Genomic DNA, 48,331 nt, shown 5'->3' on the forward strand with positions numbered 1-48,331 from the left:
GGTCTACGACTGCTACCCCGAGGGGCTACGCCGCCCGTGAGGCGCGCTGGCCGAAATCGGCCAGCAGCTTTGCGATCTCGCCGGCGGGCCGCGCCGCGCTGAACAGAAAGCCCTGCACCTCGTTGCAGCCTTCGGCGCGGAGCCAGTCGAGCTGATCCTCGGTCTCGACGCCTTCCGCGGTCGTGGTGATGTTGAGGCTGCGGCCGAGGCCCGAGATCGCGCGCACGATCGCGCCGCAGTCGGGCCGCTGCGCCAGATCCTTCACGAAGGAGCGGTCGATCTTGATCTTGTCGAACGGAAAGCTGCGTAAATAGCTCAGGCTGGAATAGCCGGTGCCGAAATCGTCCATGGAAATGCCGACGCCGAGCTCGCGGAGCTGGTGCAGGATGGCGAGATTGGCATCGGTCTCGGCGAGGAAGATCGACTCGGTGATCTCGAGCTCGAGCCGCCGCGGCGACAGGCCGGACTGCGCCAACGCCGAGATCACGACCTGAACCAAATTGCGGCTGCGGAATTGCGCCGGAGACAGATTGACCGCGACCTTGACGTCGGCAGGCCATTTGACCGCCTCGGCGCAGGCTTCGCGCAGCACCCACTCCCCCAACTGGGTGATGAGGCCGATGTCCTCGGCGACCGGAATGAACTCCGCCGGCGAGATCATCCCCTTGTCCGGATGACGCCAGCGCAGCAGCGACTCGAAGCCGGAGATGCGGTCGGAGGCGATCGACACCAGCGGCTGATAGTGCAGCTCGAACTCGCCATTGGCGAACGCGCGGCGCAGATCGAGCTCCATGTCGCGGCGCTTCTGCGCCTGGAGGTCCATCTCGCGCTCGAAGAAATGGTGCACGCCGCCGCCGTCCGACTTCGCCCGGTACAGCGCCATGTCGGCGTTGCGCATCAACTCCTCCGGCGTCGTGCCATCGCCGGGCGACAGCGCGATGCCGATACTGGCGCCGATCACCATCTCCTGACCGTCGAGATCATAGGGCGCCTTCAGCATGTCGATCAGCAGGCCTGCGCAGGCGCTGGCCTCGTTGGGCGAGACGTCGGCGGCCAGGATCACCGCGAACTCGTCGCCGCCGAGCCGGGCCGCCAGATTGGCGCCACGAACCGCAATGGTCAGGCGTTCGGCGACTTGCTTGAGCAGGCGGTCCCCCACGGGATGACCGAAGGAATCGTTGATGTTCTTGAACAGGTCGAGATCGATGTAGAGCACGCCGACGCGCTTGTCCCCGGCCTGGTCCAGAGCCTGCTTCAGGCGCTCCTGGAAATATTCGCGGTTCGGCAGGTCGGTGAGCCCGTCATGATGGGCCATGTGCGCGATGCGCGCTTCGGCCTTGCGCCGCTCGGTGATGTCGACCACCGCGACCAGATAGCCGTCGCGACCGTCGAAGGCGACGCGGCGGCCGAAGGTGAGCACCTCGATCTCGCTGCCGTCGGCACGCAAGTGCCGCCAGTTGCGCGAGGAATGATAGGCATCGCCGACGCGTTCGAGCGCCTCGGCGTGGCTGTCCCACTCGTCCTCCGGCCAGATCTCGTGCAGCTTCATGCGCAGGAAGGTGGCGCGGCTATAGCCGTAGTGCTGGACCGCGGCGTCGTTGACGCCGAGAAACTCCTTGGTCTGCGCGTCGAACACCCACATCGGCATCGGATTGCTGTCGAACAGCAGGCGGAACGAGGCATCGCGGCGCTTCAACGCGGTGACGTCGGAGATCGTCAGCGAGACCACGTCGGCGAAGGCCGTGGCGCCAAGGCGGAGGTGCCGGCCCTCGCTCTCGATCTCGAGCTGTTCGCCGCGGCCGCCCGCGACGGCCTTGAGCAGGAAGTCCGTGATCTCGGGCAAGGCCAGCAGCGTGGTGCCCTCGCCAATGCGCCGCCACAACAGGCTTCCGTTCGCAACCTTCAGCAGTGCGCCCGCGCTGTCGTTGTGATGCACGATTTGGAGATCGAACGGCTTGCCGGCGGCATCGCGCAGAGTCGCGAGCGACACCACCGCGTCATCGGTCGAGGCGAAGATCGCGTCCAGGAGATTGTACTGCGTGCCGCGCTCGTTGATATAGGCGCCGACCAGCGTGGCGCCCCAGCGCGAGGCCGTCGGCAGCGCCAGCACATCGTAGGTCCGCACCATGCCGTCGCGCACGCAATGTGCGCTGGCCTGGTGCGGTCGTCCGTTTGCAAGCGCGCTCGTCGCCGCTTCCGACAGCGCCGTGGCGCAATCCGGCGACAATTCGGCGACGAGGATATCCCAGCGCTCCTCGCCGAGCCATTTCTGCACATAGCGCCCGCTGCGCGACAGTTCGAGCGTGCCGTCGTTCCTCAGCAGCGCGATGTGATCGGCGAGCCGTCCGAGACTGCCGAGCATCACATCCTCGTAGCGCGGCAGCCGCTCGCCCGGCTTCAACGCGGCATGCCATTTGCGCATGAGCACCGGGATGTCGTCGAACATTTCGGCGGCCGGTTTTCCCGGCATCTTATTCGCGGCAGTCATGGCAATCCCCAACGCACTTTCCCCGGCGCATCCAATGCAGGCGCACTTAACGACATGTAAAAAGGTCGCGGGCGCGCGTTCCGTTCGGTGATTATGACAGTTTTAAGTCGGGTGTTGGTTAGTGCGCGTTAGAGACTATGACAGTGGGGCGAAGGCGGTGACAACATTGGCAGCGGCCCGTTCGGTGGAAGATCTTGTGCAGCTGCATCAGCATCGTCATTGCGAGCGCAGCGAAGCAATCCAGGAATCCCTCCGCGGAAGCAGTCTGGATTGCTTCGTCGCAAGAGCTCCTCGCAATGACGGAGTGTGTGGGGGCGGCGTCGTTCTTTCAATTCGCATCTCATCAGCAGACACACCTTCGCGTCCTCGCGGCTCATTTTGCCCGAGTCTTGCTTCGTTGCCTTGCTCTCACTTGAAAGAGGGCGCAGGGAAGGCCGGGAGCCGGTTGGCTCCCGTGGACCGCCATGCCAAGAGCAGATTGCGTGTGCTTCGTGCATAGCGGAGAACAGGGCAACCGGAGACATCCCGGCCTTCCCTGCGCAGTGGCTTTACGGCTTATGTCGTGCTCTCCCCGGGGAGCGTTGCACTATTGCCCCCGTCGCCTTGCGGATGAATGATGCGTGGGCCCGGTTGGGCCACACTCATCGCCGCAAGCCTTGACGCACAGACCCCGGGCGTCAGGACCACACGATTTTGCCGTACGCCGATCACACCGGTCGTGTGCGCGACACTCTCGCTCACGGCTCTCCGCCCTGCGAAGCTCTTCGCGCCGATGTAACCTGCGTCCACCGCCGCCCGGTCCGCGTTCGTGACGATCGCGATACGCCCCTCTTCCTTGGGCCGGGTTGCCGCGACATATACGCACTTTCCGAATTTCGGTAAAGTGGAATATTTTTCGCGGCGCGGATTGACCGCGATCTTGGGTGTTTTGCCCGGACGGGCAACGCAAGGTGTTGTGGCCCGGATGAGCGAAGCGACGGGCCCGGCCGCTAGTCCTCGCTGGACGCGGCGGAGCGGTTGCGCAAATAAGCCTGCGACAACAGGAAGAACAAGGCGCGCTCGCCCTGATATTTGGCCGACGGCCGGGTGCGCTCGAAGCCATCGGCAAAGATCTTGCCGGACTGGTCGCACACCTGCCATCGCCAGCCAAACCGCTTGCGCCTGGTGAGGATCACTTCGAACATGCCGACGCGCTTGGTCCCCTGCCCCTTGCCGGTCTCGCAGACGCACAAGCCTGCTCCGGCCTCCTCCGTTGGATGGATGCCCGACATATAACCCAGCAGGACGGAAAGAGAATAAATTTGATGATCGGAAATAGGCATCTTGCACCACTTGTGGCCAAGGCCCGATGGTCTGGAATAAGCCCTCGCCAGCGGTGTTCTCCCGCCCCAAGAGACCGCTTGGTAGCGCTGACATGGCCTTCAATGCTGAGCACGAAGGAGGCGGAGCACGGCTGGCTCACCTGAAGTAATGTCGGAGGCAGCGGTATTCGGGGATGCTCGCTCGTGCGCCGGATGAGAACTATTATGCGAAGCGCAAAGTCTGGCGTCTCGCCACAACCGGTACCGACGCCCGTGTCCTAAAGCGCGATGCGATCAGGATGAAACGTCATCGCGCTTTAGGTTGTTGTTTGAGCATGATCTTTTCGGAAAACCGCGGCGCACTTTTCCGGATCATGCTTTAGCGCGCGACGACCTCGACCTCGCCGTCGACGCCGTTGACGACGTTGAAGCCGCGCTCGTAGACCTTGCCCTCGTTCTTGGCGATGGCGCGGTATTCGCCTTCGGAGAGCACCACGCGCGGGAAGGCGCCGATCGATTCCTTGATGACGTCGCCGCCCGGGGTCAGCACCGACCAGGCGGTGTTGGCAAGCGCCTCGCCGCCCCTGTCGCTGACGAGCTTGAGCGTGATTACGGCGGCGCGGTGGGTGATGGTGACGTCGGTGAGCTTGCCGACCTGGACGCGGATGTCGGAGCGCACCACCGAATTGGCATCGCCATAGTTGGAGATGATGTAGTAGGTGCCCTCCGGCAGCAGCACGACGTCGCCGGCGGCGACGTTCGGTACCAGCGAGGCGCGCTCGCCGGATTCGAACTGGCTGCCCTTGTAGATCGCGAACGAGATCTGGTTCTGCGGAATGCGGCTGGTGCCGACCCGGCCCTCGATGCGCAGTCCGCCGGCCGGCAGCACGAAGGATTCGCGGTCGGTCTCGGCCTTCAGGCTGACCGTGCGCACCGCGCTGACGAGGCCGAAGGCGACGTGCACGACGTAATTGCCGGGCGACAGCACGATGTTGGGCGTGGCGTTGCGGTCCTCGCGGATCAGCTTGAAGGTGCCGTTCTCATCGGGACGGTCGGCAAACACGCGCCAGACCAGGCCGCTGGTGATGGGGGCCGAGTCCTTGCCGTATTTCGCGGTCAGCGACAGTACGCCCTGTCCGGGCGCGGCCGCGTTGAGCGGGGCGGCCGGCGGCACGGTCGTGACGGCAGGCGGTGGCATGCTTGGGGTCGTCGGCTGCATCAGGGTCGGCGGCAGGCTCGGGGGAGCGGCGCCTGGCCCGGAGGGCGGCGCCAGATTGATGGCCCCGCCGGGGTCGGGCACCGAGGCCGGCGGCACCGGCGGCGGACGATCGGAGAAAAGCTGCGCCTGTGCAGCGTTTTGGCCTGGGGTCACGAGGCACGCGGCGAGGATCAGCGCCGGCAGCAGCCTGCCGCTGCGCCGCCATCCGATGATGCCGTCACCCCCGCGTGTCATGTCCCTGCTTTTTCACTGAAAACGCGGCAAATTCAAGCCTCGGAACCCCCGGGAAATACGGTTCTGGGACGGTTCTGTGGAACCCGGTTGACGCCTGCGTGATTAGTCCAGAGGCAGCCGCCCCTCGCCATACTCCTGCCCCGTGCGCTTTCCAAAGCGGCATAAACCATGCTTCGCCCTAGTTCTGGCGGAGCGGAGCTGCGATGATGCCTAGTCTGACGATTGAGGCTGCCCCGGCGTAGGAGAGTTTCGGTGCTGGACATATTGAAGGGACGGGGTGCGAACGGCGAGAAGGCTGGCGAGAAGGTCGGTCTGGGCAGCATCCGCCGGCCGGTCATTGGGCTCGCTCTCGGCGGGGGCGCGGCCCGCGGCTTCGCCCATATTGGCATCATCCGAACCCTGCTCGCCAACGGCATCACGCCTGACGTCGTGGTCGGCACCTCGATTGGCGCAGTGGTCGGCGGCCTCTATGCGTCCGGCCGGCTCGATACGCTGGAAGAGTGGGGCCGCAGCCTGCAAGGCATGCGCAACATCCTCGGCTATCTCGACATCCGCCTCAACGGCTCTGGACTGATCGGCGGCGAGAAGCTGGCGACCCGGCTCGAAAACGCGTGCGGAGGGACCCTGATCGAGGATCTCCCGATCAAGTTCGCCGCCGTCGCAACCGAGGTCCGTACCGGCCACGAGATCTGGCTGACGCGTGGCCGCGTAGTCGACGCGATGCGCGCCTCCTATGCGCTGCCAGGCATCTTCTCTCCGGTCCTGATCGGCGACCGATGGCTGGTCGATGGTGCGCTGGTGAATCCGGTGCCGGTCTCGGCGGCACGGGCGCTCGGCGCCGAAATCGTCATAGCGGCAAATCTTTCCAGCGATATCTTCACCTATTCGACGACGGTCTATTCGCACGGCGCGATACCCGAACCGGTCGTGCCCGTGGCGGAGGAGACCACGTCAAAACGGCGCTTTCCGCGATTCTTCTCGCCCGAGAAGACAGTAAAGCGCGAGTTTTACGGCAGCAGCAGCAGCCGGCCCGGCCTGTCGTCGGTGATGGTCGATGCCTTCAACATCATGCAGGATCGTATCACCCGCGCCCGCCTCGCCGGCGACCCGCCTGATCTACTGATCACGCCGCGGGTCGGCCATTTCGGCTGGTTCGACTTCCACCGTTCCGAGGACCTCATCGCCTTGGGCACCCGCGCCGCCGAGCGTGCGTTGGATTCGATTCAGGAAGCCATCCACGCGCTGGCACCGCCGCCCGAAGGCGCCGCGCCCAAGATCAGCGAGTGAAGCCGCTCAGGCCGTCTTGATATAGTCGCGCAGGGCTTCCTGCTCGGACTCGTATTCCTGGACCCGGCGCTTGACGATGTCGCCGATCGAGATGAGGCCGACCACCTTGCCGTTGTCGATCACGGGCAGATGGCGGAACTTGCCTGATGTCATGATCTCCATGAGCTCGGCAACCGTGTCGGTCTCCTTACAGGTCACCACCTTGCGGGTCATGACCTGAGCGACCGGCTCCTCCAGCACGCCGGCGCCACGCTCGCCGAGCACGCGGACGATGTCGCGCTCCGACAGGATGCCTTCGAGCCGGCTCTGGTTCATCACCAGCACCGCGCCGATCTTCTTCTCGCCGAGCAGCTTGATCGCGGCAGCCAGCTTCGCGTCGGGCTCGACGCTCATGATCTGGTGGCCCTTGGTGTTGAGAATGGAACGTACCGTCATTGTCGCCTCCCTGAATCGGATCCGCCCGCCATTGGGCGGTCAGGACTTGTTCTTCGAGTCTTCAACTAACAGTTTCAGCGCCGGTTCACGTTCGTGCGCTTTACGAAGCATCGCCGCTAGCAGCTTGCAGCTTCGGAACATTCTTCTCGGGAATGATGGATGAATTCGGGCCGCGCCGCAAGCGCCGCTTCAAATACGGTCTGAAACGTCCTGTGATGACGCATCCGCAGCATCGCTTCGCACGCGCGGCATGGGATCGAACAGGGTGAACAGCAACAGGCCGGCAAAGAAGCCGCCGATATGCGCCTGCCAGGCCACGGTCGTGGTTTCGGAATCGACGCCGATCGCACCGACGCCGAAGATGATGTTGACGCCGAACCACACCGCCAGGAAGCCGACCACCCGCCCGTCGCGCAGCGCGCGCGACAGCGGCAATGCCGGAACCCTTGCTGCGGTATCGGCGTCCGAACGGTTGAACGACAGGAAGCTGCCGCGGACGAAGGCGAAGCGGATTGCGGCCGCCATCGCGCCTGATACCGAGGCCGAGGCGCCGATCATCGGCGCCACCGCGTGCTCATGGGTGATGAGATGGGCGAGCGCGCCGGCCGCCGCCGTCACCGCGAGAAACAGGAAGAACCTGACGGCGCCAAAGCGCCGCGCCAGCGCGCTGCCGAACGGCAGCAGCCACAGCACGTTGAAGCCGAGATGGGTCAGATTGGCGTGCAGCAGCGAATAGGTGACGAAGGTCCAGACCTTCGCACCCGCCCCGCCGGGAATCTCCAGATTGAGCAGCGAGGAATCGTAGCGCTTCGGGATGAAGCCGAAGACGTCGATGGTCCAGTTCTCGACCTCCGGCGGCAGCAGCACCCGCAGATGGATCACCGCCACGAGGACGATATAGGCGGTCAGCGCCCCGGGCAGCGTCAGGACCGGCTCGCGCGGAGCCTCCTCGACGACCGCCGGCACCTCCTCTTGAGGATTTTGGCCTTGCGGCGGAGAATCTTGAGAGGAGTCCAAGGCAGCTTCGCTTTCAGCGCGACCGGGGCAACGAGCTTGCTGATAGTCGCCTTTGCCAGCCTTGCGCAAGTGCACAAAAGGAAATCGTGCGGGATGTCGAGTTTGACCCGGACAGGGGCGCTGGGCCCCGGCTCTGCAGCGCATCACGACTGGACGATGCTCCGCATCGCCAGGGAAGTGCTGCGCTGCGTCCGGGGCACGAGGGCCGGTGGCTGAAACGGAAAAGGCAGGGCCCTGGGAAAGCCCTGCCTGTCCGTGTCGGCCTTGCCGGTACCGGAGGAATGAAGGTGTATCCCCACCCCTCCCCGGCCCGTGGCCAAACTGTTTGACGCCCTGTGTACAGACCCCGCCGAGAACCTGGAGAAAAGCGGCGAGGCTTGCGACTGCGGCCACCATAGCAGCGGGGCGCGAGCTGCAAAGCGCATAGTTAACTTAACGTTAACGACGCAAAGCCGGCCTCAAGAGCTGCGAAAACGCCCTCTCGGCATGGACGCTGCAAATCCCCTCCTGCACAACAACACAAGGGATCGCGGGTGCACTGAAGCGGGACAGGTTTGTCCCTTCGCGGTTGCACCCCGGGGTAAGCGTTCAGACATGAAACATCCGTCGAGCCGCGCGTTCTTCGCGTATTGGGACAAGAAGCGCGGCGCTGCACGGGCCCCCGACAGGGCCGACATCGATCCGGCCGCGGTCCGCGGCCTGCTCGGCGACATCTTCGTGCTCTCCTGCGAGCCGAACCTCGGCTTCCCGTTCCGCGTCGCCGGCACGCGGGTCTGCGCCCTGGCAGGGTGTGACCTCAAGGATCAGAGCTTTGCGGCGCTGTTCGATGATGCGAGCCGCAGCGAGATCGAGGAGATCGCAACCGTCGTCGCCGACGAAGCGTTAGGTGCGATCGCCGGCGTCACCGCCGCGCGCGAGGACGGCAGCAAGGCCTATCTCGAACTGTTGCTGCTGCCGTTCAATGCGCGCCCGCACACGCCGGTGAGCGTGACCGGCGTGCTCGCGCCGTTCGACGACGAATGCGGCGCGCTGTCAACCTTCACCCTCACCTCCTGGCGCTATCTGCACCAGCCGGAGAAACTCCTGCCGCGCGCGATCCGGAAATTGCAGATCGCACGCGGGCTGATGGTGTATGAGGGGCTGAGATAATCTCCGTTGCCTGACGCGCATCGCGCAGCAGGAACCCGCCGCGCGACACATCAACGCGTGCGGATGGCCGTTTTTGCAGGATCTGCGTCATTCCTGATGTCGTTGACAAGCGTTAGCTTCCGCCTCGCGTGAAGCAACGAGGATCGGGTGACATCATCATGATGTGGCGCATTTTGGCGTGGAGCGGCGTCGCCTGCGTGGCACTGCTGGCCGCGATCGGCGGAACCTGGTTGTTCCTGCTGCCTGGCGCGCCGGCTCGGGGAACCGCGCCCGCGATATCCAAGGACGAGACCGAGGCGACGCTCGCGGCGCTGAAGCCGCCAAAGCGCAAACGTCCCCTGATCGCCATCGTCGGCATCAACGACATGAGCGAGACCACCGATTATCTGATGCCATACGGCATCCTCGCCCGCGCCGATGTTGCCGACGTCCTCACGTTGGCGACGCAGCCTGGACCCGTCACACTTTATCCCGCGCTGAAAGTGCAGCCGCACGCGACCATCGCCGCGTTCGATGCCGCGCATCCTGATGGCGCCGATTACGTCATCGTGCCCGCGATGAGCCGCGAAGACGATGCTGTGGCCTTGCAGTGGATCAGAAGCCAGGCCGGCAAGGGCGCGATCGTCATCGGCGTCTGCGTCGGCGCCAAGGTCGTTGCCAACACCGGGCTGCTCGACGGGAGGCAGGCCACCACGCACTGGTATTCCGTGCGCGATCTGCAGAAGCATTCGGTGATCCGCTATGTCGCGGACCGCAGGCTGGTGGTCGACCGCGGCGTTGCGACAACGACCGGCATCACCGCATCCATGCCGATGGCCCTGACCCTGGTCGAGGCCATCGCCGGCCGCGCCAAGGCGGAGGCGGTCGCCCGCGAGATCGGTCTTGCGCAGTGGGATGCGCGCCACCGCAGCGAGGCGTTCCAGTTCACGCGCCCCTTCGCGCTGACGGCGATCGCCAACACGCTCGCATTCTGGAGGCGCGAGCAACTCGGAATCGCGCTGACGCCTGGCATCGACGAGGTCTCGCTTGCGCTCGTCGCCGATGCGTGGTCGCGCACCTTTCGCTCGCGGGCCCTCACCTTCGCGGCCACGGCAGAGGCGCAGACGAGCCGCAGCGGTCTTCGCATCTTGCCGGACAAGGTCGCGGCCGATTGGCCAGCGAAGCAGACCCCGACGGACGCCGCCAGCCTGCCGCCGGCACGGGCGTTGGACCAGACGTTGCACGCCATCGATGCGCGCTACGGACCGCGCACCGCCGACTTCGTCGCGATGCAGCTCGAATATCCGAGATAAAGGCATGAGCAAGCCGCATTGGCGTCCCGCGCACGCATCCGACCTGCCCGCGATCGGCGCCATCGCGGCGCGGATACATCCTGACCTTCCTGAAAGACCCGAGGTGTTCGCCGAGAAGATGCGGCTCTATCCCGATGGATGCCGCGTGCTTGTAGCCGGCGATGAGATCGCCGGCTACGGGTTTTCGCATCCCTGGAGGCAGCACCGGATTCCGCCGCTCGACGGTTTTCTCGCGCGATTGCCTGACGATGCGGACGGCCTCTATGTCCACGACGTCGCCGTCTTGCCGGATTTTCGCGGCGGCGTTGTGCGCGCTTACATCGCTGATATCGAGCAGCTGGCGCGTGCGTCAGGCATCGCGACGCTGGCACTGGTCTCGGTCTACGCGACGCGGCCGCTGTGGGAGCGCCTCGGCTTCCGGCCCGTCAAGGCGGACGCGGAGCTGCGCGCAAAGCTCGTATCCTATGGCGAAGGCGCGACGTACATGCTGCGGGACCTTGCCGCGGCGTAACGTCCCTCCCTGGCCAGCCGGCTCACGCAGGCATGAAGCGGCGCCCTCGCCGTCAGCGCTGAACGGCAGAAGCTCAACCGCGATGCTTTTTCTTCTTCGTCTTCTTTCCCGGTGCGCCCTTCACGGGCCAGGGCGTAACCGATGACGGCTCTGCGTGGCCCGGTCGATGCTTCTTTTTCTTTCCGAACGAAGGCGCCTCGTCGAATTTCGGCGCGCGCTCGCCGTGAGACTTGCTGCGTGGTTTGAATCCACTTGCCTCGCGCGGACGTTCGTCGCGCCGTTCACGATGCTCGCCGGCCTCGCGGCGCGGCGCGTGGGACCGCCCTTCCGAACGCTCCTGTCGCTGCGGCGCGTCCGCCATCGGCTCGATGCGGATGCTGTCTTCCTTGTCCGGACGCTTGACCTTGGCGGCGAACGACTCTGCGACCCGCTCGGAAATCTCGAACTCGGTCGTGGTGTCCATGATCTTGATGGCGCCGATGTCGCGCTTGTCGATGCCGCCGCGGCGGCAGATCATCGGCAGCAGCCAGCGCGCCTCCGCATTCTTGCGTCGTCCGATCGCGGCGCGGAACCAGACGCTGGTCTCCGCCATGCCGTGCTTCGATGACGCCTTGCCGGATTTCGATCGTGGCCGCGCGGCGCGATCCTCGCTGCCATCGCCCTGAAATCTGTCGCGCCCGCGATCCTCGCGCGGCTTGCCGGTTCGCTCGCCGGGATCGATGATGTCTTCCGGCGACGGCAGCCGCGCGCGGTAAAGCCGCGCCAGCGCCGCGGCGATATCCTCAGCCGACCGCTCGGCCAGCAGCGCCTGGGCCAGCGCCAGATCGTCGGCCGTCGTCTCCTCGGTGAACAACACGTCCTTCATGCGGTCGTGATCGAGCTTGCGGATTTCCTCCGCCTGCGGCGCCGTACCCCAATCCGCATCGACCCCTGCGAGATTGAGCAGCAGCTCCGCGCGCCGCCGGCGCGCGGGCGGCACCAGCAGGACGCTCGTCCCCTTTCGCCCCGCGCGCCCCGTTCGGCCCGAGCGATGCTGCATCACTTCGGCGTCGTTGGGCAGGTCGGCATGGATGACGAGGTCGAGGCTCGGCAGGTCGATGCCGCGTGCGGCGACGTCGGTCGCGACGCAAACGCGGGCGCGTCCGTCCCGCAGCGACTGCAGCGCCATGGTACGCTCGTTCTGCGTCAATTCGCCCGAGAGAGCGACGACGGAAAAGCCACGCTCGAGCAGCGCTGCCTGCAAATGCCTGACGTGATCGCGTGTGCTGCAGAACACCAGCGCGCTCGGCGCCTCGTAGAAGCGCAGCACGTTGACGACCGCGTGCTCGGCATCGGCGGGCGCAATGCGGATGGCGCGATATTCGATATCGGCATGACCGCCCTCGTCGCCGGCGACCTCGATGCGGAAGGCGTCGCGCTGGTACTGCCTCGCCAGCGCGACGATGCCGCGCGGGAACGTCGCCGAGAACAGCAGGGTGCGGCGCGTCTCCGGCGTGGTCTCGAGGATGAATTCCATGTCCTCGCGAAAGCCGAGATTGAGCATCTCGTCGGCCTCGTCGAGGACCACCGCTTTCAATTCCGAGATGTCGAGACGGCCGCGCCGCAAATGGTCGCAGAGCCGGCCGGGCGTGCCGACCACGATGTGGGCGCCGGCCGCCAGCTCGCGCTGCTCGCGGCGCGGATCCATGCCGCCGACGCAGGAGACAACGCGCCCGCCCGTATGCCCGTAGAGCCATGCCAGTTCGCGCTGAACCTGCATCGCGAGCTCTCGGGTCGGGGCCACGATGAGGGCGAGCGGTGCGGCCGCTTGACCGAACCGCTCAGCATCGCCGAGCAGATCCTTGGCCATGGCAAGGCCATAAGCGAGGGTCTTGCCGGAGCCGGTCTGCGCCGAGACCAGAAGGTCGCGGCTGGTCGCTTCGTGGGCGAGCACGGCGAGCTGAACGGGAGTCGGTGAATCATAGTTCCGCTCGGCCAAAGCGCGGGCGAGCGGCGGGGTCAGGGCCGGAAAGGACACGGGATGGGAAACCTTGGTTAATTCAGGCGCGCAAACAGTGTACTGGCGGGCCTGAGCTCGCGTGGGGGGCAAACGGCCCGACCGCACGCTGGATTTGCTCTTGCGCGCTCTTTACGCCAAGCGCTCGGAAATCACCATGCCTATGATGCATGGCTTGGTGAAGAGAGCCGCGCCTGAAGGTTGCAGCGGTTTTTTGGACCAGTTCGACAGGTTAACGGATACGGTCTTGTCGCCTCGGCGATCCCTTCCCAGATTGTGGCTCACGAGAGAGCAAAGGGGGACACATGGCCGACAGCATATCGCTCGCCGACAAGCTCGCGACCTTTCACGACCATTGGTCCCCGCGCACGGTCACGACCTTCAATGATTGCGACGTGATGGTGGTGAAGGTGAAGGGCGAGTTCACCTGGCACAAACACGACGATACCGACGATTTCTTTCTCGTCCTGAAAGGCCATCTGGACATCGAGTTGCGCGATCGCACCGTCACGCTCGGTCCGGGCGAGCTCTACGTCGTGCCCAGAGGGGTCGAGCATCGCCCGGTGGCACGCGAGGAGGTTCACCTGATGCTGATCGAGCCGACCGGCACGCCGAACACGGGCGACAAGGCGACTGCCGCGGCGCGCAAGCTCGCATAGAGGGTCACAAGTTAACCCCTAGTCCCTGGACGTCGCCAGCTTGCTGAAGCTGCCGATCAGTCTTGCTCTTGCCCGCGCGACGATGTCTCTCACCGCAAAGCTCAAGGCGCGGATGGCGCGCCAGGCTTCGGTCGCCTGCAGCCAGGCCTTCACCTCAGCGAACTTGCCGTAGGTCCAGGCGAATGCAGGAATCTTCATCAGCTTGTCGCGCGTGAGATGGAACAGGCGCTCGACCAGCACGAGCTTGAGCAGCTCTCCGACAATGAAAGTCACAGCACCGCTCACGACCTGACCGGTTGCGGCGAGGTAGGCCGCCACGGGCTTGACCGGCTCCAGAATGATCACGGGCACGGAAAACAGGGCGAGCGACGCATAAGGCGGCAGCGATCTGATCCAGGTTCGCAGTCGCTCGAATACGAAGTGGCGCTCGAGCCAGCGCGAAATCGGCCTCGCCACGGTCATGAAGACCGCATCCACCAGGAAGTAGATCGCAGCCAGGATGTAAGTCAGTGATTTCAGGATTCGCTTCACGGCACCTCTCCCGCGAAGTGAAAGCGGGAACTTGGGCCTAAGTTTCACCTCGGCGTGAATAGTTCGGGGAACTCAGATGGAACTTTTGGGCATGGCCGCTCAGATCTCCGCATAGATCTCCAGCAAATTGCCGTCGGGATCACGAAAGAACAGGGTGCGATGGCCGAAGGGCTGGTTCGTCGGCGGCGATACCAGCACAATGCCCAGCCGGACCAGTTCGTCGGCGCATGCATCGACCTCGGCGGCCGACACTTTGAACGCCAGCTGCAGCGAGGCACTGCCCGCCGGGATCGGCGCATCAGCGGCAGTACGGCCCGGCCGTGCAAGCGCCAGCGTGTTGGGGCCGACGCCGTACTCGATCCAATTCGGCGAAAGCTCACGCAGCAGGGATAAGGCGAGAACGTCCTCATAGAAGCGCCGCATCGCCGTCATGTCGCGCACGAAGACGACGGTGTAGTCGATCGCGCGGATGGCGCGGAAGGGGGAGCGGGGGCGTTGGGTTGGTTCGGGTGTCTGTTCGTTTGCCATCGTATCCTTCATTCCAAATGCCGGCTCGTAGCCCGCATGGAGCAAAGCGGAATGCGGGACCAGCGGCCCCGGATTTCGCTTCGCTTCATCCGGGCTACAAGGCTGGAGACTAACGCAGCAGCCCGCCACTATAGCGGAGCTCGTAGAGCGGAACGCCGTCCTGCCGCGCAATCGTCTCGACGCCGTGGAAACGATCTAGCGCGCCTTCGATCTCGTTGCGGTAGACCATGCCGGCCTGCTCGAACAGAGGCCGTCCCCGGTAGGGCTGCTCGACGCGCACGCCCAGCAGAGCCTGCCGCAGGAATTTGTAGATCGCGAGCAAGGTCTCGCGATCCCCGATCTCTGCGCGGACGCCGCCGCTGTAGCTCATCGACCAGATCAATCGCTCATCTCGCGACACGGTCCCGACGAAAAATCCCATCCCGAAATAGATATCGCGATAGGCATAGGGCGGCGCGCGGTGCTCGAGCTGTTTTGAGCCGGCGAGCGACGGCGCCGCCACGGTCGCGTCGTCATCGAGGCCGGCATAGGTGCGCCGCTTGGCCTCGACCAGAAAGGCCGCGAGATCGTGCGGGATCGACGACATCTTCTACTCCACCAGCTCCGGCCACGGCACGATGGTCGACTTCACCGTCTTCATCGCCATCGCGTCCCTCACCGCCTGCGCGACGCCTTCTTCCGTGAACGGATAGATCGTCTGCATCTTCAGCCACGGGTATTTGTCGCGGGTGCGGTAGAGCATGTCGACGCCGAGCGGCAGGTCGTTGCCGGTGAAGCCCCAGGATCCCAGCACGTTGAGGTCCTTGGTGCAGATGCGGTGCCAGGAGGTGTCGATCGAGCCGGCGTCGGTGAACTGGCCCATCTCGACATAGGTGCCGCCGTCGCGCAGCATTTCGATGCCCTCGGGGCCGGCGGTCGGGTGCCCCGAACAATCCATCACGACATCCGCCCCGAAGCCGCCGACGATGTCGCGAACGCGCGCGATGCGCTCCTGCGGCGACTTCAGCTCCTCGATGTTCACGGTCGCCTCCGCGCCGAACTCACGGGCGAGCTTCAGCCGCGGCTCCTCCGGCGCACCGACGCAGATCACGCGCCCTGCCCCCATCTCCTTTGCCGCTGCAACCGCCAGAATGCCGATCGGCCCCGAGCCCTGGATCACCACCGTGTCACCCCAGGAAAAACCACCGGCGCGGCTGGCGCGGTTGAAGGCGCGGATGCAGGAGGTCAGCGGCTCGGACAGTGCGCCTAGCCGCAGCGACATGTCGTCGGGCAGCTTGTAGATCTTGGTGCCCGGCAGCATGTCGAGATCGACATAGACATATTCGGCCCAGCCGCCCCACATGTGCGGCGCCTTCTCGAAGCCGAGATAGCGGCCGTAATAGACCGGCGTCAGGCACTTGTTGGCGGTTTGCGGATAGTGGATGCAGTAATAGCAATGCCCGCACGGCATCAGCGGCGGGATCATCACCTTCGATCCGACCTTCAGCGGCTTGCTCATGAAGTCTTCGGTGAACGCCTCGCCGCATTCGACGATGATGCCGCCGAGCTCGTGGCCAAGCGTGAACGGCCAGGGCAGCGGCTTCGGCCAGTGACCCTTCAGGATATGCAGATCGGTGCCGCAGACACCGCAGGCGCCGACTTTGATCAACGCGGCTTTGCGGCCGACCTTCGGCCACGGCACGGTGCGGATGACGGGCTCCGAGCCGGGACCAGCGTGAGTGCAGACGCGGATCTGTTGCATGGCTGTTTCCTCAGTGCCCGTCTGTTATGATTGGTTGGTGCGGGCGTAAGGCAAAGCGTATGTGAGATGCGCGCGCGTGCCAAGCCGGCAGTCTCGTAGCCCGCATGAGTGCAGCGATATGCGGGAGCGGCAGTCTCGGATTGCGCTTTGCTGCATCCGGACTACAAGGACAACACCGATGCTACGTGACTATCAGCCGAAAGATGCCGACGCGATCGTGCACGTCGCCCTGGCGGCCTTCGCGGAATTCGAGCCGCATTATTCCGACTGGCCGTTGTTCAATGCCAATGCCGCGAAGATGCCGCAACTTGCCGAGACCGGCGAGATCATCATCGCCGAGGATGGCGGCCAGATCGTCGGCGCCGTCGCCTATATGGGTCCGAAAGCGCCGAAGCCGGCCTTCTTCGATCCGGCCTGGCCGGTCATCCGCATGCTGGTGGTCGATCCCCTCGCGCGCGGCAGGGGCATCGGCCGGCAATTGACGGAAGAGTGCCTTCGCCGCGCCGAGCGTGACCAATCCGGCGTTATCGCACTGCATACGACGCCGATCATGACGGTGGCACTGCCAATGTATCTGCGGATGGGGTTTGTCAGGGTTGGCGAGGCGCCGCATATTTTGGGCGTGCCTTATGCGGTGTATGTCAAGACGCTCGCCTAGAGACCGCACACGCATACCTGCCGCATGCTTCCCGCCACCATCGGGCTGCGATCGAAATCACCGAACCGCTCGATCAGGCTCAGGCCGCCCGAAGCTATCAGCAGTGGCATCTCCTGCGGGAAGACGCAGCGCATTTGCAGCGGCACCTGCCAAAAATCATTTTCGGTCTCGCTCGACCAGTACCAATTCACATGCCTGACCTGCGTCAGCGGGTCGTAGCGCGCGGTCTCCTCGACGGTGATCGTGCCGAGGGCACCGTGGACCACGGTGGCGGTCAACTCGCGCTTGTCAGGATCAGCGTTGAGCATGGCAATATTGGGCAAGAACGCGTCGAACACCAGCCGGCCGTTCGGCGACAGGTGCCTGCCGACTGATCCGAAGAAGCCTTTGAACTCGTCGCGGCTATGCAGGTGCAGGACCGAATTCATGGCGACGATGACGGTGTCGAAGGTCTGCCCGCCGAGATCGAAATTGCGCATGTCCAGCTGGACGAAACCAGGCCCAACCGCGTGCGCTCTGGCATGATTTCGCGCGCGCTCCAGCATCGCGGCGGACAGATCGCCGCCAAGCACATCAAGGCCCGCCTGCGCCAGCGGAATGGTCAGGCGACCGCTTCCACAGGCAAGGTCAAGGACGCGGCCGCCGCGTTCGCGCGCGATCTCGACATAGAACCGTTCGAGCATCACGTCCGGCGGAGCCAGCAAGTCGTAGAGATCCGGGCGATCGTAGAGACTGTCCTGTTCCATAAGGGCAATCATAACGGATAAATTTGCGGCCTGCATGAGGGGCCTGCCACGACTGAGCTTGTGGCAGCAGTGCATGGCTGCTGTTCAAGCACACCCAACTGTCTTGAGCGCCGGCCAGCGAACGTGTAAGGCGCCAAGCGTCTCACCCAGGTAGCCCCCTTGAACCCCCTGCCCCAAAATCCCGTGGTCGCGTCCGGCTCGTTCGCGGCGATGAAGTCGGTGCCGTACCGCCTCCAGTTCATGGCCTATGTGCTGGCGATGATGGCCGACAATATCGAGCATGTGATCAGCTATTGGGTGGTGTTCCAGAAATTCCATTCGCCGGCGCTGGCCGGCTTTGCGGTGCTGTCGCACTGGTTGCCGTTTCTGCTGTTCTCGGTCGCGGTCGGCGGGCTCGCCGACCGGGTCGATCCGCGCCGCATCATCCAGTGCGGCATGCTGCTGTTCATCGTGGCCTCGAGCGGATGGGGCTTCTTCTTCCTCACCGATACGATCCAGATGTGGCACGCGATGCTGCTGCTGGTGATCCATGGCTGCGCCGGCGTGTTGTGGCAGACGCCGAACCAGCTGCTGCTCTACGACCTCGTCGGCCCCGCCGATCTTCCGAGCGCGGTGCGGCTGAACGCGATGGCGCGCTATCTCGGCATCCTGGTCGGGCCTGCCGTCGGCGGCATCATCATGCTGACGCTCGGCACCTCGCACGGCATCATCTTCAACACGCTGTTCTACCTGCCGATGCTGCTCTGGCTGTTCTGGGCGCCGATGCGCGACAACAGCGTGGCGGTGCGGCGCTTTGCCGTGCGCGGCCTTGCCGACATCGTGCTGACCATCCGCGCCATCGGCACCCAGCCGGTGCTGACGGCGATGACGTGGCTTGCCGGCCTCACCTCCTTCATGATCGGCAATGCCTATCACGCCCAGATGCCGGGCTATGCCGGCGATCTCGGCCATGGCGATCCCGGCGTCTCCTACAGCGTGCTGCTCGCGGCCGACGCCGCCGGCGCGCTGCTGGCCGGCATTGCGCTGGAATCCTGGGGACGCCTCAAAGGCACGCCGCGCACCGCGATCATGCTGGCGATGCTCTGGAGCGTGGCGCTGCTCGGCTTCGCCGCGGTGCCGATCTATCCGGTTGCGATCGCGCTGTTGTTCTGCGCGGGGTTCTTCGAACTGTCGTTCAACACCATGGCGCAGGCCCTGGTGCAGCTGAATGCGCCGCACGACATCCGCGGCCGCGTCGTCGGCCTCTATAATATGGCCGGACTCGGGATGCGGGCCTTCAGCGGCATCACGGTCGGGCTGTCAGGCGCGGCGATCGGCATTCACTGGTCGCTCGGGCTGTCGGCCGCGGTGCTGCTGGCCGTGCTGGGCTTGCTTCACGGGCGGGCGGCGAGGAAGGCAGCCGGTTGACTCCGGCCTCTCTCCACCGCACGCTCGACACAGGGCCTGGGGGAGATGAAGCGTTGCGCAATCGCTGGGGCGTTCTTGCGATCCTGTTCATCGTGCGCCTCACCATCGCATTCCAATTCCAGAGCGTGGCCGCGGTCGCGCCGCTGCTGCAACAGACTTTTGGCGTTGGGCTGGCCGACATCGGCATCCTGATCGGGCTCTACTTCACGCCGGGCGTCGTGCTGGCGCTGCCGGGCGGCGCGATCGGCCGAACTCTTGGCGACAGGCCGACGACGATCGCCGCGCTGTTGCTGATGACGGCGGGCAGCCTCGTGATGGCCACGACCGACGTCTGGGGCTGGCAACTGGCGGGCCGGCTCGCCTCCGGCGCTGGCGGCGTGCTGCTGACGGTGCAGCTCACCAAGATGGCCGCCGATTGGTTCGCGGGCAAGGAGATCGCAACCGCGATGGCGATCTTCGTCAACTCATGGCCGGCCGGCGTTGCGATCTCGCTCCTGGTGCTGCCGGTGATCGGCTCCGCCTACGGCGCAGGCGCGGTGTTTCTGGCGGCCGGCACGCTGACGGCGATGGGCATCGTGCTGATCGCGCTTTATCAGCGCCCGCCGGGATCGGCCGCCAAGCCGGTGGGCTCTGGCCGGCTCGATCGCCTGGCGCTGCTGGCGGTGATCGTCGCGGGCATGATCTGGGGTCTCTATAATGTCGGCTTCGCGATGATCTTCTCGTTCGGCCCCTCGCTGCTGGCCGAGCGCGGCTGGAGCATTGCGGCGGCGGGATCGGAGATCAGCCTCGTGATGTGGCTGTCGGTGATCTCGGTGCCGGCGGGCGGCTATCTGGCCGATCGGTTCAAACGGCCACTGGTGCTGGCGAGCGCGGCCAGCCTCGTGGTGGCCGGACTGCTGGCCTGGCTGACCCGGTCCGACGCCGTGATCACGATCCTCGTCCTGATCGGGCTGATCGGCGGCCATCCGGCCGGCCCGATCATGAGCCTGGCCGCCCGCGTGCTCGCGCCGGAGACAAGGGCGATCGGCATGGGCGTGTTCTACACTCTGTTCTATGCCGCGATGATGCTGGGCCCGGCGGTGGCGGGCCGGCTCGCCAAATCAGCCGGAAGTGCCGCGGTCGCGCTCGACTTCGGCGCACTGACGGTGCTGGGCTGCCCGCCCTTGATGTGGCTTTTCGAGCGCATTGTGTCTGTCCGTGACCGCCGCTCCCAATCCTAACGCGGCATTAACCCTATGCACCTTAGGGTCGTCCCGGACTCCGCCCGGGCGGGGGGTCGGGTGTTGGAAATGGCGTTGGCGAACAAAAAATTTCTTCCGGCTGCCGAGGAGCGACGACGCTTCCAGCGGGTGAAGGTGCACCTGCTCGGCCGTTACATGCTGCCGGACCGCCGCGAATTCCCGTGCCAGGTGATCAACATGTCGCCGGGCGGGCTCGCCCTGCTCGCTCCCGGCATCGGCAATGTCGGCGACCGCGTGGTCGCCTATCTCGACCATATCGGCCGCGTCGAGGGCAAGATCACCCGCATCATCGACAACGGCTTCGCCATGACGATCGGTGCCACGCCCAGGAAGCGCGACAAGCTCGCGGCACAGCTGACCTGGCTCGCCAACCGCGACATCCTCAACCTGCCCGAGGACCGCCGCCACGACCGTATCGTGCCGCGCAACCCGATCGCCGTGCTGACCCTCGAGGACGGCACCAAGATGACCTGCCGCATCATCGACCTCTCGCTGTCCGGTGCTGCCATTGCCGCGGAGAACCGGCCGCCGCTGAAATCGACGGTTTTGCTCGGCCGGGTCCAGGGCCGCGTGGTCCGAAACCTCGAAGACGGCTTCGCGCTGGAGTTCGTCCACGCGCAGCCGATCGAGACACTCGAAGAGAGCGTTACCGCGCGGTAAAGCGCGACGACCTCAAAACCACTGCATTTCCAGCCCTTGAGGCGGCCTCCGCGATGCGGACGCCGCCTTTTTCGTGCGTGGTGATGCGCCTTGCGCGGGTTAACGCGCGGCCGGTTTGCGCATGGAAACGGCGTTCCGCCAGCATTTTCCGCGTTAATCGATAAAATTTGAATCAATTGCAGTTGTTTCAAATTTTATGAGAATTCGATTCAAGTATAGATCGAATTCGCCGCGGTTTTTACTTGTATTCGTCTCGACTTGACTTGGCTGACTTAGCGGCAACTCAAAAGCTCCATGCGAAATGTGGTCCCAACAAGAAACGGGGGCCGCAATGTTTGATTTCAGGGGACAGGGGAAGGGACTGGCGCTCGCCGCCATGCTCTTCGGGATCAGCGCGGCAGCGCAGGCCGGCGAAAGCCGTCTGCTCTACGCGAGCCTCGGTGACACCACGCGTGCGCCGATCGGCTGGGTCGAGTTCTGTGCGGACAATACCGCCCAGTGCCAGGGCGCGCCGACGCAGGCACGCGACATCGTGATGTCGCAGGCCGCATGGCGCGACCTCGTCAAGGTCAATCGCTGGGTCAACGAGACCGTCAAGCCTTTGACCGACCAGGAGCACTGGGGCGTGATCGAGAAATGGTCGCTGCCGACCGACGGTTACGGCGATTGTGAAGACTACGTGCTGTTGAAGCGCAAGATGCTGATCGATGCCGGATGGCCGCGCGAGGCCCTGCTCATCACCGTCGTGCGCGACAAGAAGGGCGAAGGACACGCGGTGCTGACGGTGAAGACCGACAAGGGCGAGTACGTTCTCGACAATCAGAACGAGAACGTCCTTGCCTGGACGGAGACCGGCTACCGCTTCGTCAAGCGCCAGTCGCAGAGCGATCCCAACGTCTGGGTCTCGCTCGGCGATACCAGGCCGGCGGTCTCCACCGCCAGCGCGAGAGATTAGGCAAGAGACAAGGAGTTACGCGGCCCGGTCACATCCCCACCCCTCCCCGTCCCAGACCGGTTCGCGCGCGGCCAGCCATCCCCCAATGGCTGGCCGCAACTTTTTTTGGGGGACTTCCGCTCACTCCGCGGCTTCGAGATGGGCCGGTTTATCGACCTCGCCGAGCGGCGAGACCGCCGGACCATTGAGCGCGGTGCCGTCGGGTGCGAATTGCGAGCCGTGACAGGGACAATCCCAGCACTGCTCCAGCGCATTCCAGTGCACGACGCAGCCGAGATGGGTGCAGCTGGCCGAGTGCAGATGCAGCCGTCCGTTGCGGTCCCGGCAAGCCGCGATCTTCTTCAGGCCACTGCGGACCAGCCGCCCCTCGCCGGGCCGCAACTGTTCGACGCTCGCAATCTCGCTCGCGGTAAGATACTCGGCAAAATTCTTCAGCGGCGTGATGTTCTCGCTGATGAACTCGCCGATGTTCTTCTGAATCTTTCTCGACGGGGCATAGATATCTTCCCACGGGCTCGCGCCCGTCGTGATCAGATCCGTCACCAAGAGGCCGGCGACGAGCCCGTTCGTGATCCCCTGTCCCGAATCGCCGCTGACGAGGAAGACGTGCTCTTCGCCGGGGGTGTGGCCGATGAAGCCGGCGAAATCGATCGGCTCCAGCACCTGGCCGGACCATCGATGCGTGACCTCGCGCAAAGCCGGCAACCGCTCGCGCGCCCAGCGCTCGAGCGCATCAAGGCGCTGTGCGCCGTCGTTCGCTTCACCCGACTTGTGATCTTCTCCGCCGATGATCACGATATCCTCGTCGGCAGAATGCGGCTGGAGCCGGACATAATGATAGGGATCGAGCGTATCCCAGTAGAGTGCATCGTCCAGCGTGCCGGCTGCGATCTTCGCGGCGAGCGCATAGGTGCGGTAAGGCGCCTGCTTGGTGTGGATCGCCACCTGTACATTGACCGGCGAGTTCGTCGCGACCACCACGTCGGCGGCGTGGATCTCGTAGCCTGAGGCGGTCGTCACGACCATCTCGTCATGGCGCTGATCGATGCTCTCGACACAGGTGTCGGCATAGAGTTTCGCTCCCCGGCGCTCCAATGCGCTCACAAGACCCGCGAGATATTTGGTCGGGTGCAGGCGTGCCTGGCGGGCAAAGCGCAGCGAACGCACCTGGCCCTTGGCATGGAACGGGGTTGGCTCGATGCAGTTTTCGATGGGCATTCCGAGCTTGCGGCAGCAATTCAATTCCGCGTCCAGCTCCGATGCGGCGGTTTCAGGCGCCTGCACCCAATAACCGTCGACGCGCTGAAAATCGCAGTCGATGTGCTCTGCGCCCTGGATGGCCTCGGCGCGATCGATCGCGGCAGCGACGCTCTGGTAGTGGCGCCGCGCGCAGTCAAGGCCGCGCACCCTCACCAGCGCGTCGTAACCGTCGTCGAGCGCGGAGGCCAGATGCGCCGTGGTGCGCGCCGTCATTCCGCTGCCGATGCCGCCGCGGTCCAGCACCACGACTGTGCGCCCATGGCTTGCAAGCTCGTAGGCGACCGATAGCCCGGCAATTCCGGAGCCGACAACGACGACGTCCGTACCGACCGTCCCGGATAGCGCCGGCGCATCGGCAACCGAAACATCCATCCAGAGCGATCGGGTGTGCTCATCCCGTACATTCATGGCATTGCTCCTCGACACACAAACGACGCGACAGGATGAGAGTTCCTATCCCGCGCTGCCGAGAGACGCCTCATTCTGGGGGATGCGCGATCAATCCTGCTGCGTCTGCCGCGACCACGGCACACGCGCGCCGGTGAAATCGCGCCAGGTGCTTCGCAAGACCGGCTGGACACCGGCGGACGCCCGCGCCTGCCAGCCGGCAATCGCAGCCGCGGCAATGGCGCTGCCGGGTTCGGCCTCGAGCCCCTCGAGCAGCGATGCCGTGACCGCCATGTCGTTGAAGGCGCCGAGCTCCTCCTGCAGATCGGCAAGCCGGCGCGAGAAGCGTCGCGTCGACTTGCGGTCCTCATACAGCGGCAGCAGGAATCCGCCGAGATAGCGCAGCCGCTTGGTCGCGAGCCGAACCCTGTGCAGCTGCAGGGTCGTCAGCGACTTGAAGCGGCGGCCGCGCCTGAGCACCTTCGCGTGCTGCTTCGACAGGATCTGCTGCGCGAAATTGACGGCGGGCTCGGCGAGCTGGCCGAGATCTTCGGCGGCAACGTCGTTGCGCCAGCCCCGCGTCTCGATCCAGTGACCGAGGCCGATCAGGAACACGGCGCAGCGGCGATCGTCGAGCGCATGATGCGCCCTGCGATAGGCCTCGGACTGGCGCCTTGCCGCGGCCCGGCCGAGCGCATCGAAGCCTGCGACCGCAGGACAAGCTTTTGCGATCGTCGGCAAGGTCTCGAGTTGGAAGACATCCCAGTCGCGCGCGGCGGACAACTCTTGCGCCAGCCACTTTGCTTCCGACCGCAGTGCATCGAGGTTACTGAGCGCGCCGACCGATCGCATCAGATCGAGCGCCGATCTCAGCCGGCGCAGCGCGACGCGCAGCTGATGCACGCCTTCCGGATTGCGGCTGTCCTCGGCCGCCGGCCGCGACTGCAGCAGATGAAGGAAGCAGGCGCGCAGGATCGTCGCGAAGGCTTCGTCGAGCGACACCGACGGATCGAGACGAAGTTTTCGCGGACGACGCGCCGCCGGCGGCAGGTCGGCGGCAAGGTCGAAGCCGCGCGCCGACTTGCTGCGGATCGACGGCTTCACCGCCCCCTGCTCCGCGAGCAGCAAGGCGACCTCGTAGATCGTGCTCGCGCTGCCGCTCTTGAGTTCGAGCTCGATCTCGCTCACCGGCAGCGAGCGGCCATCGGCCGTCAGCTCGCCCTGGTCGAACGCGACCTCGACCGTGCCCGTCGGCAGGTCGATCATCCGTGCGTGGCGATGGATGTCGGCGGTGAAGACGGCTTCGAGCGGATGCACTTCGAGCGAGCTGCGGATCTTCTCCGGAATGAAGGGCATCGCCAGCGCGAGAACGGGCGCAAGCGACGGCACGTTCGCCTCCCACTCGCCGCGGCGCAGCGGATCGTCCGCAACCTCGGTCTTCACGGTCTGCACGAAGCGCGCACCGCTCTGGCGAACGCGCAGGCTGAGGCCATTGCGCCGGAGTTCTCGTTCGGGCGTGTCGTAATAGACCGACTTGAGGTGTTTTCGCGCGCCCTTGTTGCGCGCGTGCGCCGCAATCACAGGCGCAGCATTGAAATGCGCGATACGCTCGGCATCGACGACGAGCTTGAGCTCGATTTCGCCAGCCGGCCGTGCGGCGGCAGTCGACTGAGTTGGCGCGGGCGTCTCGTCTTGCGATGGCGTCTGATCACTCACAGCGCCCTCGGCTTTCGCGGCTTCCGCGCCCTCCTCAATTTGCCTCAGGAAGCCCGCGGCGACTTGCGTTCTCTTGTTGTCTTTTGGGACAGAGGTCCCGTCCGGCGCGCTCACCGCTTTGCGCGCCGACGCAGCATTTGATTTCAGCATTTCCGACATGACAGTTTGATGACAGAACGCCAGCATATAGCTGGCGAGGCCGGCGAGGAATAGTCGCCTTACGTCGCGCTGCGTGATCGTCGACTGTCATAATTCGCCGCAACGTCGCGACCTAAACTGCTGCAGAGATTCGCGAGTGATCGATTTGATAGCGAATCTCGCTGTCCTCGAAACCAAGACGCACGCACCAGCGAACTTGACGCATGCTAGCCGAGAAATTCTTCCTGGTCCTGGAGACGCTTAGAAGTCACGCGTCCGATGACGGGCCCCAGATTGCAACAATTCCAATTGTGACAAGAAGCGCTGCACGCCCTCTCACGGAGACTGAGCCTGGTTCCTGGAGCAAAACTCCGGTTCCCGACGATCCGGCGTAGCAGCAATACGATCTGAGCGATCGCACCTCACCGCCTAGCGCTCACGCACCCAGCACGTCGGCAAGCCGTAGCTCGTCGGCCGCCGGATCCTTCAGGAACAGCTCGGCCTCGATCTCATCCAGATGCGACAGCATCTGCCCGCGCGCGGCCTCTCTGTCGCGCTTGCGGATTGCGGCGACGATGCCGGCGTGGTGATCGGTGCCGCAGGCCGGCGTGTCGTGACGGCGGTAGAGCAGGATGATCAGCGACGAGCGTGCGATCAGCTCCTTCAGGAAGCCGAGATAGATGCTGTGGCCGCTCATCTCGGCAATGAGCCGGTGAAACTCGCCGGAGAGCCGGACCGAGGCGCGCGCGTCGCCGCGCAGCTCGGCCTCGCGCTCCTCGGCAAGATGCCGCTGGAGACGGTCGAGCCAGGCCGGCGATACCGCTTCACAGGCGCGATCGACGATGGTGGGCTCGATCAGGCGGCGCGCCTCGAACACCTCGCGGGCATCCGCCGGCGTCGGACGCGCGACGAAGGCGCCGCGGTTCTTCTCGATGTTGACAATGCCCTCATGCGCGAGCTGCTGAAGCGCGGTGCGAACCAGCGTACGGCTCGCGCCGTAGATCTCGCCGATCTCGTCCTCGCCGAGCTTCGTACCCGGCAGCAGGCGATGCTCGAGGATCGCCGCGGTCACACCCTCCCGGATGCGGCTGACACGATCGCTCGCATCTGGCGCGTCGGATTTGGGGCGAGGCTTGGCGGCCATGGGTGTCAGGCTCATCGGCGACGTTCGAACGTGAATGTTAGTCGACGAGCTGTATCCAATCACAGGCGAAACTTTATACAATCTTCGCCTGTTTTGTGTGCAGATGGCTGCGCACGGGGTGGGCGGAACGGATACGCCGGATTCGATCTAACGATCTGACCTGGCTGCATAGTTTTGGAATTTGACCACCGAACAGGCAATTGGCACGGACCTTGCGGAGAGAGCGGCAGCACCGCCCCTCCTTGGACACGCCATGGCCACTCCCGCCGCTCTCGAACTGGTCGCCGTCACCAAGCGCTATGACACGACGCTGGCGGTCGACACCGTCAATTTGAAGATCCCGGCCGGCACCTATTGCTGCCTGCTCGGCCCGTCCGGCTGTGGCAAGACGTCGACCCTGCGGATGATCGCGGGCCACGAGGCGGTCAGCGCGGGCGACATCATCCTCGGTGCGCAGAACGTCACCGACCTGCCGCCGGCCGAGCGCGGCACGGCGATGATGTTCCAGTCCTACGCGCTGTTTCCACACCTGAGCGTGATCGACAACGTCGCCTTCGCCCTGAAGATGCGCGGCATTGACAAGCCGACGCGCCACAAGCGCGCCGGCGAATTGCTGGAGCTTGTAGCGATGAGCCCCTATGCGGGCCGGCTGCCGGCGCAGCTCTCCGGCGGCCAGCAGCAGCGCGTCGCGCTCGCCCGCGCGCTGATCACCGAGCCGCAGATCCTTCTGCTCGACGAGCCGCTGTCCGCGCTCGATCCGTTCCTGCGGGTGCGGATGCGCGGTGAACTGAAGCGGCTGCAGCGCGAGCTCGGCATCAGCTTCATCCAGGTCACCCATGGCCAGGAAGAGGCGATGGCGCTCGCCGACCACATCGTGGTGATGAACCACGGCCGGATCGAGCAGCAGGGCACGGCCCGCGACATCTTCCACCATCCCCGCACCGAATTCGTGGCGCGCTTCATCGGCGGCCACAACGTGCTCAACGACGCCGGCAACCTCATCGCCGTGCGCGCCGATCAGCTCGGCATCGCGCCGTTCACCGATGGTGCATTCGGCGCGCCGGCGCTGCTGACCCAGACCGAGTACCAGGGCTCCTATGTCGCCGTCTCGCTCACGCTCGACGACGGCACCGCCCTGTTCTCCCACGTTCCCGAAGCCACCTTCGACGTCCAGCCGTTCCGTCCGGGCGATCGTGTGCTGGCCACCTGGGATCCCGCCAAGGCGCAACGCCTGCAATAGCGCCGATCGATCACTGGAATGCGCAACAGAGGAGTGAGCGAAATGACCGAGACGACCAGGAAGACCGGCGTCAGCCGCCGCACGCTATTGAAGGGCACCGCGGGTTTCGCCGGCCTTGCCGCCGGCTCCGGCGCCATCACCGGCTTTCCCTATGTGAAATCGGCCGATGCGAAGGTGCTGCGCTATCTCGGCACCGCCGTGAACGAGGGCGACGACATCTCCAAGCAGTGTCTGAAGGACACCGGCATCAAGATCGAATACATCACCGCGACCACTGACGACGTCACCAAGCGCGTGATGACCCAGCCGAACTCCTTCGACGTGCTGGACACCGAATATTTCTCGCTGAAGAAGATCGTGCCGTCGGGCAACATCCTTGCGCTCGATGCCAGGAAGATCAAAGAGTTCGGCAACATCACGCCCGTCTTCACCAAGGGCGAGACGCCCGGCGGCAAGAAGATCGGCGGCCAGGGCACCGCGCCCTGGAAGGTGCTCTACCTCGAAGGCAAGGATTCCAAGAAGTTTGCGACGTCGGCGACAGAATTCGTCACGCTGATCCCGACCGTCTACAACGCCGACACGCTCGGCATCCGTCCCGACCTGATCAAGCGTCCCATCGGCTCGTGGTCCGAGCTGCTCAATCCAGAATTCAAGGGCAAGGCCTCGATCCTCAACATCCCCTCGATCGGCATCATGGACGCCGCGATGGTCGTGGAAGCCACCGGCAAGTACAAATATGCCGACAAGGGCAACATGACCAAGGAAGAGATCGATCTCACCATGAAGGTCATGACCGAGGCCAAGAAGGCCGGCCAGTTCCGCGCCTTCTGGAAGGATTTTAACGAGAGCGTCAACCTGATGGCTTCGGGTGAGACGGTGATCCAGTCGATGTGGTCGCCGGCGGTGACCAAGGTGCGCTCGATGGGCATCCCCTGCACCTTCCAGCCGCTGAAGGAAGGCTATCGCTCCTGGGCCTCCGGCTTCTGCGTCTCCAAGGGCGTGTCGGGTGCGAAGCTCGAATGGGCCTATGAGTTCGTCAACTGGTTTCTATCAGGCTATGCCGGCGCCTATCTCAACCGCCAAGGCTACTACTCCGCCGTGCTCTCGACCGCGAAGGCCCATATGGAGCCTTACGAGTGGGCCTACTGGATGGAGGGCAAGCCGGCCGAGAAGGACATCAAGGCGCCCGACGGCTCGCTGCTCGAAAAGGCCGGCGCGGTGCGTGACGGCGGCTCCTATGAGGACCGCATGGGCGGCGTCGCGTGCTGGAACGCTGTGATGGACGAGAACGACTACATGGTCCGCAAGTGGAATGAGTTCATCGCGGCGTGATGGACATGTCGGAAGACATCCTGCAACAGGCGGCCCCGGGCTTGCTCCCGGGGTCGGGCACAGCGCGCGCCGCAAAACCGACGCGCCTGTCGCCGTCCTTCATCTCCTGGCTCCAGGCCGGGCCGATGATGCTGGTGTTTCTCGCCTTCTTCCTCATTCCACTCGTCTTCGTCGTCATCGTCTCGTTCTGGGACTACAACGAATACCAGCTGCTGCCGGCCTTCTCCGGCCGCGGCTACACCGACACGTTCGAGGGCTGCATCGCGCAGCTCCCCGATCTCTGCACCATCGGCAAGACCTATCTGAAGACGCTGAAGCTCTGCTTCCTGGTGTGGGCGATCACGCTGTTCATCGGCTTCTGGGTCGCCTACTTCCTCGCCTTCCACGTCAAGTCCAAGACCTGGCAGATGGGCTTGTCGCTGCTCTGCACGATCCCGTTCTGGACCTCCAACGTCATCCGCATGATCGCCTGGATTCCCCTGCTCGGGCGCAACGGGCTGGTGAACTCCGGCCTGGTCAAGACCGGACTGATCAACCACCCGATCGAATGGCTGCTGTTCTCCGAATTCTCCGTGGTGCTGGCGCTGGTGCACCTCTTCACCTTCTTCATGGTGGTGCCGATCTTCAACTCGATGGTGCGCATCGACAAATCGCTGATCGAAGCCGCCTATGACGCCGGTGCGACGGGCTTCCAGACCCTCGTCAATGTCATCATACCGCTGGCAAAACCCGGCATCGTGATCGGCTCGATCTTCGTCATCACCATCGTGATGGGCGACTTCATCACCATCGGCGTGATGGGCGGCCAGCAGATCGCCGCCGCCGGCAAGATCATCGAGACGCGCGTGAATGCGCTGCAATTCCCTGCGGCGGCAGCCAACGCCGTGATCCTGCTCGTCATCACCTTCCTGATCATCACCATGATGTCGCGCATCGTCGACATCAAGAAGGAGCTCTAGAGCATGAAGGAAGGACGCCCGCGCTCTTTCTACGTGCTCGCGATCTTCTTCGCGGCCTATGTGCTGTTTCTCTACGGCCCGATGATCGCGATCTACGTGCTGTCGTTCCAGGGGCCGCAGGGCGGCCTCACCTTCCCGATGAACGGGGTGTCGACCTTCTGGATCGCAAAACTGTTCCAGGGCACCGGCATCGTCGATCTCGGCGCGGCGTTCCGCCGCTCGCTGCTGCTCGGCATCATCGTGATGATCGTCACCGTCGTGCTCTCGGTCGCCGCCGGCATGGCGTTCCGCAGGAGGTTCAGGGCCCAAAGCGTCTTGTTCTACTCGGCGATCGCAAGCCTGATCGTGCCCTCGATCATCACCTCGCTCGGGATCTCGCTTGAATTCCGCATCATCGACGATCTGATCAAGGCGCATTGGAACGAGAATTTCGAGACCTCGATGGGCCTGCTCACCTCCGGGCTCGGTGCGCACCTGACCTGGACGCTGCCGTTCGGCCTGCTCATCATGTTCGCGATCTTCAACCGCTTCGACCCGCGGCTCGAGGAAGCCGCGCGCGATCTCGGTGCGACGCCGTGGCAGACCTTCCGTCATGTCGTGCTGCCGATCATCCTTCCTTCCGTGATCGGCATCGGCCTGTTCGGCTTCACGCTGTCCTGGGACGAGCTCGCCCGCTCCAGCCAGGCGATCGGGGCGGTCAATACATTGCCGCTGGATCTGCAGGGCCTCACCACTACCGTGACGAACCCCGACATCTATGCGCTCGGCACCGTGATCTCGGCGGTCTCGTTCACGGTGATCACGCTTGCCCTCGGCACCATCCACATGCTCAACAAGCGGCAGGCGGCCAAGGGCTCGGACGCCGGCAAGGGACTCGTCTAAGAGGCTTGTCTGATCCAGATGCGGCTGCACATCGTCAATCCCAACACCACTGCATCCATGACGGCGAAGATCGCCGCTGCGGCGCGCGCGATCGCGCTGGCGGGTACCGTGATCGATGCGCGGCAGCCGACGATGGGCCCGGTCTCGATCGAGGGATTTTACGACGAAGCCTTCGCCGTCCCCGGCATGCTCGGCTGCATCCGCGAGGCCGACCGCGACGGCGCGGAGGCCCACATCATCGCCTGCTTCGACGACACCGGCCTCGATGCCGCGCGCGCGGTCGCGAAGGGGCCAGTGATCGGCATCGGCGAAGCCGGCTTCCACATGGCGAGCCTGGTCGCCGCCCGCTTTGCCGTGGTAACGACGCTCGATGTCTCCATCGTGCCGATCGAGCACAATCTACGAAAATACGGCCTCAGTGATCGCTGCGCTCGCGTCCGCGCTGCCGAGGTGCCGGTGCTGGCGCTCGAGGAGCGCAACACCGGTGCGCTCGCGAAGATCTCCGCGGAGATCACGGCTGCGATCCGTGACGACCGCTCGGAGGCTATCGTGCTCGGCTGCGCCGGCATGGCCGATCTCGCCGCCGAGCTCGCCACCACGCACGGCCTGCCCGTGATCGACGGCGTCACGGCCGCGGTGACGCTGGCGGAATCACTGGTGCGGCTGGGGCTGAAGACCTCCCGGCTCGGGCCCTATGCCGCGCCGCGCTCGAAGAGCTATTCCGGGCTGTTTTCTCAGTTTCAGCCCTGAACCATGCTCCTGTCGGGGCATTCGGGGGCCGCAAGGCCTGCTGATGATTGGTTTTTTGGCCCTTAGCCTCTTTTTGGTCCCATTCCTTGCCGAAACGTAACGTTTTCGGGACGCCCCGGCGGCTTGCAAGCTGCCGGTCTTCGCCACTCACCAAGTTTCAATTTGGGTTTTGTCAGCGATGATCGATCTCGCACAGGACACGCCGTCCACCCCCCTTCTCCGCCTCGGCGCCCAGCCCATCGCGCTGACCGCCGCAGCGCTCCTGCTCCTGATCGCGGGGGTGACCTCGATCGCGATCTGGCGGGCCTATACCGGCGCGGCACCCGAGACCGACCGGGTGGTGGCATCGCGGCAGCTTCAGGCGCGGACCGCCCAGGCGTCCGAGCAGCTCGTCGAGAAGACCAAGGGGCTGGAGGCGACCCAGCAGGAATCGATCGACCAGCTCCAGGTCGTGCAGGACCAGCTCCAGACCATGAAGCGGCTGTTGGCAGCGCAGCAGGCCGACACCAAGCGTCTGTCCGAGCAGGTCGCATCGCTGAACGAGTCCATCGATGGGCTGCGGCAGTCATTTGCCAGCGCACGGGCGACCGAGGTCGAAACGCCCACGGTTACCCGCAGGAAACCGGCGCGACACCGCGTCCATGCCAGCGCGCGCAAGCGCTCGCGCGGCTAAGCGGCGGGCCACACGGCGGAACTTTATTTTCGCCACTTGTGAACTGGATCACATTCGTCCGTATGATTCCACGCGATGCTCGCCGTTACCGGATGGCGTGAGCCGATTTCAATGTCCGGGGCTGGCAAGGTCGTTGACGGTATACTGCGTCAACGGCCTTGTTTTTTAGTGGGCCGCTATTCGCAGACATCCACGCGGCGGGTGCGCCAGCCCGCCGGCGTCATAACGCGCTTTCGCGCGACGTAGCAGCCACCATAACCATCGTTGTAGCCGGTACCATAATAGTAGGGATCACCGTAATAGGGCGAGCCGTAGCCGTAATAGGCGCCGTAATAGCCGGCGCCGGCGAGACCCGCCCCGATTGCGACACCTGGCCAGAAGCCGCCGCCATGCCAATGGCCGCGATGGCCCCAGCCGCCTCCGTGGCCCCAGCCGCCATGTCCGAACCCCCGCGCCTGGGCCACCTGCGGCATTGACAGCCCGACCGCCGCGACGGTCAGCGCCGCCATCATCATCCTGCGTAACATCACTCGATCCTCCGCGTGGACACGCTCCACGCTTCAACGCAGGACCAAGCTAGCGTCACGCGGACATTCCGGACAGCCACACTGCCTCACTTCCGCGCGAGCGTTCAGCAGCCGCGGCAGATGCTCTTGAGCTTCTTGTCGAGCATGCGATTCTCGGCGTTGACGGCGGCATCAGCAGCAGCCCCACCGGTGCCGGTGCCCGTGGTGACGCCGGAGCCCGGCCCGGATGATTGCGCCGTGCCGAGGCTGTTGGTGCCGGGCGGCGGGGCCGGCGAATTGGCGACGCCTCCGGTCGATCCTGCAGGGCTTCCAGGCGATCCGGCAGAACCGCCGCTCGCCTGCGCGAAGGCGACGGCCGGCATCACGGCGAGCGCGACGATCAGCATCATGGTTTTGACTGAGGCGGTGGCGGGCGATGCAGCCATCGGAAATTCTCCTTTACCGGTCAACCGCCGCGGCGAAGACCAGTTCCGGAACAAATGCCGTCACATCAACTTGAGAGCCGAGGAGGCAAATCACGATGACCGATCGCGATCCCTTTGCGGAAGGCGAACGCGCCGCGCGCGACAACATTCCGGCTGAGGCCAATCCTTACCTCGACGGCAGCGACGAGCATGCGCTGTGGGCCGCCGGCCACGAGAAGGCCGCAGGCGCAATCGAAGCGGCCGAATCCGAGAAGCGCTGACGCGCCGCTCCGGATCGCGCGCGCCGGTGGTTATGCGGCTGCCACCATCTTCTCGGTCCGGTCCTCGACCATGGTCACGAACATGTGGGACTCTTCGTTGGTGCCGCCGATCTGCACCCGGCGGGCCGAGATCACGCGGCGGCCGCGCGCGGGATTGTCGATGGTGTCGATGATCGGCTCGAGCTGCTGCTTCTGCGCGAGGAGCTGCTGATCGCGCCGCTCGATCAGGGCGGCCGCCTCCGAGGAGAACAATTCCCGCGCGGTCTTGCCGATGATCTCGCCGCGCGTCATGCCGATCATCTTCTCGGCGGCTTTGTTGACGAAGACGTAGCGCAAATTGCGCGCATCCTTGGCGATGATGCCCTCGGCCACGTTCTCGATGATGGTGGCGAGGAAGCGCTCCATCCGCTCCAGAATGCGCTCACGCTGACGCTGTTCGGTGACGTCTTCCTGCACCGATACCCAGCCGCCGCCGTCCATCGGACGCTCGTAGATCTTGATGATGCGGCCGTCGTTCAGCGCGATCTCGTAGGCCGTCGGCTCGCGCTTGGCGATGCGTTCGAGAACGGCTGCGACATATTTGGAGACGTCGCCGCTGAACAGTCCGCTATCGACCCGGTGCTGGAGGATTTCCTCGAGCGTCGCCGATCCAGCCTGGATCGTCTCAGGCAGATTGTAGATCTTGCGGTAGTTCGAGTTCATCGCGACCACGCTTGCCTTGCCGTCGAGCATGATCAGGCCCTGCGGCATGCTGTTGATGGCGGCCGAAAGCTGCCACTTCTTGGCCTGGTACTTGTCGTTGAAATTGTCGCGCTCGGTCATCGCTGCGTCGCGCGCCTGCGCGGTGCCGAGCTCGAGCTCCTCGAGCTCGACGATGCGCGCCACGGCGTCGCGGAAATTCTGCACGGCGCGCGCAAGACGTCCGATCTCGTCGTGACGGCGCAAATGCGGCACCTCGCTCTTGACGTCGCCTTGCGCGATCCGGTCGGTCGCCTGCGTGATATCGGTCAGCGCGCGGACGACGGAGCCCCGCATCACGACGACGTTCAGGCCCGCGAAGATCAGTGCCGCCAGTCCGAGCGCGAACAGATAGGCGGCCGCATAGCGGTTCTCATTGGCGAGCTCGTCGGCCTCGCGGGCACGCTGCTGGTAGATGCGCTCGAGCGCCTCGATATCGGCGTTGAGCTTGCTGCGCACCGTCCGATTGGCGCTGTTGTCGCCCCATTCGCGTGCCGCCGCCGAGCTGATCTCCATTCCGCGCCGCGCCAGCTCCTGGCGGAATTCGATGAACTGCGATATGCGCTGGCGGAATGCGGCGAACTGCTCGGCATCGTCGTTGCTGACGGTCCGCTCCATGCTCTTCACGGCCTCGGCAAGCTCGCGGTTGCGCCGTATCAGCCCGTCCGCGAACGGCATCATCGCACGACGATCGGTGGACATGTAGACGCCGCGCGATTCCATCACGACGGCGTAAATCAGCGCATTGATGCGCCCGACGTTGATCGCCGCAGCGGCCGAGGACGCATGCATGTGGCGATAAGTCGTCTGCAACCGCACCGACTGGACCGACATCACCAAGAGGAAGGTGGTGACGATCGCAAGGAAGGCGGCAATGCTATAGACTTTCTCCGCAACGGTCAGCGTGTCGGCGCCGCGCGCGAAGCGAACGAGCTTCTTCAATAAATTGGTTCCGGCGACGAGGCCGGATGCCGGTGCCGCAGCGTCCATGGCGCAGCTCCCCCCGCGGTTGAAAACACCCCACGATACCCATGCGGCGCTAGCGGAGGCTTAAAGTTTCAGCCGGTATTTTTACGGCGCGGAACCGGGAGGCGCGGCCGAGGGGACCACTGACGCATCAACCGATGCGCTTGAGGCCCTTTTTGAAACGCGGACCGTTGGCCACGTAGAACCTCGCCGCACTCCCCATTTTCTGCACCTGGGCGTCGTCGAGGGTGCGGATCACGCGCGCCGGCGAGCCGATGATCAGGGACCGTTCAGGGAATTCCTTGCCCTCGGTGATGACGGAACCGGCACCGACGATGCTGTTGCGGCCAATCCTGGCGCCGTTCATCACGATCGAGCCCATGCCGATCAGGGCGCCCTCCTCGATGGTGCAGCCATGCAGGATGACATTGTGGCCGACCGTGCAGGTCGGGCCGATGACAAGCGGAAAGCCGAGATCGGTGTGGCAGGTCGAGCCGTCCTGCACATTGGCGCCCTCGCCGATCTCGATCCACTCATTGTCGCCGCGCAGCACGGCGCCGAACCAGACGCTCGCACCCGGCTTCAGGCGCACGCGGCCGATCACAGTGGCGGTCTCGGCGATGAAGTAATTGCCGTCGGCGGGAAGGTCGGGCGCCTGCCCGTCGAGCTCGTAGATCGCCATGAGGGTCTCCTGTCAGGTCGACCTCAGCCATAGCGAAACGGCGGCGAAGAGGCAAAGGCCGCCCCGCCGGGCAGTCCTGCCGGGCGTCAGCCCAGAACGCCGGCCGCGCGCAGCGTCATCAGGAAGAAGGTGCCGCTCATCATGCTCCAGAAGCCGGCGATGACGGTCGCCATCATCACGAACTCGGCACGGCGGCTTTCCACCCGCATGCCGCGCAGCGTGTTGCGCATGATGATGAAGGGCGCGGCGAACACCAGGAACGGCACCGCCGCGAAGGTCTTCGGCGCCACGCCGTCCTGCAACAGGCCGAAGCCGGCGGGCCGCTGCGCCAGCGCCTGGTATCCGTTCACGAGCGCGCCCGCGAGCGCGAAACCAATGCAGATCGAGAAGAAGGTATTGAGAGCTTCAGGTGTCATCGGAACGGTCCGCCCTTACGCAACGCCACCGCCTTCCTCTGACAAATCGTGCCGGTTAACGCTACATTATCCTTAAGGGAAGGTTAACACCGCTGCCCCTCCCACGCAGGGCCGTCCCCGCTGGAACGCTGCGCGAAATCGCTGCCGCATGGCATATTCGCCGCTGATTCGTCGGCCACCGGCCGAGGTCCGGCTCGACCCAGCGCAAGCTCATGACGGTGTTTTCGGAAGCTCCCTTCAGGTCCCCCCGCACGCACACAAGGGCGCATGTCGTCCCGATCGTGCTCGGCGGCATTGCTGCGGCATGCGCGGTGGCGCTCGTCGCCTATTTGCTGTGGCCGACCTGGGGCACGCGCGGCGCGAACGCTCCGGACAAGCTGCCGGTGAGCGTCGGCGGCACGCTGTTCAACCTGCCGACGACGGCGATCCGCATGAAGATCCAGCGGCACTCCGGACCGCAGGAGCGGATCGATCTCGACTTCCTCTATCCCTCGCTGGAGCCGCCCGGTGCACCCAAGCACGTCACCGCCGACACCGTGGAAGCGGCGGTGCAAGCGATCGACCGCATCTTCCTGTCGATCGCGGCCCATCACGATGCGCTCGCGCCCGAGCAGCGCACGGCCACGATCTATCCGCGCTACCTCGACCAGGCCGCAGCCCAGCCCGTGGACGGCCTGACGATGCGGATGTTCCGCGCCGACACGCCCTACGGCAGCGAGGACCTCTATTCCGCCGCGAGCCCGGCACTGACCGCGCGCTGCACCCGCGATGCGGCCACCCCGGGCATGTGCCTGTCCGAGCGCCGCGTCGGCGGCGCCGACCTCACCTTCCGCTTCCCGCGCAGCTGGCTGTCGCAGTGGCGGGACGTGGCGGATGCGATGGAGAAGCTGACGGTGCAGCTGCGCGGGCCGAAGGGGTAGGCCCTGCTCTGCCGCGAGACCGGCTTGGGCTACCTAAAACAAAAACTGCGAAAACAACCCCATGCACAGTAGCATCGGAGGCATTAAGCATTTTCGTATTTTTCGAACGGCCGTTGACCCATCGGGCAAAACAAGTGCACAATGGCATCATGGGGAGATCAACTTGAAAGATGCGGTTGCGCATCCTCCATCCGGTACCGGGGTTGCCCGGATCGCCACACCAGTGTGTGACTGATATCACTGATCGTAGATTGCGTTTGGCTATTCTGCGAGTAATCTGACGCTATTGCATTCGGGGGCTGGAATGCGGCTTCGGCTGTTTGTTTTATTGATTGTTGCAACCTGGCTTGGGACCGGCGCTGCGCTGGCCGAAAAGCGCGTCGCGCTCATCATGGGCAACTCGGCCTACAGGAACGTGAGCAAGCTGGCGAACCCCGCGAACGACGCCGCGCTGGTCGGCGGCATGCTCAGGAAGGCGGGCTTCGACGCCGTCGACGTCAAGCTCGACCTGAACGTGGTCGACATGCGCAAGGCGCTGCGCGAATTCGGCGGCAAGGCCCGCGAGGCCGATGTCGCGGTCATCTACTACGCCGGCCACGGCATCGAGCTTGACGGCACCAACTATCTGATCCCGACCGATGCCGCCTTGGAGACCGATACCGACGTTCTCGACGAGGCGTTCCCGCTCGACAGATTGCTGTTTGCCATCGAGCCGGCCAAGCAACTTCGCCTCGTCATCCTGGACGCCTGTCGCGACAATCCGTTCGCCAAGACCATGAAGCGCACGGTGGCTTCCCGCGCGATCGGCCGCGGCCTCGCCAAGGTCGAGCCGACCAGCCCGAACACCATGATCGCCTTCGCGGCGAAGGCCGGCTCGACCGCCTCGGACGGCGATGCCAGGAACAGCCCGTTTGCCACCGCTCTGGTCGAGCGCCTGCCGATGCCAGGCCTCGATCTGCGCAAGGCGTTCGGCTTCGTGCGCGACGACGTGCTCAAGACCACCGGCTACAAGCAGGAGCCGTACGTGTACGGCTCGCTCGGCGGCGATGACGTGCCGCTGGTTGCAGCGAAGCCGGTCGTCGCGGGACCGCAGGCCAACCCGGACGCCGAAATCCGACGCGACTACGAACTCGCGCTTCAGCTGGGGACGCGTGACGGATGGACAGCCTTCCTCAACCGCTTTCCCGGCGGTTTCTATACCGATCTCGCCAAAGGCCAGCTGAACAAGATCGCCGCCGAAGAAACCCGCGCCGCCGCTACGGAAAAGGCCAGGCAGGCCGAGGACGAGAAGTCTCGGCTCGTGGCCGAGCGGGCCAAGAAAGCCGAACAGGAGAAAGCCGCTGCGACCGCCAAGGCCGCTGAGGACGCCAAGGCGGCGGCCGAGAAAGCCAAGCAGATCGAGGAGACCAAGGCGGCCGCTGCCGAGCAGCGGCGGAAGGAGGCTGAAGCCGCAGTGGCGAAGGCGCTGGCTGACAAGCAGGCCGCCGAGAAGGCGTTCGCCGACAGGCTGGCAAATGACACCAAGCAGGCTGCCGAACAGCGAACCACAGAGAAGCAGCAGGTTACCGATACCACGAAGGTTGCGGCTGTCGCACCAACCTCATCGCCGCCGAGCCTGTCGCCGCAGGAGACGGCGAAGCTGGTGCAGTCCGAGCTGCGCCGCGTCGGCTGTCTGGCAGCATCGGCAGACGGCGACTGGAATGCGTCGTCGCAACGTTCACTGACGCTGTTCAACAAATATGCGGGAACGAAGTTCGACGCCAAGCAGGCGAGCTTCGAGGCGCTCGACGGCATCAAGGCCAAGCCGGGCCGGGTCTGCCCATTGGTGTGCGATCACGGCTTCAAGGCCGACGGCGATGCCTGCGTGAAGATCGCCTGCCGCGCCGGCTATCGGGTCAACGACGACAACGAGTGCGAGAAGGTACAGGACAAGAAGCCGGTCGCGACGCGCGAGGATGCCAAGAAGCGGGATACGGAGCGGAAGCAAACTGAAGCGGCACCTGCGAAGCCGCAGGCTTCGGGCCAGATGTATTGCGGACCGGCCGGATGCCGACCCGTAGCCAAAGGGTGTCACCTGGATACCAACGCTCGCAATGGCAATATCGTTACTTCGCCTCGCGAAATCTGCGATTGAGCGGCCGTCGGAGGCTGCTTCGTGACTTGGGGCTGCAATGAGCGGCTTCGTTTTCTCTTGTTGATTCTTGCCATTGGGCTCGGCTGCGGTCCGGCAATGGCCGAGCGACGCGTCGCGCTCGTCCTGGGCAATTCGGCCTACAAGAACGTGGGCAAGCTGGCGAACCCCGCGAACGATGCCGCGCTGGTCGGCGGCATGTTCAGGAAGGCGGGCTTCGACGCCGTTGACGTCAAGCTCGACCTGAACGTCGCCGAGATGCGCAAGGCGCTACGCGATTTTGGCGGCAAGGCACGTGAGGCCGACGTTGCGGTGGTCTATTATGCCGGTCATGGCATCGAGCTCGACGGCACCAATTACCTGATCCCCACTGACGCGACTCTCGAGACCGACAGCGATGTCCTCGACGAAACGCTGCCGCTGGACCGGGCCCTGTTCGCGGTCGAACCTGCCAAGCAGCTTCGCCTCGTCATCCTGGATGCCTGTCGCGACAACCCGTTTGCCAAGACGATGAAACGTACGATCGCCTCGCGCGCGATCGGACGCGGCCTGGCCAAGGTCGAGCCGACCAGCCCGAACACCATGATCGCCTTTGCGGCCAAGGCGGGCTCGACCGCCTCGGACGGCGACGCCAAGAACAGCCCGTTCGCCACCGCTCTCGTCGAGCGCCTGCCAACGCCGGGGCTCGACCTGGGCAAGGCCTTTCGATTCGTTCGCGACGATGTGCTCAAGAGCACCGGCAACAAGCAGGAGCCGTTTGTCTACGGCTCGCTTGGCGGCGATGACCTGCCGCTGGTTGCAGCGAAGCCGGTCGTCGCGGGGCCGCAGGCCAACCCGGACGCCGAAATCCGGCGCGACTACGAACTGGCGCTTCAGCTGGGCACCCGTGACGGATGGACGGCCTTCCTGAACCGCTTTCCCGGCGGTTTCTATACCGATCTCGCCAAAGGCCAGCTGAATAAGATCGCCGCCGAAGAAACCCGCGCCGCCGCCGCGGAGAAGGCCAGGCAGGCCGAGGACGAGAAAGCCCGGCTCGCAATCGACCGCGCCAAGAAGGCGGAGCAGGAGAAAGCCGCTGCTGCAGCCAAAGCTGCCGAAGGGGCTCGCGTCGCTGCCGAGAAGGCCAAGCAGATCGAGGAGGCCAAGGCGGCGGCCGCTGAGCAGCGCAGGAAGGATGCAGAAGCAGCCGTCGCCAAGGCGCTGGCCGACAAGCAGGCTACCGAACAGCGAACCACAGAGAAGCAGCAGGTTACCGATACCACGAAGGTTGCGGCTGTCGCGCCAACGTCATCGCCGCCGAGCCTGTCGCCCGCAGAAACAGCGAAGCTGGTGCAATCCGAGCTGCGCCGCGTCGGCTGTCTGGCGACCGCGGCGGACGGCGACTGGAACGCGTCATCGCAGCGCTCGCTGACCCTGTTCAACAAATATGCCGGGACGAAGCTCGACGCCAAGCTCGCGAGCTTCGACGCGCTCGACGTCATCAAGGCCAAGCCGGGCCGGGTCTGCCCGCTGGTGTGCGATCACGGCTTCAAGGCTGACGGCGATGCCTGCGTGAAGATCGCCTGTCGCGCCGGCTATCGCGTCAATGACGACAACGAATGCGAGAAGGTGCAGGACAAGAAGCCGGTCGCGACCCGCGAGGATGCCAAGTCGAAAGACAACGAGCGGAAGAAGGTCGAAGCCGCACCTGCGAAGCCGGCTGCATCTGGTCAAATGGTTTGTAACGGTGCGGGCTGTCGTCCGGTTCGGTCGGGCTGTCACCTTGAATCGAAAAGCACAGGCCACGCCCTTGTTAACATCGAAGTCTGCAACTGACGACGGCTCCAGGCGAGGAGGAAGCCTGTGCATGAATTCTGTTGCTGCCAGAACACTCCGAATACTCTCGTGTATTCTGATTTGAGGTTGAAATGGGTGCGCTCCGGGCAATTGCCCTGTTGATTTTTGCGATCTGGTTGGGCACCAGCTCCGCGCACGCGGAAAAGCGCGTCGCGCTCATCATGGGCAACTCGGCCTACAAGAACGTGGCGCGGCTGGCGAACCCCGCGAATGATGCTGCACTGGTCGGCGGCATGTTCAGGAAGGCCGGGTTCGACTCAGTCGACATCAAGCTCGACCTGAACGTCGCCGAGATTCGCAAGGCACTGCGCGATTTTGGCGGCAAGGCACGTGAGCATTACAATGACGGTGCTGCACTCAATAAGCCGATCGCTGTGTAGAATGACAACCAACCAGCGAACATATCTCGTCACCTCGACTTCGCTCCTGTGTCAGACAAGCTACTGCCGTGCGCGAAATTGAATATCGCGATGCCAAGGCCCAAGTTCTCCGCGATTATCGATGCGGCGGTCGAGGGCAAGCCTGCGTCGTCACGGCCAGTGCGCAGGGCGGATTAGCCGCAAGGCGTAATCCGCCCGCTCCGTCGGGCGTCTCGAACGGCGCCGCTACGCCGATTACTGCTCCTTCCTGAACACATCCTGGAAGATGAGCTGGCCCCAAGTGCGCCCGCGTGCGTGCACCAGCGCGCCACCCTCGTTGAGTTTTCCCAGATTGACCGGTGCGAACCCCAGTTGCCTGGCCAAGGCCGCCACGGGAGCGGCCGCGTCTTCGTCGTCGCTGGACAGAAAGACGACCCGGTGCCCACCATCGACGAGCGGATCGGCAGCCAGCTTGGCCGCAGCCAGGTGATTGAAACCTTTCACCAGCTTGGCGCCGGTGAACGCCTTGGCGACGACGGCGGAGGACGGGAAACCGTCCAGCTCTTCTCCAAACGCGTTCGTCGCGTCGATGACCGTCTTGTCTTTCCAGCTCGGCAGGGCCTTGGCAACCTCGCGATGCTCCCCGAACGGGACCGCCAGGATGATCGTGTCGGCCTCGAGCGCATTCCGCAGCGACTTGGCGACGACCGTGGGTCCAATCGCCCGAGCCTGCGGCGCCAGCGCCTCGGGCGGCTGGCGGCTCGCGACGGTCACGTCGATGTTTTTACGGGCAAAGGCCTTGGCGAGGGCCTGGCCTACCTTACCGAATCCTACAATTGCGTAGCTCATCATACTTCTCCGATCCGTGTTGATATTGATTGCCGGCCTTTCAGATGGCCGAGAAGCCGCCGTCGACAGACAGCTCCACCCCGTTCACGAAGCTCGAATCGTCTGAAGCAAGAAACACCGCGGCTGCCGCAATTTCCTCGGGACGACCCATCTTTCCCCGCGGGATCAGGGATTCGAACATCCGCTTCGCCTCTTCGGTGAGAACCTGGTCCTGCATCGGTGTGGCGATCGGCCCCGGGCTCAGCACGTTCACCCGGATATTCCTGCCCTTCAGCTCGTTGAGCCAGGTGCGTGCGAATGAGCGCAATGCCGCCTTGCTTGCCGCATACACGCCGTAGCCGGGAAAACCCTTCACCGAAGCAACCGATCCGGTCATGAAGATCGATCCGCCATCGCTAAACAGCGGCAACGCCTTCTGGACCGTAAACAGCGTGCCGCGGGTATTCAGGCCGAAGGTCGCATCGAAATGCTGCTCGGTAACCTCGCCCAGTGGGACGGCTCCGCCCATGCCGGCGCTCGCGTACAGGACGTCGATCCCTCCCTTTTCCCGCTTGACCGTGTCGAACAGACGGTCGAGGTCGTCGAGATTGGCCGCGTCGCCGCGCACGCCGGTCACGTTCCGGCCAATCAGCTTGACGGCCTCGTCGAGCGGCTCCTGCCTCCGGCCCGTGATGAAGACATAGGCGCCTTCTTCAACGAACCGCCTGGCGCTCGCGAGTGCCATGCCGCTCGATCCACCCGTGATGACTGCAACCTTACCCTCAAGCTTTCTCATAACTTCTCCATTCGTCGGGACGGCATCTGCCCCGAGAACCACGACATGGGTCTGCCGGCATCAGGCGTTGAGTGTGGAAGCGCGCACATCGGTGGTGCGAAATCGATCCGGCCGGACGAGTGACGTCGGCCGCGACGATCGGTGTCCGCCGTCCGGAACTGGGCCGTGCTTGTCGGCCTAGGCTATGATGACCGCCCCGTACTGCCTTCGATGTGTTAGATGCGGGCTTTGGAAGGCGCACCGCGCGGTGCGGGATCGCACCATGATCGACTGGGATGACGTTCGCTACTTTCTTGCCGTCGCGCGCGGAGGCTCGGTGCGCGCTGCCGCCGAGCGCCTCGGAGTGAACCACGCGACCGTGCTGCGACGCATCGCCCAGCTCGAGGACCGCCTCGGGGTCCACATGTTCGAAAAGCTGCCTTCGGGCTACCGCCTGACGGCTGCGGGCGAGGAGGTCCTCGAGTTCGCGGACCAGATGGAAGCGTCGTCGCACCTATTGGAGACGCGTCTTCGGGCGCGACCAGAGCGTGCGCGGGCTTCTGCGGGTGACGCTGGCACCGCCGCTTGCGACACACCTGCTCATGCCTGATTTCGCCGATTTCGCGCGTCTGCATCCGGATATCGAGATGGAAATCCTGTCGTCCGGCGAGCTGGCAAATCTGACCAACCGAGAGGCCGACGTCGCGATCCGCGTCGTCTACGACCGCAAAACCCTGCCGCTCAATCTTCACGGCTTGAAGGGACCGGAGCTGTTCGGCGGCGTTTACATGTCCAGGGATCGACTAGCCGCGTCGCCTGCGGGCGCGCCCGATCCGATCCGGTGGATCGTCATCAGCATTCATGGAATTCCGGATTGGGCCCGCGAGGTCCGCACCGCGGGGGTTCCGTTCAGGACCACAGACGCCGAGGCGCAGATCGTTGCAGTAAGACAGGGGATCGGGATGACGACACTGCCGTGCTTCGTCGGCGATGCCGACCCCCTGCTGGTGAGAGTGCCGGGCACCGACCTGCATATGTACGGAACGCTCTGGCTTCTCACGCAGGGGGAGACGCGCAAGACGAAGCGCGTGCGGCTCTTCACGGAGTTCATATCCCGCAGGCTCGCCGCATACGCTCCGCTTCTCGCGGGCTTGTCCATGTCGCGCGACTGACGCGCGGCGAGAGCCGATGGTCGCTTTAGATCATTCGCAATCCGGCGATCGCGGAGTTCGCCGCCGAGCTCCGCGCAGTGGCGACGTCGATCACGGCGGTGACGGACTGGTAGAGCGGGTCGCGAAACCGTCCGAGCGCAGCGAAGCAATCCAGAATTCCCTCCGCGGAGGTCTCTGGATTGCTTCGCTATGCTCGCAATGACGGTGTGGAGAGAGCGCGCCTCGATCTTCGATGCGTGTCCCGGACGCGCTGCAGCGTTCTTGCGCCGCTGCCCAGAGCCGGGATCCAGAAAGCTCCGCGCTCCGCCGTTGCATGGGCCCCGGCTCTGCAGCGCACCGCACCGGACGATGCTTCGCATCGCCGGGGGCGCTGCGCTGCGTCCGGGGCACGCAGCCGAAGTGTCTGTGTAGCTTCTACTCCTGATCGACGAGATCGTCCTCGAGGATCGCCATCTGGAACTGGAACGAGCGATCGTCGTCCTCGTCGTCGACGAACAGCACGCCGATGAACTCTTCACCGATATAGACCTCGGCGGAATCGTCCTTCTTCGGCCGCGGCACGACGCGGATCTTGGGATTGCCGAATACGCGCTTCAAATATGCGTCGAGCTTTCTGACTTCTTTGACGTCCACGGCAAGTCTCCGATCGAAAATGGTCGGCGGGTTTTAGGACGAGACGCGACGAACCGCCAGCATGAATTGCTAGAGAATTTGGGGATCGAAAGGGCCGGAATCCGGCCCTTTTCAACGTCAAAAGCCGGGTCTCAAAGCCCCATGGCGTTGATCATCTGATCCATGGTGCGCGACGGCTCGGCGCAGCCGGCCTCGCCGACGACCTTGGCGGGCACGCCCGCAACCGTGACGTTGTGCGGCACGGGCTTGACCACGACCGAGCCGGCGGCGATGCGCGCGCAATGACCGATCTCGATATTGCCGAGGATCTTTGCGCCGGCGCCGATCAAGACGCCGTGGCGAATCTTCGGGTGGCGATCCTCGTTCTCCTTGCCGGTGCCGCCGAGCGTGACGCCGTGCAGGATCGAGACGTCGTCCTCGATCACTGCCGTCTCGCCGCAGACGAAGCCGGTGGCGTGGTCGAGGAAGATGCCGCGGCCGATGCGCGCGGCGGGATTGATGTCGGTCTGGAACACCGCGGAGGCGCGGCTCTGGAGATAATACGCGAAATCCTTGCGGCCCTTCAGATAGAGCCAGTGCGCGAGGCGATGGGTCTGGATCGCGTGAAAGCCCTTGAAGTAGAGCAAGGGATCGATGAAGCGCGAGGTCGCGGGATCGCGGTCGTAGACGGCAACGAGATCGGCGCGGAAGGCGTTGCCGAGGTCTGGATCGTCGCGCAGCGCCTCAATATAGGCCTGGCGCACCAGGTCGCCCGACAGCGCGGAGTGATCGAGCCGCTCGGCGACGCGGTGGACCACCGAATCTTCCAGGCGGCCGTGATGCAGCACCGACGAATAGATGAAGGTCGCAAGCTCCGGCTCGCGACGGACGATGTCCTCCGCTTCGCCCCTGATCCGGTCCCAGATCGGATCGAGCGATGCGAGCTTTCCTCCCGGATTGACCTGATGCACTGCCATGGATTTGCTCTCTGGGATGCTCTTTCGAATGGGCTCGTTTGATCGGTTCTATAGCATAGTCTAGGCGACAAAGTCCTGACCGGCTTGCCTGAGAGTGAACAGCACCTTGCCCCGCGAAAGCATGCCAAGACGTTGAAACACAAAGGTTTCTTCCGAGGTCCCCAAGCGGCAGGTCGGCTCAAAGTGGTCAGAGTTTTGCCAAATTCAAGCCGGGCGGCGTCAAACTATTGGTGAATTCTCTGCCGACCGTTATTGCGGGCATGGTCGGAAAGCGAGGACGGGAGCAGATTTGAGCATCACCACCGATCAATTGCGCGCGCGCGCCGCGGGCTCCCTTTGGCTGCGCGTGGCGGCGGTGGCCCTGCCCCTTCTGATGATCGCGCCGGCGTTCTGGAATGGCTACCCGCTGTTGCAATGGGATACCGGCGGCTATCTGGCGCGCTGGTACGAGGGTTATCTCGTCCCCAGCCGCTCCACGGTGTTCGGCCTCTATCTGCACTATGGCGAGAGTTTTGGTTTCTGGATCAACCTCGCGGTCCAGTCGCTGGCGACGCTGTGGCTGTTGCAGCTCACCCTTCGCGTGCTCTCGATGATGCAGACCGTCCGCTTCGTCGCGATCTGCCTCTGCCTGATCCTGTCGACCGCGCTGCCCTGGCTGGCGAGCATGCTGCTCACCGATATCTTTGCCGGCTTATCGGTACTGTCGCTGTTTCTGCTGGTCGTCGGCGGGCAGCGGACATCGGCGCTCGAAAAGATCTCGCTGTTCGTCTTCACCGCCTTTGCCGCGGCAACCCACAGCGCCACGCTCGGCGTGCTGCTCGGCCTTTGCGCCGCGGGTTGGATGGTGCGGCCGTTCCTGAAGGAGCGCCTTCCGCTTGCCGGATTGGCGCAGGCGAGCCTCGCCATTGTCGTGGGCGGCCTGATGCTGGTCTCGGCGAATTATGCGTTGTCCGGTAAATTGGCCTGGACGCCCGGCGGTTACGGCGTCGCCTTCGGCCGCATGATGCAGGACGGCATCGTCGCGCACTATCTCAACGACCATTGCCCGCGCGAGCGCTACAAGCTCTGCCCGTATCGCAACGAGTTGCCGGCGAGCGCCGACGAGTTCCTGTGGGGCAAGAGCATGTTCAACACGCTCGGCCGCTTCGATGGGCTGAACGATGAGATGGGCTACATCGTCGTGCAGTCGCTGAAGGATTATCCGGCCTGGCAGGCCGGCGCGGCGCTGCGGGCGATGAGCCAGCAATTGCTGCATGTCGCCACCGGCGAAGGCACCAACGGCTGGATCCCGCACACCCGCGGCATCATCGAGCGCTACATCCCCGCACAGGCCGCGCCGATGCGCGCGGCGCGGCAGCAGCACTGGGGCGTCAATTTCGACACCATCAACTGGCTGCACGTGCCGGTGGCGCTGGCCTCGATGCTGGCGCTGGTCGCGCTGCTTGCGCGCGCGCTCGCTCGGCGCAGGCTCGACGACCTGACGCTGCTGGCCGCGACCGTGACGCTGGCCCTGCTCGGCAACGCCTTCATCTGCGGCGTGATCTCGGGCCCGCACGACCGCTACGGCGCGCGGATGGTGTGGGTCGCGACCTTCGTCGTGCTGACGGCGTTGGCGCGGCGGTTTGGGGACGACGTCAAAGCGCAGTGAGATTGGGAAGCGAACCACCATCAGAACGTCGCGCTTCGCGACGCTCCCCGCGCTGGCAAGCAAGCGAACCCGCCGCTCCTTGCGCTGCTGCGACCTGTATGATCGAAGGACTATCGCATCCGTAGCGAGGATGCGTTCGAGGCCGTGAACTCCTGTGAGGCCGTGAACCCCTGTCTGCGCAGCGCCCGCTCCTGAAAAGCGACGTGGATCACCCTTGTTCCGAAGGCAGACTAAACTGAAACACGGCCCCCCGTGGTTCATTCGCGCCGGTCCAAAGTCGTCCGCCGTGCGCCTCGATGATCGATTGGCAAATCGACAAGCCCAGGCCGGTCCCGTCCGGCTTGGTGGTGTAGAAGGGCTCGAACAGGCGATCAACGATTGCCACGTCAAGTCCAGGTCCGGTATCCCGTACGGCGACAACAACGAGATTTGAGGCATCTGCAGCCGTGCTGATCCGCAGCTCCCGTCCGCCAACGTCGAGGCAGTTCATTGCCTCGATCGCGTTGAGGATCAAATTGAGAAC

46 protein-coding genes, 1 tRNA gene and 2 pseudogenes (1 of these 49 cut by a window edge) are annotated in these 48,331 nt (G+C 64.6%); 25 read left to right on the top strand and 24 right to left on the bottom strand.

The genetic code is table 11. From position 1 onward, the window contains the following. Positions 1-40 carry the end of a serine hydrolase domain-containing protein gene (locus IVA79_RS07235; protein ID WP_247551336.1) on the top strand. It extends 1,229 nt beyond the left edge of the window, so 40 of the gene's 1,269 nt are visible here — the last part of the coding sequence; its start codon lies beyond the left edge, outside the window; its stop codon occupies positions 38-40. Here the strand turns inward: IVA79_RS07235 and IVA79_RS07240 are convergent. The 3 genes from IVA79_RS07240 to IVA79_RS07250 all read right to left on the bottom strand — a co-directional run bounded on the left by IVA79_RS07240 (position 26) and on the right by IVA79_RS07250 (position 5,242). Next, positions 26-2,488 carry an EAL domain-containing protein gene (locus tag IVA79_RS07240; protein WP_247551338.1) on the bottom strand — a complete coding sequence of 821 codons (2,463 nt, stop codon included), beginning with the start codon at positions 2,486-2,488 and terminating at the stop codon, positions 26-28. The genes IVA79_RS07235 and IVA79_RS07240 overlap by 15 nt on opposite strands. A gap of 989 nt (positions 2,489-3,477) precedes the next feature. After that, on the bottom strand, positions 3,478-3,720 hold the full coding sequence (locus IVA79_RS07245) for a hypothetical protein (protein ID WP_247551340.1): 243 nt from the start codon (positions 3,718-3,720) through the stop codon (positions 3,478-3,480). A gap of 448 nt (positions 3,721-4,168) precedes the next feature. Beyond that, positions 4,169-5,242: a hypothetical protein gene (locus tag IVA79_RS07250; protein WP_247551343.1), complete on the bottom strand. Its 1,074-nt coding sequence runs from the start codon at positions 5,240-5,242 to the stop codon at positions 4,169-4,171. Between the two features lie 252 nt (positions 5,243-5,494). On the opposite strand from IVA79_RS07250, the gene IVA79_RS07255 reads away from it, so the two are divergent. Next, on the top strand, positions 5,495-6,529 hold the full coding sequence (locus IVA79_RS07255) for a patatin-like phospholipase family protein (RefSeq protein ID WP_247551344.1): 1,035 nt from the start codon (positions 5,495-5,497) through the stop codon (positions 6,527-6,529). A gap of 6 nt (positions 6,530-6,535) precedes the next feature. Here the strand turns inward: IVA79_RS07255 and IVA79_RS07260 are convergent, their stop codons facing one another. Together IVA79_RS07260 and IVA79_RS07265 are read right to left on the bottom strand one after the other, a co-directional pair. Further along, positions 6,536-6,964, bottom strand: a complete 429-nt coding sequence (locus IVA79_RS07260) for a CBS domain-containing protein (protein WP_247551346.1) — start codon at positions 6,962-6,964, stop codon at positions 6,536-6,538. Between the two features lie 189 nt (positions 6,965-7,153). Continuing rightward, positions 7,154-7,981, bottom strand: coding sequence for a rhomboid family intramembrane serine protease (locus IVA79_RS07265; RefSeq protein ID WP_247551348.1), 828 nt, complete (start codon positions 7,979-7,981; stop codon positions 7,154-7,156). 202 nt (positions 7,982-8,183) lie between these two features. Between IVA79_RS07265 and IVA79_RS07270 the strand changes: the two genes are divergently transcribed. From IVA79_RS07270 to IVA79_RS07285, 4 genes are all read left to right on the top strand, one after another. Continuing rightward, positions 8,184-8,294: transfer RNA gene (locus IVA79_RS07270), tRNA-Pro, on the top strand. A 281-nt stretch (positions 8,295-8,575) separates the two neighbouring features. Next, positions 8,576-9,130: a PAS domain-containing protein gene (locus IVA79_RS07275; protein WP_247551350.1), complete on the top strand. Its 555-nt coding sequence runs from the start codon at positions 8,576-8,578 to the stop codon at positions 9,128-9,130. Positions 9,131-9,288: 158 nt separating this feature from the next. Beyond that, entirely contained in the window at positions 9,289-10,422 is a 1,134-nt protein-coding gene (locus IVA79_RS07280; RefSeq protein WP_247551352.1) for a DJ-1/PfpI family protein, read from the top strand. A 4-nt stretch (positions 10,423-10,426) separates the two neighbouring features. Then, entirely contained in the window at positions 10,427-10,933 is a 507-nt protein-coding gene (locus tag IVA79_RS07285; protein ID WP_247551354.1) for a GNAT family N-acetyltransferase, read from the top strand. A gap of 73 nt (positions 10,934-11,006) precedes the next feature. Here the strand turns inward: IVA79_RS07285 and IVA79_RS07290 are convergent, their stop codons facing one another. Beyond that, on the bottom strand, positions 11,007-12,950 hold the full coding sequence (locus tag IVA79_RS07290) for a DEAD/DEAH box helicase (RefSeq protein WP_247551356.1): 1,944 nt from the start codon (positions 12,948-12,950) through the stop codon (positions 11,007-11,009). Positions 12,951-13,234: 284 nt separating this feature from the next. Between IVA79_RS07290 and IVA79_RS07295 the strand changes: the two genes are divergently transcribed. After that, positions 13,235-13,588, top strand: a complete 354-nt coding sequence (locus IVA79_RS07295; protein ID WP_247551358.1) for a cupin domain-containing protein — start codon at positions 13,235-13,237, stop codon at positions 13,586-13,588. An 18-nt stretch (positions 13,589-13,606) separates the two neighbouring features. On the opposite strand, the gene IVA79_RS07300 is transcribed toward IVA79_RS07295, so the two are convergent. The 4 genes from IVA79_RS07300 to IVA79_RS07315 form a co-directional block, all read right to left on the bottom strand. Beyond that, a complete protein-coding gene (locus IVA79_RS07300; RefSeq protein ID WP_247551360.1) occupies positions 13,607-14,119 on the bottom strand; it encodes a hypothetical protein in 513 nt (170 codons plus the stop codon). 99 nt (positions 14,120-14,218) lie between these two features. Next, positions 14,219-14,659 carry a VOC family protein gene (locus IVA79_RS07305; RefSeq protein WP_247551362.1) on the bottom strand — a complete coding sequence of 147 codons (441 nt, stop codon included), beginning with the start codon at positions 14,657-14,659 and terminating at the stop codon, positions 14,219-14,221. Positions 14,660-14,756: 97 nt separating this feature from the next. Further along, positions 14,757-15,233 carry a DUF5680 domain-containing protein gene (locus IVA79_RS07310; RefSeq protein ID WP_247551364.1) on the bottom strand — a complete coding sequence of 159 codons (477 nt, stop codon included), beginning with the start codon at positions 15,231-15,233 and terminating at the stop codon, positions 14,757-14,759. A gap of 3 nt (positions 15,234-15,236) precedes the next feature. Next, positions 15,237-16,388 (bottom strand): zinc-binding dehydrogenase, encoded by a 1,152-nt coding sequence (locus tag IVA79_RS07315; protein ID WP_247551366.1) that lies wholly within the window; start codon positions 16,386-16,388, stop codon positions 15,237-15,239. A 178-nt stretch (positions 16,389-16,566) separates the two neighbouring features. Between IVA79_RS07315 and IVA79_RS07320 the strand changes: the two genes are divergently transcribed. Next, positions 16,567-17,046, top strand: coding sequence for a GNAT family N-acetyltransferase (locus IVA79_RS07320; protein ID WP_247551368.1), 480 nt, complete (start codon positions 16,567-16,569; stop codon positions 17,044-17,046). Here the strand turns inward: IVA79_RS07320 and IVA79_RS07325 are convergent. Further along, positions 17,043-17,828, bottom strand: coding sequence for a class I SAM-dependent methyltransferase (locus tag IVA79_RS07325; protein WP_247551370.1), 786 nt, complete (start codon positions 17,826-17,828; stop codon positions 17,043-17,045). The two genes, IVA79_RS07320 and IVA79_RS07325, sit on opposite strands and share 4 nt — an antisense overlap. A 123-nt stretch (positions 17,829-17,951) precedes the next feature. On the opposite strand from IVA79_RS07325, the gene IVA79_RS07330 reads away from it, so the two are divergent. From IVA79_RS07330 to IVA79_RS07345, 4 genes are all read left to right on the top strand, one after another. Continuing rightward, positions 17,952-19,199, top strand: coding sequence for an MFS transporter (locus IVA79_RS07330; RefSeq protein ID WP_256465551.1), 1,248 nt, complete (start codon positions 17,952-17,954; stop codon positions 19,197-19,199). Between the two features lie 53 nt (positions 19,200-19,252). Further along, the gene (locus tag IVA79_RS07335; RefSeq protein ID WP_247551372.1) at positions 19,253-20,419 is read left to right on the top strand and encodes an MFS transporter; all 1,167 of its coding nucleotides are present in this window, start codon (positions 19,253-19,255) and stop codon (positions 20,417-20,419) included. 69 nt (positions 20,420-20,488) lie between these two features. Continuing rightward, positions 20,489-21,100: a PilZ domain-containing protein gene (locus IVA79_RS07340; RefSeq protein WP_008140941.1), complete on the top strand. Its 612-nt coding sequence runs from the start codon at positions 20,489-20,491 to the stop codon at positions 21,098-21,100. Positions 21,101-21,431: 331 nt separating this feature from the next. Next, a complete protein-coding gene (locus tag IVA79_RS07345; RefSeq protein WP_247551374.1) occupies positions 21,432-22,055 on the top strand; it encodes a transglutaminase-like cysteine peptidase in 624 nt (207 codons plus the stop codon). A 120-nt stretch (positions 22,056-22,175) separates the two neighbouring features. Here the strand turns inward: IVA79_RS07345 and IVA79_RS07350 are convergent, their stop codons facing one another. From IVA79_RS07350 to IVA79_RS07360, 3 genes are all read right to left on the bottom strand, one after another. After that, entirely contained in the window at positions 22,176-23,723 is a 1,548-nt protein-coding gene (locus IVA79_RS07350; protein ID WP_247551377.1) for an FAD-dependent oxidoreductase, read from the bottom strand. 90 nt (positions 23,724-23,813) lie between these two features. Next, positions 23,814-25,568, bottom strand: coding sequence for a CYTH and CHAD domain-containing protein (locus IVA79_RS07355; RefSeq protein WP_247551445.1), 1,755 nt, complete (start codon positions 25,566-25,568; stop codon positions 23,814-23,816). Positions 25,569-25,992: 424 nt separating this feature from the next. Further along, positions 25,993-26,700, bottom strand: coding sequence for a GntR family transcriptional regulator (locus tag IVA79_RS07360; RefSeq protein ID WP_346658152.1), 708 nt, complete (start codon positions 26,698-26,700; stop codon positions 25,993-25,995). Between the two features lie 253 nt (positions 26,701-26,953). Here IVA79_RS07360 and IVA79_RS07365 point away from each other — a divergent pair, with 253 nt between their 5' ends. The 6 genes from IVA79_RS07365 to IVA79_RS07390 all read left to right on the top strand — a co-directional run bounded on the left by IVA79_RS07365 (position 26,954) and on the right by IVA79_RS07390 (position 32,536). Continuing rightward, a complete protein-coding gene (locus IVA79_RS07365; RefSeq protein ID WP_247551381.1) occupies positions 26,954-27,940 on the top strand; it encodes an ABC transporter ATP-binding protein in 987 nt (328 codons plus the stop codon). Positions 27,941-27,982: 42 nt separating this feature from the next. Then, positions 27,983-29,272 carry an extracellular solute-binding protein gene (locus IVA79_RS07370; RefSeq protein WP_247551383.1) on the top strand — a complete coding sequence of 430 codons (1,290 nt, stop codon included), beginning with the start codon at positions 27,983-27,985 and terminating at the stop codon, positions 29,270-29,272. Beyond that, the gene (locus IVA79_RS07375; protein WP_247551385.1) at positions 29,272-30,231 is read left to right on the top strand and encodes an ABC transporter permease; all 960 of its coding nucleotides are present in this window, start codon (positions 29,272-29,274) and stop codon (positions 30,229-30,231) included. The genes IVA79_RS07370 and IVA79_RS07375 overlap by 1 nt, the downstream gene beginning before the upstream one ends. Positions 30,232-30,234: 3 nt before the next feature. After that, a complete protein-coding gene (locus IVA79_RS07380; RefSeq protein WP_247551387.1) occupies positions 30,235-31,113 on the top strand; it encodes an ABC transporter permease in 879 nt (292 codons plus the stop codon). Between the two features lie 18 nt (positions 31,114-31,131). Next, positions 31,132-31,863, top strand: a complete 732-nt coding sequence (locus tag IVA79_RS07385) for an aspartate/glutamate racemase family protein (RefSeq protein ID WP_247551389.1) — start codon at positions 31,132-31,134, stop codon at positions 31,861-31,863. A gap of 178 nt (positions 31,864-32,041) precedes the next feature. After that, a complete protein-coding gene (locus IVA79_RS07390; protein WP_247551391.1) occupies positions 32,042-32,536 on the top strand; it encodes a hypothetical protein in 495 nt (164 codons plus the stop codon). A 176-nt stretch (positions 32,537-32,712) separates the two neighbouring features. Here the strand turns inward: IVA79_RS07390 and IVA79_RS07395 are convergent, their stop codons facing one another. Further along, positions 32,713-33,063 carry a hypothetical protein gene (locus tag IVA79_RS07395; RefSeq protein ID WP_247551447.1) on the bottom strand — a complete coding sequence of 117 codons (351 nt, stop codon included), beginning with the start codon at positions 33,061-33,063 and terminating at the stop codon, positions 32,713-32,715. A 104-nt stretch (positions 33,064-33,167) separates the two neighbouring features. Further along, positions 33,168-33,488, bottom strand: coding sequence for a hypothetical protein (locus IVA79_RS07400; RefSeq protein WP_247551393.1), 321 nt, complete (start codon positions 33,486-33,488; stop codon positions 33,168-33,170). A gap of 95 nt (positions 33,489-33,583) precedes the next feature. Here IVA79_RS07400 and IVA79_RS07405 point away from each other — a divergent pair, with 95 nt between their 5' ends. Continuing rightward, on the top strand, positions 33,584-33,748 hold the full coding sequence (locus tag IVA79_RS07405; protein WP_247551395.1) for a hypothetical protein: 165 nt from the start codon (positions 33,584-33,586) through the stop codon (positions 33,746-33,748). Positions 33,749-33,778: 30 nt separating this feature from the next. Here the strand turns inward: IVA79_RS07405 and IVA79_RS07410 are convergent, their stop codons facing one another. The 3 genes from IVA79_RS07410 to IVA79_RS07420 all read right to left on the bottom strand — a co-directional run bounded on the left by IVA79_RS07410 (position 33,779) and on the right by IVA79_RS07420 (position 36,550). Then, on the bottom strand, positions 33,779-35,476 hold the full coding sequence (locus IVA79_RS07410; RefSeq protein ID WP_247551397.1) for a PAS-domain containing protein: 1,698 nt from the start codon (positions 35,474-35,476) through the stop codon (positions 33,779-33,781). A gap of 127 nt (positions 35,477-35,603) precedes the next feature. Then, a complete protein-coding gene (locus IVA79_RS07415) occupies positions 35,604-36,134 on the bottom strand; it encodes a gamma carbonic anhydrase family protein (RefSeq protein WP_247551399.1) in 531 nt (176 codons plus the stop codon). A gap of 86 nt (positions 36,135-36,220) precedes the next feature. Next, entirely contained in the window at positions 36,221-36,550 is a 330-nt protein-coding gene (locus IVA79_RS07420; RefSeq protein WP_247526198.1) for a hypothetical protein, read from the bottom strand. Positions 36,551-36,762: 212 nt separating this feature from the next. Between IVA79_RS07420 and IVA79_RS07425 the strand changes: the two genes are divergently transcribed. The 4 genes and pseudogenes from IVA79_RS07425 to IVA79_RS07440 form a co-directional block, all read left to right on the top strand. Next, positions 36,763-37,470 carry a hypothetical protein gene (locus tag IVA79_RS07425; protein ID WP_247551401.1) on the top strand — a complete coding sequence of 236 codons (708 nt, stop codon included), beginning with the start codon at positions 36,763-36,765 and terminating at the stop codon, positions 37,468-37,470. A gap of 304 nt (positions 37,471-37,774) precedes the next feature. Further along, entirely contained in the window at positions 37,775-39,604 is a 1,830-nt protein-coding gene (locus IVA79_RS07430; protein WP_247551403.1) for a caspase family protein, read from the top strand. Between the two features lie 96 nt (positions 39,605-39,700). Continuing rightward, complete coding sequence (locus IVA79_RS07435; RefSeq protein WP_247551405.1) at positions 39,701-41,416, top strand: caspase family protein; 1,716 nt, start codon at positions 39,701-39,703, stop codon at positions 41,414-41,416. 92 nt (positions 41,417-41,508) lie between these two features. Further along, a pseudogene (locus IVA79_RS07440) lies at positions 41,509-41,772 on the top strand (caspase family protein); the annotation flags it as partial. Positions 41,773-42,051: 279 nt separating this feature from the next. On the opposite strand, the gene IVA79_RS07445 reads toward IVA79_RS07440, so the two are convergent. Beyond that, the gene (locus IVA79_RS07445; RefSeq protein WP_256465552.1) at positions 42,052-42,648 is read right to left on the bottom strand and encodes an NAD(P)-binding domain-containing protein; all 597 of its coding nucleotides are present in this window, start codon (positions 42,646-42,648) and stop codon (positions 42,052-42,054) included. Positions 42,649-42,685: 37 nt separating this feature from the next. Continuing rightward, positions 42,686-43,420, bottom strand: a complete 735-nt coding sequence (locus tag IVA79_RS07450) for an SDR family oxidoreductase (protein WP_247551452.1) — start codon at positions 43,418-43,420, stop codon at positions 42,686-42,688. A 262-nt stretch (positions 43,421-43,682) separates the two neighbouring features. Here IVA79_RS07450 and IVA79_RS07455 point away from each other — a divergent pair. After that, positions 43,683-44,571: pseudogene (locus IVA79_RS07455) on the top strand (LysR family transcriptional regulator). A gap of 414 nt (positions 44,572-44,985) precedes the next feature. On the opposite strand, the gene IVA79_RS07460 reads toward IVA79_RS07455, so the two are convergent. Together IVA79_RS07460 and cysE are read right to left on the bottom strand one after the other, a co-directional pair. Then, on the bottom strand, positions 44,986-45,204 hold the full coding sequence (locus IVA79_RS07460; RefSeq protein WP_007602550.1) for a DUF3126 family protein: 219 nt from the start codon (positions 45,202-45,204) through the stop codon (positions 44,986-44,988). A gap of 131 nt (positions 45,205-45,335) precedes the next feature. Continuing rightward, positions 45,336-46,160 (bottom strand): serine O-acetyltransferase, encoded by an 825-nt coding sequence (gene cysE, locus IVA79_RS07465; protein ID WP_247551407.1) that lies wholly within the window; start codon positions 46,158-46,160, stop codon positions 45,336-45,338. Between the two features lie 289 nt (positions 46,161-46,449). Between cysE and IVA79_RS07470 the strand changes: the two genes are divergently transcribed. Then, positions 46,450-47,808, top strand: coding sequence for a hypothetical protein (locus IVA79_RS07470; protein WP_247551409.1), 1,359 nt, complete (start codon positions 46,450-46,452; stop codon positions 47,806-47,808). A 208-nt stretch (positions 47,809-48,016) separates the two neighbouring features. On the opposite strand, the gene IVA79_RS07475 is transcribed toward IVA79_RS07470, so the two are convergent. Beyond that, positions 48,017-48,331 (bottom strand): ATP-binding protein (locus IVA79_RS07475; RefSeq protein ID WP_247551412.1); only part of this gene is annotated, 315 nt, incomplete at its 5' end.

This window comes from Bradyrhizobium sp. 138 (genome assembly GCF_023074075.1).
Lineage (GTDB): Bacteria > Pseudomonadota > Alphaproteobacteria > Rhizobiales > Xanthobacteraceae > Bradyrhizobium.

Excerpts from the sequence above, each read along its gene's own strand:
- IVA79_RS07240 (WP_247551338.1), bottom strand. The coding sequence starts at position 2,488 with ATGACTGCCGCGAATAAGATGCCGGGAAAACCGGCCGCCGAAATGTTC.
- IVA79_RS07250 (WP_247551343.1), bottom strand. The coding sequence starts at position 5,242 with ATGACACGCGGGGGTGACGGCATCATCGGATGGCGGCGCAGCGGCAGG.
- IVA79_RS07260 (WP_247551346.1), bottom strand. The coding sequence starts at position 6,964 with ATGACGGTACGTTCCATTCTCAACACCAAGGGCCACCAGATCATGAGC.
- IVA79_RS07275 (WP_247551350.1), top strand. The coding sequence starts at position 8,576 with ATGAAACATCCGTCGAGCCGCGCGTTCTTCGCGTATTGGGACAAGAAG.
- IVA79_RS07280 (WP_247551352.1), top strand. The coding sequence starts at position 9,289 with ATGATGTGGCGCATTTTGGCGTGGAGCGGCGTCGCCTGCGTGGCACTG.
- IVA79_RS07285 (WP_247551354.1), top strand. The coding sequence starts at position 10,427 with ATGAGCAAGCCGCATTGGCGTCCCGCGCACGCATCCGACCTGCCCGCG.
- IVA79_RS07295 (WP_247551358.1), top strand. The coding sequence starts at position 13,235 with ATGGCCGACAGCATATCGCTCGCCGACAAGCTCGCGACCTTTCACGAC.
- IVA79_RS07305 (WP_247551362.1), bottom strand. The coding sequence starts at position 14,659 with ATGAAGGATACGATGGCAAACGAACAGACACCCGAACCAACCCAACGC.
- IVA79_RS07310 (WP_247551364.1), bottom strand. The coding sequence starts at position 15,233 with ATGTCGTCGATCCCGCACGATCTCGCGGCCTTTCTGGTCGAGGCCAAG.
- IVA79_RS07315 (WP_247551366.1), bottom strand. The coding sequence starts at position 16,388 with ATGCAACAGATCCGCGTCTGCACTCACGCTGGTCCCGGCTCGGAGCCC.
- IVA79_RS07320 (WP_247551368.1), top strand. The coding sequence starts at position 16,567 with ATGCTACGTGACTATCAGCCGAAAGATGCCGACGCGATCGTGCACGTC.
- IVA79_RS07325 (WP_247551370.1), bottom strand. The coding sequence starts at position 17,828 with ATGCAGGCCGCAAATTTATCCGTTATGATTGCCCTTATGGAACAGGAC.
- IVA79_RS07340 (WP_008140941.1), top strand. The coding sequence starts at position 20,489 with ATGGCGTTGGCGAACAAAAAATTTCTTCCGGCTGCCGAGGAGCGACGA.
- IVA79_RS07345 (WP_247551374.1), top strand. The coding sequence starts at position 21,432 with ATGTTTGATTTCAGGGGACAGGGGAAGGGACTGGCGCTCGCCGCCATG.
- IVA79_RS07350 (WP_247551377.1), bottom strand. The coding sequence starts at position 23,723 with ATGAATGTACGGGATGAGCACACCCGATCGCTCTGGATGGATGTTTCG.
- IVA79_RS07355 (WP_247551445.1), bottom strand. The coding sequence starts at position 25,568 with ATGCTGAAATCAAATGCTGCGTCGGCGCGCAAAGCGGTGAGCGCGCCG.
- IVA79_RS07360 (WP_346658152.1), bottom strand. The coding sequence starts at position 26,700 with ATGGCCGCCAAGCCTCGCCCCAAATCCGACGCGCCAGATGCGAGCGAT.
- IVA79_RS07365 (WP_247551381.1), top strand. The coding sequence starts at position 26,954 with ATGGCCACTCCCGCCGCTCTCGAACTGGTCGCCGTCACCAAGCGCTAT.
- IVA79_RS07370 (WP_247551383.1), top strand. The coding sequence starts at position 27,983 with ATGACCGAGACGACCAGGAAGACCGGCGTCAGCCGCCGCACGCTATTG.
- IVA79_RS07375 (WP_247551385.1), top strand. The coding sequence starts at position 29,272 with ATGGACATGTCGGAAGACATCCTGCAACAGGCGGCCCCGGGCTTGCTC.
- IVA79_RS07380 (WP_247551387.1), top strand. The coding sequence starts at position 30,235 with ATGAAGGAAGGACGCCCGCGCTCTTTCTACGTGCTCGCGATCTTCTTC.
- IVA79_RS07385 (WP_247551389.1), top strand. The coding sequence starts at position 31,132 with ATGCGGCTGCACATCGTCAATCCCAACACCACTGCATCCATGACGGCG.
- IVA79_RS07390 (WP_247551391.1), top strand. The coding sequence starts at position 32,042 with ATGATCGATCTCGCACAGGACACGCCGTCCACCCCCCTTCTCCGCCTC.
- IVA79_RS07395 (WP_247551447.1), bottom strand. The coding sequence starts at position 33,063 with ATGTTACGCAGGATGATGATGGCGGCGCTGACCGTCGCGGCGGTCGGG.
- IVA79_RS07400 (WP_247551393.1), bottom strand. The coding sequence starts at position 33,488 with ATGGCTGCATCGCCCGCCACCGCCTCAGTCAAAACCATGATGCTGATC.
- IVA79_RS07405 (WP_247551395.1), top strand. The coding sequence starts at position 33,584 with ATGACCGATCGCGATCCCTTTGCGGAAGGCGAACGCGCCGCGCGCGAC.
- IVA79_RS07410 (WP_247551397.1), bottom strand. The coding sequence starts at position 35,476 with ATGGACGCTGCGGCACCGGCATCCGGCCTCGTCGCCGGAACCAATTTA.
- IVA79_RS07415 (WP_247551399.1), bottom strand. The coding sequence starts at position 36,134 with ATGGCGATCTACGAGCTCGACGGGCAGGCGCCCGACCTTCCCGCCGAC.
- IVA79_RS07420 (WP_247526198.1), bottom strand. The coding sequence starts at position 36,550 with ATGACACCTGAAGCTCTCAATACCTTCTTCTCGATCTGCATTGGTTTC.
- IVA79_RS07425 (WP_247551401.1), top strand. The coding sequence starts at position 36,763 with ATGACGGTGTTTTCGGAAGCTCCCTTCAGGTCCCCCCGCACGCACACA.
- IVA79_RS07430 (WP_247551403.1), top strand. The coding sequence starts at position 37,775 with ATGCGGCTTCGGCTGTTTGTTTTATTGATTGTTGCAACCTGGCTTGGG.
- IVA79_RS07435 (WP_247551405.1), top strand. The coding sequence starts at position 39,701 with ATGGCCGAGCGACGCGTCGCGCTCGTCCTGGGCAATTCGGCCTACAAG.
- IVA79_RS07445 (WP_256465552.1), bottom strand. The coding sequence starts at position 42,648 with ATGATGAGCTACGCAATTGTAGGATTCGGTAAGGTAGGCCAGGCCCTC.
- IVA79_RS07450 (WP_247551452.1), bottom strand. The coding sequence starts at position 43,420 with ATGAGAAAGCTTGAGGGTAAGGTTGCAGTCATCACGGGTGGATCGAGC.
- cysE (WP_247551407.1), bottom strand. The coding sequence starts at position 46,160 with ATGGCAGTGCATCAGGTCAATCCGGGAGGAAAGCTCGCATCGCTCGAT.